The organism is Devosia naphthalenivorans (assembly GCF_003056355.1).
GTDB lineage: Bacteria > Pseudomonadota > Alphaproteobacteria > Rhizobiales > Devosiaceae > Devosia > Devosia naphthalenivorans.
Genome location: NZ_PYVW01000008.1, coordinates 1 through 57671, shown reverse-complemented (window position 1 = coordinate 57671; position 57671 = coordinate 1). Strand labels below are relative to the sequence as shown.

At 61.8% G+C, this 57671-nt stretch carries 51 protein-coding genes and 2 other RNA genes (1 of these 53 running past the window's edge); 40 read left to right on the top strand and 13 right to left on the bottom strand.

Annotated elements, in window-relative coordinates; genetic code table 11:
- From C8264_RS11725 to mraY, 9 genes are all read left to right on the top strand, one after another.
- Positions 1-47: the end of a hypothetical protein gene (locus C8264_RS11725; RefSeq protein WP_108461167.1), read on the top strand. It extends 775 nt beyond the left edge of the window; only the last 47 of its 822 coding nucleotides appear in the window; its start codon lies beyond the left edge, outside the window; it ends in the stop codon at positions 45-47.
- Positions 48-197: 150 nt separating this feature from the next.
- Positions 198-914 carry a molecular chaperone DjiA gene (locus tag C8264_RS11720; protein ID WP_108461266.1) on the top strand — a complete coding sequence of 239 codons (717 nt, stop codon included), beginning with the start codon at positions 198-200 and terminating at the stop codon, positions 912-914.
- A gap of 33 nt (positions 915-947) precedes the next feature.
- An RNA gene (gene rnpB / locus C8264_RS11715) (RNase P RNA component class A) lies at positions 948-1333 on the top strand.
- 407 nt (positions 1334-1740) lie between these two features.
- Positions 1741-2742: a 16S rRNA (cytosine(1402)-N(4))-methyltransferase RsmH gene (gene rsmH / locus C8264_RS11710; protein ID WP_108461166.1), complete on the top strand. Its 1002-nt coding sequence runs from the start codon at positions 1741-1743 to the stop codon at positions 2740-2742.
- Positions 2739-3122, top strand: a complete 384-nt coding sequence (ftsL, locus tag C8264_RS11705) for a cell division protein FtsL (RefSeq protein ID WP_108461165.1) — start codon at positions 2739-2741, stop codon at positions 3120-3122. The genes rsmH and ftsL overlap by 4 nt, the downstream gene beginning before the upstream one ends.
- Positions 3119-4831, top strand: a complete 1713-nt coding sequence (locus C8264_RS11700) for a peptidoglycan D,D-transpeptidase FtsI family protein (protein ID WP_108461164.1) — start codon at positions 3119-3121, stop codon at positions 4829-4831. Before ftsL ends, C8264_RS11700 begins: the two co-directional genes overlap by 4 nt.
- A gap of 21 nt (positions 4832-4852) precedes the next feature.
- Complete coding sequence (locus C8264_RS11695) at positions 4853-6295, top strand: UDP-N-acetylmuramoyl-L-alanyl-D-glutamate--2,6-diaminopimelate ligase (protein ID WP_245893114.1); 1443 nt, start codon at positions 4853-4855, stop codon at positions 6293-6295.
- A 258-nt stretch (positions 6296-6553) separates the two neighbouring features.
- Positions 6554-7948: a UDP-N-acetylmuramoyl-tripeptide--D-alanyl-D-alanine ligase gene (locus C8264_RS11690; protein WP_108461163.1), complete on the top strand. Its 1395-nt coding sequence runs from the start codon at positions 6554-6556 to the stop codon at positions 7946-7948.
- A gap of 27 nt (positions 7949-7975) precedes the next feature.
- Positions 7976-9061: a phospho-N-acetylmuramoyl-pentapeptide-transferase gene (mraY, locus tag C8264_RS11685; protein ID WP_108461162.1), complete on the top strand. Its 1086-nt coding sequence runs from the start codon at positions 7976-7978 to the stop codon at positions 9059-9061.
- 141 nt (positions 9062-9202) lie between these two features.
- On the opposite strand, the gene C8264_RS11680 is transcribed toward mraY, so the two are convergent.
- A complete protein-coding gene (locus C8264_RS11680) occupies positions 9203-9499 on the bottom strand; it encodes a GIY-YIG nuclease family protein (protein WP_108461161.1) in 297 nt (98 codons plus the stop codon).
- 280 nt (positions 9500-9779) lie between these two features.
- Between C8264_RS11680 and C8264_RS11675 the strand changes: the two genes are divergently transcribed.
- The 7 genes from C8264_RS11675 to ftsA all read left to right on the top strand — a co-directional run bounded on the left by C8264_RS11675 (position 9780) and on the right by ftsA (position 17830).
- A complete protein-coding gene (locus C8264_RS11675; protein ID WP_108461264.1) occupies positions 9780-10949 on the top strand; it encodes an FtsW/RodA/SpoVE family cell cycle protein in 1170 nt (389 codons plus the stop codon).
- Positions 10946-12061 (top strand): undecaprenyldiphospho-muramoylpentapeptide beta-N-acetylglucosaminyltransferase, encoded by a 1116-nt coding sequence (gene murG, locus C8264_RS11670; RefSeq protein WP_108461160.1) that lies wholly within the window; start codon positions 10946-10948, stop codon positions 12059-12061. The genes C8264_RS11675 and murG overlap by 4 nt, the downstream gene beginning before the upstream one ends.
- The gene (gene murC / locus C8264_RS11665) at positions 12058-13476 is read left to right on the top strand and encodes a UDP-N-acetylmuramate--L-alanine ligase (protein WP_108461159.1); all 1419 of its coding nucleotides are present in this window, start codon (positions 12058-12060) and stop codon (positions 13474-13476) included. Before murG ends, murC begins: the two co-directional genes overlap by 4 nt.
- Complete coding sequence (gene murB / locus C8264_RS11660; protein WP_108461158.1) at positions 13473-14450, top strand: UDP-N-acetylmuramate dehydrogenase; 978 nt, start codon at positions 13473-13475, stop codon at positions 14448-14450. Before murC ends, murB begins: the two co-directional genes overlap by 4 nt.
- A gap of 169 nt (positions 14451-14619) precedes the next feature.
- Complete coding sequence (locus C8264_RS11655) at positions 14620-15540, top strand: D-alanine--D-alanine ligase (RefSeq protein WP_108461157.1); 921 nt, start codon at positions 14620-14622, stop codon at positions 15538-15540.
- Entirely contained in the window at positions 15528-16520 is a 993-nt protein-coding gene (locus C8264_RS11650) for a cell division protein FtsQ/DivIB (RefSeq protein ID WP_108461156.1), read from the top strand. The genes C8264_RS11655 and C8264_RS11650 overlap by 13 nt, the downstream gene beginning before the upstream one ends.
- Positions 16517-17830 carry a cell division protein FtsA gene (ftsA, locus tag C8264_RS11645; RefSeq protein WP_108461155.1) on the top strand — a complete coding sequence of 438 codons (1314 nt, stop codon included), beginning with the start codon at positions 16517-16519 and terminating at the stop codon, positions 17828-17830. Before C8264_RS11650 ends, ftsA begins: the two co-directional genes overlap by 4 nt.
- Before the next feature lie 21 nt (positions 17831-17851).
- Here the strand turns inward: ftsA and C8264_RS11640 are convergent, their stop codons facing one another.
- On the bottom strand, positions 17852-18313 hold the full coding sequence (locus C8264_RS11640; protein WP_108461154.1) for a VOC family protein: 462 nt from the start codon (positions 18311-18313) through the stop codon (positions 17852-17854).
- Between the two features lie 209 nt (positions 18314-18522).
- On the opposite strand from C8264_RS11640, the gene ftsZ reads away from it, so the two are divergent.
- From ftsZ to C8264_RS11610, 6 genes are all read left to right on the top strand, one after another.
- Positions 18523-20205, top strand: a complete 1683-nt coding sequence (gene ftsZ, locus C8264_RS11635) for a cell division protein FtsZ (protein ID WP_108461153.1) — start codon at positions 18523-18525, stop codon at positions 20203-20205.
- Between the two features lie 108 nt (positions 20206-20313).
- On the top strand, positions 20314-21270 hold the full coding sequence (gene lpxC, locus C8264_RS11630) for a UDP-3-O-acyl-N-acetylglucosamine deacetylase (RefSeq protein WP_108461152.1): 957 nt from the start codon (positions 20314-20316) through the stop codon (positions 21268-21270).
- Positions 21271-21359: 89 nt separating this feature from the next.
- Entirely contained in the window at positions 21360-22205 is an 846-nt protein-coding gene (locus tag C8264_RS11625; RefSeq protein ID WP_108461151.1) for an outer membrane protein assembly factor BamD, read from the top strand.
- A gap of 318 nt (positions 22206-22523) precedes the next feature.
- Complete coding sequence (gene recN, locus C8264_RS11620) at positions 22524-24194, top strand: DNA repair protein RecN (protein WP_108461150.1); 1671 nt, start codon at positions 22524-22526, stop codon at positions 24192-24194.
- Positions 24195-24458: 264 nt separating this feature from the next.
- Complete coding sequence (gene ligA / locus C8264_RS11615; protein WP_108461263.1) at positions 24459-26666, top strand: NAD-dependent DNA ligase LigA; 2208 nt, start codon at positions 24459-24461, stop codon at positions 26664-26666.
- A gap of 13 nt (positions 26667-26679) precedes the next feature.
- Complete coding sequence (locus C8264_RS11610) at positions 26680-27909, top strand: hypothetical protein (RefSeq protein WP_162783595.1); 1230 nt, start codon at positions 26680-26682, stop codon at positions 27907-27909.
- Positions 27910-27938: 29 nt separating this feature from the next.
- Here the strand turns inward: C8264_RS11610 and C8264_RS11605 are convergent, their stop codons facing one another.
- Entirely contained in the window at positions 27939-29759 is a 1821-nt protein-coding gene (locus C8264_RS11605) for an aminopeptidase P family protein (protein WP_108461148.1), read from the bottom strand.
- A 114-nt stretch (positions 29760-29873) separates the two neighbouring features.
- On the opposite strand from C8264_RS11605, the gene C8264_RS22725 reads away from it, so the two are divergent.
- Positions 29874-30008, top strand: coding sequence for a hypothetical protein (locus C8264_RS22725; RefSeq protein WP_281261445.1), 135 nt, complete (start codon positions 29874-29876; stop codon positions 30006-30008).
- Between the two features lie 120 nt (positions 30009-30128).
- Positions 30129-30260 carry a hypothetical protein gene (locus C8264_RS22720; protein WP_281261444.1) on the top strand — a complete coding sequence of 44 codons (132 nt, stop codon included), beginning with the start codon at positions 30129-30131 and terminating at the stop codon, positions 30258-30260.
- Between the two features lie 91 nt (positions 30261-30351).
- Here C8264_RS22720 and C8264_RS11600 read toward each other — a convergent pair whose 3' ends face one another.
- The 3 genes from C8264_RS11600 to C8264_RS11590 all read right to left on the bottom strand — a co-directional run bounded on the left by C8264_RS11600 (position 30352) and on the right by C8264_RS11590 (position 33991).
- Positions 30352-31224, bottom strand: a complete 873-nt coding sequence (locus C8264_RS11600; protein ID WP_108461147.1) for a 50S ribosomal protein L11 methyltransferase — start codon at positions 31222-31224, stop codon at positions 30352-30354.
- 82 nt (positions 31225-31306) lie between these two features.
- A complete protein-coding gene (locus C8264_RS11595; protein ID WP_108461146.1) occupies positions 31307-31624 on the bottom strand; it encodes a heavy metal-binding domain-containing protein in 318 nt (105 codons plus the stop codon).
- A gap of 27 nt (positions 31625-31651) precedes the next feature.
- A complete protein-coding gene (locus tag C8264_RS11590) occupies positions 31652-33991 on the bottom strand; it encodes an ATP-dependent helicase (protein WP_108461145.1) in 2340 nt (779 codons plus the stop codon).
- 306 nt (positions 33992-34297) lie between these two features.
- Between C8264_RS11590 and C8264_RS11585 the strand changes: the two genes are divergently transcribed.
- Positions 34298-37939 (top strand): AsmA family protein, encoded by a 3642-nt coding sequence (locus C8264_RS11585; protein ID WP_108461144.1) that lies wholly within the window; start codon positions 34298-34300, stop codon positions 37937-37939.
- Here C8264_RS11585 and C8264_RS11580 read toward each other — a convergent pair.
- The 3 genes from C8264_RS11580 to ssrA form a co-directional block, all read right to left on the bottom strand.
- Complete coding sequence (locus C8264_RS11580; protein ID WP_108461143.1) at positions 37923-38150, bottom strand: ribbon-helix-helix domain-containing protein; 228 nt, start codon at positions 38148-38150, stop codon at positions 37923-37925. The two genes, C8264_RS11585 and C8264_RS11580, sit on opposite strands and share 17 nt — an antisense overlap.
- A 10-nt stretch (positions 38151-38160) precedes the next feature.
- A complete protein-coding gene (locus C8264_RS11575; protein WP_108461262.1) occupies positions 38161-38649 on the bottom strand; it encodes an SspB family protein in 489 nt (162 codons plus the stop codon).
- A gap of 111 nt (positions 38650-38760) precedes the next feature.
- Positions 38761-39119: a transfer-messenger RNA gene (ssrA, locus tag C8264_RS11570) on the bottom strand.
- Positions 39120-39191: 72 nt separating this feature from the next.
- On the opposite strand from ssrA, the gene C8264_RS11565 reads away from it, so the two are divergent.
- The 5 genes from C8264_RS11565 to hflC all read left to right on the top strand — a co-directional run bounded on the left by C8264_RS11565 (position 39192) and on the right by hflC (position 43544).
- Complete coding sequence (locus C8264_RS11565) at positions 39192-39986, top strand: thymidylate synthase (protein WP_108461142.1); 795 nt, start codon at positions 39192-39194, stop codon at positions 39984-39986.
- A gap of 238 nt (positions 39987-40224) precedes the next feature.
- Complete coding sequence (locus tag C8264_RS11560; RefSeq protein ID WP_108461261.1) at positions 40225-40710, top strand: GNAT family N-acetyltransferase; 486 nt, start codon at positions 40225-40227, stop codon at positions 40708-40710.
- A complete protein-coding gene (locus C8264_RS11555) occupies positions 40707-41231 on the top strand; it encodes a dihydrofolate reductase (RefSeq protein ID WP_108461141.1) in 525 nt (174 codons plus the stop codon). The genes C8264_RS11560 and C8264_RS11555 overlap by 4 nt, the downstream gene beginning before the upstream one ends.
- A 60-nt stretch (positions 41232-41291) precedes the next feature.
- The gene (gene hflK / locus C8264_RS11550; protein ID WP_108461140.1) at positions 41292-42410 is read left to right on the top strand and encodes an FtsH protease activity modulator HflK; all 1119 of its coding nucleotides are present in this window, start codon (positions 41292-41294) and stop codon (positions 42408-42410) included.
- 3 nt (positions 42411-42413) lie between these two features.
- On the top strand, positions 42414-43544 hold the full coding sequence (hflC, locus tag C8264_RS11545) for a protease modulator HflC (RefSeq protein ID WP_108461139.1): 1131 nt from the start codon (positions 42414-42416) through the stop codon (positions 43542-43544).
- Between the two features lie 114 nt (positions 43545-43658).
- On the opposite strand, the gene serB is transcribed toward hflC, so the two are convergent.
- Positions 43659-44531: a phosphoserine phosphatase SerB gene (serB, locus tag C8264_RS11540; protein ID WP_108461260.1), complete on the bottom strand. Its 873-nt coding sequence runs from the start codon at positions 44529-44531 to the stop codon at positions 43659-43661.
- Between the two features lie 24 nt (positions 44532-44555).
- Between serB and miaA the strand changes: the two genes are divergently transcribed.
- Positions 44556-45443, top strand: coding sequence for a tRNA (adenosine(37)-N6)-dimethylallyltransferase MiaA (miaA, locus tag C8264_RS11535; RefSeq protein WP_108461138.1), 888 nt, complete (start codon positions 44556-44558; stop codon positions 45441-45443).
- Here miaA and C8264_RS11530 read toward each other — a convergent pair.
- Positions 45440-46852, bottom strand: a complete 1413-nt coding sequence (locus tag C8264_RS11530; RefSeq protein WP_108461137.1) for an MATE family efflux transporter — start codon at positions 46850-46852, stop codon at positions 45440-45442. The two genes, miaA and C8264_RS11530, sit on opposite strands and share 4 nt — an antisense overlap.
- A 64-nt stretch (positions 46853-46916) precedes the next feature.
- Between C8264_RS11530 and C8264_RS11525 the strand changes: the two genes are divergently transcribed.
- The 4 genes from C8264_RS11525 to C8264_RS11510 all read left to right on the top strand — a co-directional run bounded on the left by C8264_RS11525 (position 46917) and on the right by C8264_RS11510 (position 48760).
- A complete protein-coding gene (locus C8264_RS11525) occupies positions 46917-47306 on the top strand; it encodes a DUF423 domain-containing protein (RefSeq protein ID WP_108461259.1) in 390 nt (129 codons plus the stop codon).
- A gap of 82 nt (positions 47307-47388) precedes the next feature.
- Positions 47389-47661 carry a glycine zipper domain-containing protein gene (locus C8264_RS11520; RefSeq protein ID WP_108461136.1) on the top strand — a complete coding sequence of 91 codons (273 nt, stop codon included), beginning with the start codon at positions 47389-47391 and terminating at the stop codon, positions 47659-47661.
- Positions 47662-47949: 288 nt separating this feature from the next.
- The gene (locus tag C8264_RS11515; protein ID WP_035101027.1) at positions 47950-48165 is read left to right on the top strand and encodes a cold-shock protein; all 216 of its coding nucleotides are present in this window, start codon (positions 47950-47952) and stop codon (positions 48163-48165) included.
- A gap of 130 nt (positions 48166-48295) precedes the next feature.
- Entirely contained in the window at positions 48296-48760 is a 465-nt protein-coding gene (locus C8264_RS11510; protein WP_162783593.1) for an NUDIX hydrolase, read from the top strand.
- On the opposite strand, the gene C8264_RS11505 is transcribed toward C8264_RS11510, so the two are convergent.
- Positions 48757-50259 (bottom strand): inorganic phosphate transporter, encoded by a 1503-nt coding sequence (locus tag C8264_RS11505; RefSeq protein ID WP_108461134.1) that lies wholly within the window; start codon positions 50257-50259, stop codon positions 48757-48759. The genes C8264_RS11510 and C8264_RS11505 overlap by 4 nt on opposite strands.
- Before the next feature lie 592 nt (positions 50260-50851).
- Here C8264_RS11505 and C8264_RS11500 point away from each other — a divergent pair.
- From C8264_RS11500 to C8264_RS11490, 3 genes are read left to right on the top strand one after another with little or no spacing between them, the layout of a single operon-like run.
- Positions 50852-52621 carry an acetolactate synthase 3 large subunit gene (locus C8264_RS11500; protein WP_108461133.1) on the top strand — a complete coding sequence of 590 codons (1770 nt, stop codon included), beginning with the start codon at positions 50852-50854 and terminating at the stop codon, positions 52619-52621.
- A gap of 21 nt (positions 52622-52642) precedes the next feature.
- On the top strand, positions 52643-53197 hold the full coding sequence (ilvN, locus tag C8264_RS11495; protein WP_108461132.1) for an acetolactate synthase small subunit: 555 nt from the start codon (positions 52643-52645) through the stop codon (positions 53195-53197).
- Positions 53198-53238: 41 nt separating this feature from the next.
- Complete coding sequence (locus C8264_RS11490) at positions 53239-53985, top strand: pyridoxine 5'-phosphate synthase (protein ID WP_108461131.1); 747 nt, start codon at positions 53239-53241, stop codon at positions 53983-53985.
- A gap of 62 nt (positions 53986-54047) precedes the next feature.
- Here the strand turns inward: C8264_RS11490 and C8264_RS11485 are convergent, their stop codons facing one another.
- On the bottom strand, positions 54048-54383 hold the full coding sequence (locus C8264_RS11485) for a hypothetical protein (protein ID WP_108461130.1): 336 nt from the start codon (positions 54381-54383) through the stop codon (positions 54048-54050).
- Between the two features lie 351 nt (positions 54384-54734).
- Between C8264_RS11485 and C8264_RS11480 the strand changes: the two genes are divergently transcribed.
- Positions 54735-55349 (top strand): NADPH-dependent FMN reductase, encoded by a 615-nt coding sequence (locus C8264_RS11480; protein WP_108461129.1) that lies wholly within the window; start codon positions 54735-54737, stop codon positions 55347-55349.
- Between the two features lie 157 nt (positions 55350-55506).
- Positions 55507-57441 (top strand): potassium transporter Kup, encoded by a 1935-nt coding sequence (locus C8264_RS11475; protein WP_108461128.1) that lies wholly within the window; start codon positions 55507-55509, stop codon positions 57439-57441.
- Positions 57442-57671: the final 230 nt, after the last annotated feature.

Below are 57671 nucleotides of genomic sequence, written 5' to 3'. Positions count from 1 at the left end.
AGCAGCGCGACCGCCTCATCGGTCAGGAGCTGTTCTTCTACCCATAAGGCAAATTCGAAGGGCCGCCATGCGCCGGGCGCGGCTGGACCTCGGGGTATGGAGCGGCTATCGTTCCGCGCAAATCACCCAAAGACGAAACGTTCGTCACGATGAAAGGCGCCGCCATTTCATTGCCCTGTGCCCCCGAGAAGTCCGACATGTGGCAAAAACTGTCAGAATATGTCGGCTCGTTCAGCCAGCGCACCGGCATTGCGGGTTCGCTGGTCAATGCTCTCGATCCCGATAACTGGCTGCCGGGCGGCCGTGACGCCGCCTTCACGCTCGCGCTGATTGCCCTCGCTGCGAAGATGGCCGTCGCTGACGGCATGGTGACGGCATCGGAAGAACGGGCGTTTCGTGCCACCGTCGAGATTGCACATGGCCACGAAGAGCAGGTGGCGCGGGTGTTCAATCTCGCCAAGCAGGACGTGGCCGGTTACGATTCCTATGCTCGCAAAGTGCGTCGCTTTTTTTCCGACAGCCCCGAAACGCTGGAGCATGTGCTCGATGGCCTCTTCTATATCGCCACGGCCGACGGCCTGGTGCACGAGGGTGAGCTGGAATATCTGCGATCCGTCAGCGACATCTTTGGCTTTGATGAAGTGCGTTTCGAGCAGTTGGCGAGCCAGCATGTGCAACTCGAAGCAGGCATTGACCCTTATATGGTGCTGGGGCTTGCGCCCAATGCAACGCCCGAGGAAATCCGCCGCGTCTACCGGACTTTGGTCGCCGAGCATCACCCCGACCGGCTGATCGCCAAGGGTGTACCCGAGGATTTGATCGATGTTGCAACCGATCGCATGAAGTCGATCAACCTGGCCTATCAGTCGCTGACCAAGCCCAGGCAGACCCCACTCCTGCCAGCGAACGCTTGACGGGGCAGGGGCTATCTCACTACATCACGCCTGCCAGTTGACCGGGTGGCCGCTGGCAGTGGGGTAACCTGCTGCTGGAGGAAAGTCCGGGCTCCTTCGAAACACGGTGCCGGCTAACGGCCGGCGAGGGCGACCTCAGGGAAAGTGCCACAGAAAGCAAACCGCCCCGGCATGCCGGGGTAAGGGTGAAAGGGTGCGGTAAGAGCGCACCGCGGACCTGGCAACAGGGACGGCACGGTAAACCCCACCGGGAGCAAGACCAAATAGGGATGACGCGGGGCTTCGGCCCCAGCCTGTTTTGAGGCCAGATCATCCGGGTTGGTTGCACAAGGCGTCTGGCAACAGGCGTCGTAGATGAATGGTCACCACGCCGCGGCAACGCGGCCCTACAGAACCCGGCTTATAGGTCAACTGGCGTTTTCCTTCCTGTCTTGAGACCTCATGGTGAGCCTGTCGAACCACGAGGTCGGGCACACCGTGCCTGCCACGACCTCGTCCTTCGACAGGCTCAGGATGAGGTCTACTGTGCGAGCAGTTCACACCTCCTTTCGCGGGAATGACCTGGTGGGATGGGGACAGATATTGCCTCATGCACGATGTCATCCCGGCGTAGGCCGGGATCCATCCTGAGATGCTTGTTCCGTTCGGACCACCTTGCGGCTGTAGTCTGATCCCGAGATGGACCCCGGCCTGCGCCGGGGTGACACCGTGGGTGGGGTGGATCGGTACTTCCCCCCTATAGGAAACAGAATCTTAAACGTCCTCCGGCAATGTGCGGAGAAGTTTACGAACCGGCATTCTGGCCGGCGATGGAGTAGTCGCCTTAATGGGCAAGCGTTCTCTGCCCGATAGCAGCCCTCAAGGCGGTCCCCATGTACCGGTCCTGCTGGACGAGGTGCTGGCGGCGTTTTCCCCGCTCGATGGCAAGCGCATTGTTGACGGCACCTTTGGCGCTGGCGGCTATTCGCGCGCCCTGCTGCAAGCTGGGGCCAGCGTGATTGCAATCGACCGTGACCCCAGCGTCAAGCCGTTCGCCGATGCGCTGAGCGCAGAGTTTCCCGATCGCCTCACCTTCGTGCCCGGCACCTTCTCCGAGCTCGATAGCCTCGCCGCCGAGCATGGTCCCATCGATGGGGTCGTGCTCGATATCGGCGTTTCCTCCATGCAGCTGGACCAGCCCGAGCGCGGCTTTTCCTTCATGCGCGAGGGCCCGCTCGACATGCGCATGAGCGGGGAGGGCGAAAGCGCCGCGGACCTCGTCAACGGGCTCGAAACCGAGGCCCTGGCGAACCTGCTCTATGCCTTCGGCGAAGAACGCAAGTCGCGTCGCATCGCCCAGTTCATCGTCGCGGCCCGCGAAACAGCTGAGATCCAGACCACGACCGAGCTTGCCCGAATCATCGAGAAAGCCATCGGCCGCAAGCCCGGCGACGCCCATCCTGCGACCCGCTCGTTCCAGGCGCTGCGCATTGCCGTCAATGCCGAGTTCGATCAATTGGTCGAGGCGCTGTTTGCGGCCGAGCGGCTGTTGGCGGAAGGTGGGCGGCTTGCCGTCGTGACCTTCCATTCGCTGGAAGACCGCATCGTCAAACGCTTCTTCGACCCCGACAAGGGTGGCCCCGCCCAATCCCGTCATTTGCCGCAGGTGCAAACCGAGGCGCGGCGCTGGGTCGAGATTGCCAAGGCGGCCAAGCCGGGTGAAGCCGAGCTGAGCCGCAATCCGCGCGCTCGTTCGGCGATTCTGCGCGCCGGCCTCCGTTCGGATGCTGCAGCGCGTCCGGTGCGGTTCGATGGCCTTGGCGTGCCACGTGTGCGGGGTAGCGAATGATCCGCAATCTCAACATCTTCCTGCTTTTTTCCAGCGTGCTGATGCTGTCGGGCGTCTATGCGCTCAAGTTCGCCATCGAGAATACTGCCAGCGAACGCACGGCACTGATCGCGCTGATCGATAGCCAGGAGGGCGATCTATCGCTGCTCAAGGCTGACGAGGCGGTGCTCAACCAGCCGGGCCATATCGACCCCATCGTCAAGCGCCACCAATTGGCGTTGGCGATCGAGCCGGTCAAACAGGAGCAGTTCGGCTCGTTCACCGCCATTCCCATGCGCCCGGCCAAGCCCAACAGCGCTGCCATGGATTCCCTGTTCCTGTCGCTGGAAGCCGGCATCGATCCGATCGACGCCATCCTCGAACTCGAAGGCATTGAATGATGAGCGTCACCGCCGACGACCTTGGATCGACAATCGCGCTCGACGGCGGGCGCAAGGTTCGCGGCAATCTCACCCAGGCGCGCATCCGCTGGATGGTGCTGGCACTGGTGCTGGGGTTCGGGCTTGTCGGCGGGCGGCTGGTCCAACTCGGCATGGTGGTGCCCGATACCACTATCGAAGGGCAGGCCCGCGATGCCATTACTGCCACGCGCCCGCCCATCCTGGACCGCAACGGCCTCGAAATGGCCGTTGATATCCGCGTGCCTTCGCTCTATGCCGAGCCGCGCCGCATCATCGATGTCGAAGAAGCCGTGCGCAAGATCAGGACGGTTCTGCCCGATCTCAGCGAACCCTGGCTGCGTGACCGGCTGACCGGCGACAAGGGCTTCGTCTGGGTGCAGCGCGAACTCTCGCCCGCCATCGAGGACCGCATCATGCGCCTGGGCATTCCGGGCGTCGAGTTCCTCACCGAGTCCAAGCGCTTCTACCCCGGCATGAGCGAAGCCAGCCATATCCTGGGTTCGACCAATGTCGACAACCAGGGCATTGCCGGCATCGAGCGGCACATGGATGGCGAAAACGTTGCGCTGCTGCAGGAGTTGGGGCTTGCGCGCGGCAACGCCCTGGCGCCAGTTGAACTCTCGGTCGACATGCGCGTGCAGCACGTGATGCACGAGCAACTCGTCGATGCGATGTCGCGCTACCAGGCAATCGCGGCGGCTGGCGTGATGGTGGACATCCACACTGGTGAAGTCATCGCGCTGGCGTCGCTGCCCGATTTCGACCCGAACCAGCCGGCCACCGCACTGGTCAAAGACAGTTTCAACCGCATCACGGCAGGCATTTTCGAGCCGGGATCGATCTTCAAGACCGTCACCCTGGCGGGTGCGCTCAGCAGTGGCGCGGTGACGATCACCGACCAGTTCGACGCGCGATTCGGCATTCGCTTCGGCCGCTTCACCATTGACGACTTCCACGGCAAGCACCGCATCCTGAGCCTGCCCGAAGTCTACAAATACTCGTCCAATATCGGCACCATCCGCGTCATGCAGGCCATGGGCAAGGAGGCATTTCGCCAGTTCCTGACCAGCATGGGGTTTGACGCGCGCGTGCCGTTCGAATTGCCGGAAATGCGCCTGCCGACAGTGCCCAAGGAACTCTCGGAAGTCGGCGCCGCCACGGCATCCTTCGGCCATGGCCTCTCGGTGTCGCCGCTCCACATGGTCGCGGCCTATGCGGCTTTCGTCAACGGCGGCAACTACGTCCCACCGACGCTTTACCGGCGCGACCAGGCGGAAGCGGAGCAGTTCTATCGCCGTGTTATAACCGAAAGGGCCAGTGCCCAGATCCGCTACCTCATGCGGCTCAATGCGCTGGAAGGCTCCGGCTCGCAGATGAACAAGGCGGCGCTGGGCTATCGCATCGGCGGCAAGACCGGCACCGCCGAAAAGGTGGTCGATGGCCGCTACTCCGCGAGCAAGGTCACCAATTTCTTCGGCTCCGCGTTCCCGCTCGATAACCCGCGCTATGCCATGGTCATCATGGTCGACGAGCCAAAGCGGGAAAACCCGCAATCGGGCACGACTGCGGGCTGGAACGCCGGTGCGGTCACGGGCCGCATTGTGCAGCGCGTTGCGCCAATGCTCGGAATTGCGCCCGATTTCTCCCCTCTCATCGATGAACAACTGGTTCCGCCGGAACTTCGCTGAAATCCAGAAGGATCGCCTGCCGTGTCCCTTAGCGTCACACAACTGCTCGAAGGCTCCGGCGCTCGCCCCAAGAAGGGGTTGGGTGCCGTATTCGGGCTGAATTCGGACAGCCGCCGGATCGAGCCCGGCGATATCTTTTTCGCCCTGCCGGGTAACAATGTGCACGGCAACCAGTTCGTACCGGACGCCGTGCGTCGGGGCGCGCTTGCCATCATCACCGATATCGCGCCGGTGGGCGATCCTGGCGTGCCGGTGATCGTGGTCAAGGATGTGCGGGCGGCCTATGCCCGGGCAGCGTCGCGCATTTTCGAGCCGCAGCCGGAGATCACCGTCGCGGTCACCGGCACCAACGGCAAGACGTCGGTTGCCTCCTTCGTCCGCCAGATCTGGGACTATTGCGGCATTCCTGGCGCCAGCGTGGGCACCCTTGGCGTGGAAACGGCGCACCGCCTGATCGAGGGCAGCCTGACAACGCCGGATTCGCGCACCCTGCATCAGTCGATGCGCGCGCTCAAGGCGCAGGGCATCAACCATGTGGCGCTCGAAGCGTCGAGCCATGGGCTGGACCAGCGACGCCTTGATGGCATGCATTTCGAGGCCGTGGCGTTCACCAATCTCAGCCGTGATCACCTCGACTACCACAAGGACATGGACGAATACCGCAATGCCAAGCTGCGGCTGTTCACCGATCTGCTGGTCGATAGCGGCCCGGCCGTGGTCAATGTCGACGACCCCGAGCATGAGCCCTTCATGTTCGCCGCGCTGAGCGCCAGCGCCACATTGCTCACGGTGGGTCGGGAGGGGGCCTATATCGAGGTTCTCTCGATCGAGCCGGAAGGCTATGGTCAGCGCGTCGAGGTGCGGCATGTGGGTGAAAAACTGAGCTTCCACCTGCCGCTGACGGGCGAGTTCCAGGTCAGCAACGCCTTGATCGCGGCAGCATTGGCCATGTCCACCGGCGTCGACAAGGCACAGGCTTTTCCTGCCCTGTCCGAGCTCAAGGGTGCCAAGGGGCGGCTGGAGCTGGTCGCCGAGCACAATGGCGCGGCCATTTTCGTCGACTATTCCCACAAGCCGGTGGCGCTTGAATCCGCGCTTGCCTCGCTGCGGCCCTATGCAAAGGGAAAACTGCGCGTCGTCTTCGGCGCGGGCGGCGACCGCGATAAAGGAAAGCGGCCGATGATGGGTGAAGTCGCCCAGCGCATGGCCGATGACGTCATCGTTACGGATGACAATCCGCGCACGGAAAATGCCCAGACCATTCGCGCCGAAATCCTCGCCGCAGCACAAGGCGCCAAGGAAGTCGGGGACCGCAGGGCGGCGATCACCGAAGCAGTCAAATCGCTGCAGCCCGGCGACGTCCTGCTGGTCGCCGGCAAAGGCCACGAAGATTACCAGATCGTGGGAACCACCAAACACCATTTCTCCGACCATGAGGTCGTGGCCGAAGCGATCAAGGGGTAGGGACTATTCCACTTACGGCGTCTTTCCCATTTACCGCTACGCCATTCCAGGCACTCACGGCGTCATTCCCGCGAACGCGGGAATCTCACTTTTGGGGTGCGGTGAATGGAGATTTGCAGGAGACCTCATGGTGAGCTTGTCGAACCACGGGGTCGAGCGAGTGGAGGCTTGGTGCCACGACCTCGTCCTTCGACAAGCTCAGGATGAGGTCTGCTGTGTAAAGCCATTCTGTGCGACACGCCCAAGCGGAAACCGCTCATGACCACATCGCTCTACACCGTCGCCGAAATCCTCGCCGCCACTGGTGGCCATGCTCCCGACCTCGATCCCGTCACGCCCATCGACTCCATCTCCATCGACTCGCGCGAACTGGGCCCCAACGCCCTGTTCGTCGCCATTAGGGGCGACCGCTTCGACGGTCATGACTTCGTCGATACCGCGCTCGCCAACGGTGCTACGGCGGCCTTGGTCAGCCGGGGCGAAGGCCCGGGGCGGGTCGTGGTTCCCGATGCACTTGAAGGAATGCGCGACATCGCACAGGCGGCTCGCGCGCGTAGCCGTGCGGCGATAGTCGGTGTCACCGGCAGCGTGGGCAAGACCACGACCAAGGAAGCGATCCGCATCGTGTTGGAAGCTGCCGGCTCCACGCACGCCTCGATCAAGAGTTTCAACAATCATTGGGGCGTGCCGCTGATGCTCGCCCGCCTCCCTGAGGGCGCCCAGTTCGGTGTCTTCGAAATGGGCATGAGCGCGGCCGATGAAATTCGGCCGCTGAGCCAGCTGGTGCGTCCGCATATTGCGGTGATTACCACCGTGGCCGCCGCCCATCTGGAAGCTTTTGACTCCATCGACGGCATTGCCCGTGCCAAGGCCGAGATTTTTGCGGGTCTGGAACCGGGCGGAACGGTTGTGCTGAACGCGGACCACCCGCACATCGGCATCCTGCTCGAGGAAGCGCATGCCGCCGGTGTCCAGAACATCGTCACCTATGGCGAAGCCTGTGGTGTGGATTGGCAGATCCTCAAGATCGAGACGGCGGCCGACAAAAGCTTTGCCACCATCGAACACGATGGTGTGCAGTACGAACTGGTGCTGCCGGTCCCCGGCCGTCACATGGTGGCAAATGCCACCGCCGCTCTCGCGGTCGCGCATATTGCCGGTGTCGAGCCGGAAGTGGCGCTTCGTGCGCTGGCGAGTTTTGGGGCACAGGCAGGGCGCGGACAACGCAGCCTTTTGGGCCCCAGGGAAAAACCGCTCCTGTTGATCGATGAAAGCTATAACGCCAACACCGCCTCCATGGACGCAGCGCTGGAAGTGTTCGCGGCCCAAGCCGCGCCCGAGGGACGCAAGGTCGTGATCCTGGGCGATATGCTGGAACTTGGCGCGCAGAGCGATGCGCTCCATGCCAGCCTCAAACCTGCGGTACTGGCCTCCGGCGCCGAACGCATCTATCTCGTGGGTTCGGGCATGGGTGCGCTTGCAGCAGCCTTGGGCCCCGACCGTGTGGCGGCGCACACACAGACTTCAGCCGAGATGGCAGAGATCGTGCTGAACGATCTTGCCTATGGCGACGCAGTTATGGTCAAAGGGTCCAACGGCGTGGGGCTGACGAAAATCGTGGATCAAATCCGCCAAAGATTCACCGGCCACTGATCCCAGCCAGCGAGGACGCTCCCCTTCATGCTCTACTTTCTCGGCCAGCTCGGCGAAGCGTTCGCGGCCTTCAACGTCTTCCGCTACATCACCTTCCGCACTGCTGGAGCGGTGATAACGGCGTTGTTTTTCGTCTTCATGTTCGGTCCCGGCATGATCGCGCTGCTGCGCCTCAAGCAGGGCAGGGGCCAGCCGATCCGCGAGGACGGGCCCGCCACCCATTTGCTGACCAAAAAGGGAACGCCCACCATGGGCGGGTTGATGATCCTTTCGGGGGCGGTGGTTTCGACATTGCTCTGGGCCAATCTCAGCAATGGCTATGTCTGGGTCGTGCTATTTGTCACCCTTGGCTTCGGGGCGATCGGCTTTTACGACGACTATCTCAAGGTCAAACGCATGAGCCATGCCGGCTTCGGCAGCAAGCAACGCCTGCTGCTTGAAGCGCTGATCGGCTGCATCGCGGCCTTCGCCATTTCCCAGCTTGCGTCCGGCGCCTACGGCACTTCGCTGCTGTTCCCCTTCGTCAAAGATCTGGCGCTGAATCTGGGTTATTTCTACATCCTGTTCGGCGGCTTCGTCGTGATGGCCGCCGGCAATTCGGTGAATCTCACCGATGGTCTCGATGGCCTGGCGATCGTGCCGGTAATGGTCGCGGCAGCCTGCTTTGCGCTCATCGCCTATCTGGTGGGTAGCCAGAATTTCTCCGACTACCTGCTGCTCAATCATGTTCCCGGCACTGCCGAACTGGCGGTCGTCTGCGGTGCATTGATCGGAGCAGGCCTCGGCTTCCTCTGGTTCAACGCGCCACCAGCGCAGATTTTCATGGGCGACACCGGTTCGCTCGCCTTGGGCGGCGCTCTGGGCTCCATCGCCGTCGCCACCAAGCACGAAATCGTGTTGGCCATCATCGGCGGCCTCTTCGTGCTCGAAACCGTCTCGGTGATCGTCCAGGTCGCCTCCTTCCGCCTCACCGGCAAGCGCGTGTTCCGCATGGCCCCGATCCACCACCATTTCGAGCATTTGGGCTGGACGGAATCCCAAGTCGTGATCCGTTTCTGGATCATCAGCTTCGTGCTAGCGCTGGTGGGATTGAGCAGTCTCAAGCTGCGGTAAGGGTAGCCTTTCACCGTGTCATCCGCTCCGCCACCACGTCATTCCCGCGAAAGCGGGAATCTCACTTCTCCGGGCAAAGTGAGATCCCCGCGTTCGCGGGGATGACGCCGTGGTGGAGAAGTCCTATCGGAGAAGCACGGACTAACCCCCCACAATCTGCTCATACAGATCAGCCCAGCCGGGGTTCATCGTGGCCACTAATTCGTCCTTCCACGCTCGACGCCATTTCTTGATGCGCTTTTCGCGAGTGATGGCCGACTCGGCTGTTTCGTGGTGTTCGTACCAGACAAGATCGTGGGCTCTGTAGTCCTTGGTGAACCCGTCGACCAACTCATTCCGATGGACGTGGATGCGGGCGATTATGTCGCTGGTAACGCCCGTGTAGAGGACGTTTCGGTTCGTGTTGGCGACCATATAGACGTAGAACTGCTTCCCCATTCGACGGCCTCCCATCTGCTTTCTCTCGAATTAATCACAACGTCATTCCCGCGAAAGCGGGAATCTCACTTTGGTGCAGTGGGATCCCCGCTTTCGCGGGGATGACGTGGAGAGCGGGGACGACGTGGAGAATGGAGGAAGTCACTTGAGGCATCGCATCGCTTTCCCTCCACCGACTCGCAAAACGCGAATGCGGTTGGGAAATCGGTAACCATCGGACTGCTACAATTGGATGTAGTTTGTATCGAAGTGGAGGCCGGTCCGCCCGGCGCTCAGCATGATGTTTTCCCGCGCCGAAAAAACCCCGATAGCCGAGTGGTGGTGGTCGATCGACCGGGAGTTGTTAGGGGCGCTGATCCTGTTGATGACTTGTGGCATGGTGCTCAGCTTTGCTGCCAGCCCTCCGGTAGCCGAGCGCATTGGGCTGTCCCAATGGTTCTTCGTCGTTCGCCACGCCATGTTCTGCGTGGTGGCCCTGCCGGTGATGATCATCGCGTCCTTCCTTAATCACCGGCAGGCGCGCGTCGCAGCTCTGGTCACACTGGTGGTCAGCCTCGTGCTGCTGTGGGCGACGCTCCGGTTTGGTACCGAGGTCAAGGGTGCGCGCCGCTGGATCTCGTTTGCCGGACAGTCGGTCCAGCCTTCAGAATTCGTCAAGCCGGCGTTTGCCGTGCTGGGTGCGTGGCTGTTTGCGGAGTCGATGATCCACAAGAACGTGCCGGGCAGGTTGCTGGCGAGCGCTATCATGGTGGCTATCGTGGCCGGCCTGTTGCTGCAGCCCGATATAGGGCAGACGGCGCTGGTCACTGGAACCTGGGCGGTGCTGCTGTTCATCAGCGGCATTTCCTGGTTCATCATCTTTGGCCTGGCGGCGGCGGGCGGCGGGCTGATCTTTGGCGCCTATCTGCTGTTCCCCCACGTGTCGCGCCGTATCGATACGTTTCTCAATCCCGAAGGTGGTGGCAACACCTACCAGATCGACCGCGCGCTGCAGTCATTGCACGAAGGCGGCTGGTTCGGCCGCGGTCCCGGCGAATCCATCGCCAAGAAGCTCATCCCCGACGCGCACGCCGACTACGTGTTTTCCGCAGCCGCGGGCGAATACGGCATCCTGTTCTGCATGGTGCTGGTCGCGTTGATCGCGTTCATTGTGCTACGCGCTATGATGGGGGCGCAGCGCCAGACCAGCCTCTTTGCGCGCCTTGCCGCGTCGACTTTAGCGATCCAGTTCGCTATGCAGTGCGGCATCAACCTGGCGGTTAACCTCAATCTCATACCGCCCAAAGGCATGACGCTGCCCTTCGTTTCCTATGGCGGTACCTCGATGATCGCCATCGCCTTTGGCATGGGGCTGATGCTCGCCTTCACCCGCACCAAGCCCGAGGAGCGCATGGCCACCGGTATTCCAAGCTACAGAAGCGCCGTCGCGCCATTGGTCCCCGCCGAATGAGCAAGTTCATCCTGATGGCGGGCGGCACGGGAGGGCATCTCTTCCCGGCCATGGCGCTGGCGCAGGAATTGCTGCGTCGGGGGCACGTGGTCGAACTGATGACCGACCATCGCGTCGAGAGTTATGGCGCCGACTTTCCGGCCAGCGCTATCCACATCGTGCCCTCTGCCACGCCATCGGGCAAGAACCCGCTCCACATGGCAGGGGCAGGGGTCAAGATTCTACGCGGCATTGCCGTCGCATTCGGCAAGCTTCGCGCCAGCAAGCCCGACTGCGTGATCGGCTTCGGTGGCTATCCGACATTCCCGCCATTCCTCGCCGCAAACCTGCTGCGCATTCCCGGCATCCTGCATGAGCAGAACGCCGTGATGGGCCGCGCCAACCGCGCGCTTGGCCGCTTCGCCAGCGTCCTGGCCTTGAGCTTCGGCAAGACCAGGTTCGCCGACGGTTTCAGCATCGAAAAAGTCGTCACCGGCAATCCGGTGCGCGACCGGGTCCGCACCGTTGCCGACACACCCTATCCCGCCCTCGAGGAAAACGGCGAAATCCGCCTCGTGATCTTCGGTGGCAGCCAGGGCGCCAAGGCGCTGTCGGATATCGTGCCGGGTGCCATCGCCACGCTGCCCGATGCGCTGCGTCAGCGCCTCAACATCGTGCAGCAATGCCGCGCCGAGGACATCGACCGTGTGGCCGAAGTCTACGCCAGTGCCGGCATCTCCGCAGAACTCGCCGCCTTCTTCTCCGACCTGCCCGAGCGCATCGCCCAAAGCCATCTGGTGATCGGCCGGTCCGGCGCCTCCACCATTGCCGAGCTGACCGTCCTCGGCCGCCCCGCGATCCTCGTGCCGCTGCCGGGCTCGCTCGATGCCGACCAGAAGAACAACGCCCTCATCGTCGAGGCCGCCGGCGCCGGTTGGGTCGCCGAGCAGGCCACGCTGTCGCCGCAATCGCTAGGCACTCGCCTCACGACCCTGTTAACCGAGCCTGCAACCCTGACCCACGCTGCCGCCGCCGCCCGTACCCTTGGCCAGCCGCGCGCCGTCGAGAAGCTGGCCGACCTTGCCGAGAGACTATCCGGCAAGCCCAAATCCCAGATGGAACAACACTCATGAAAATGCCGCGCAATATCGGGCCAGTCCACTTCATCGGGATTGGCGGCATCGGCATGAGCGGTATCGCCGAGATCCTTCACAACCAGGGCTACACGGTCCAGGGCTCGGACGCTTCGCTCAACCCCAATGTGCAGCGCCTGCGCGACATGGGCATCAAGGTCGAGATCGGGCAGAGCGGAGACAATCTGGGCACGGCCGAAGTGGTGGTGGTCTCCTCGGCCATCAAGAAGGACAATCCCGAACTCGTGGCCGCCCGTGCCAAGGCGCTGCCCATCGTGCGCCGCGCCGAAATGCTCGCCGAAATCATGCGCTTCAAGACCGCCATCGCCATCGGCGGCACGCATGGCAAGACCACTACGACCACGCTGGTCGCGACCCTGCTCGACGCCGGTAGTCTGGACCCCACCGTCATCAATGGCGGCATCATCAATGCCTATGGCACCAATGCCCGGCTGGGCGGCGGCGAATGGATGGTGGTCGAGGCCGACGAAAGTGACGGCACGTTCATCAAGCTGCCGGCCGACGTTGCCATCGTCACCAATATCGATCCGGAACACCTGGACCACTACGGCGACTTCGAGGGCGTCAAGAAGGCCTTCCACCAGTTCGTGGAAAACGTGCCCTTCTACGGCTTTGCCGTGATGTGCCTCGATCACCCCGAGGTGCAGGCGCTGGTGGGCGAGATCAAGGATCGCCGCGTCATCACCTATGGCCGCAATCCGCAGGCCGATGTGCGACTGGTCGATCTGGAAAACCACGACGGCGTGCAGCACTTCTCGGTCGAAATCCGCGACCGCATCCGCCTCACCCAGTTGCGGATCGACGGGCTCGAACTGCCCATGCCCGGCGTCCACAACGCACTCAATGCCACCGCCGCCATCGCCGTGGCCGACCAGCTCCGCATTCCGGCCGACGCGATCCGCAAGGGCCTTAAGGGTTTTACGGGCGTCAAGCGCCGCTTCACCAAGACCGGCACGGTTGGCGGCATCACGATCATCGATGACTATGGCCACCATCCGGTTGAGATCGCCGCCGTGTTGCAGGCTGCCCGCCAATCCACCAGGCGCGACGTCATCGCCGTGGTGCAGCCACACCGTTATTCCCGCCTCAAGGATCTGTTCGACGACTTTTCCGCCTGTTTCAACGACGCGGATACCGTCATCGTCGCGCCCGTCTATGCGGCCGGTGAGCAACCCATTCCCGGCGTGACCCACGAGGAACTGGTCAACCGCATCCGCGCCCGCGGTCATCGCGACGCCCGCGTCATCGACCGCCCCGAAGCGCTGGCACCGCTGCTCGCCAGCCGCGCCGAAGATGGCGACTATGTCGTCTGCCTTGGCGCCGGCAATATAACCCAATGGGCCGCCGCCCTGCCGGCCGAACTCGGCGCGCTGATCGGCGAGGATCCGCAATGAGCTACCCCGATCTCATTCCGCAGTTCCAGCCCTGGATTGCGAATGTCCGTGGTCGGTTGATCCCCAACCAGCCCCTGAGCGAAGTCACCTGGTTTCGCGTCGGCGGCCCGGCGCAGCTGTTTTTTACGCCTGCCGATGAGGATGATCTCGCCTATTTCCTCAAGCATCTGCCTGCCGACATCCGCACAACGGTGATCGGGCTTGGTTCGAACCTGCTGATCCGCGATGGCGGCATTGATGGTGTGGTCATCAGGCTATCCGGCCGGGCCTTCGGCCAGATCGAAGTTCTCCCCGACCACAAGATTCGCGTCGGCACCTCGCTGCCGGACGTCAAGGTCGCCACGGCGGCTGCCGAAGCCGGCATCGATGGCCTGACCTTCTATCGGGGCATTCCCGGCGGCATCGGTGGCGCGCTTTACATGAATGCGGGCTGCTATGGCACCGAGACGCGCGACCGCATGGTGACCCTGCGCGCCGTGACGCGCCAGGGCGAGATCATCACTCTCACCAATGCCGACATGGGCTACCTCTATCGCAAGAGCAACGGTCCCAGCGGCGCTGTGTTCACTTCGGCCGTCTACCAGGGCTTTGCCGGTGAGCCCGACGACATTCTCGACCGCATGCGCGAAATCACCGAGAAACGTGAGAGTTCGCAGCCTACAAAGGCCAAGACCGGCGGCTCCACCTTCAAGAACCCCGAAGGTCACTCCAGCTGGAAGCTGATCGACGCCGCCGGGGGCAGGGGCCTCAAGGTCGGCGGCTCGCAGATGAGCGAGTTGCACGCTAATTTCCTGCTCAATGTCGACAATGCCAGCGCCCACGATATCGAAACGCTCGGGGAAACCGTGCGCAACAAGGTCCGCGCCAATTCCGGCATCGAACTCAAATGGGAAATCCGCCGCATGGGCCACTTCCTGCCCGGCCAGGAAGTCCGCGAATTCCTCGATGGCGATGTGTTTACGGGGGCAGTGTAACAGCGGTGTTTACCACGGCCCGTTCCAAAAATACGGACGCTTCCCTCGGGCTTGACCCGAGGGCCACTCTCCACCCGGCACAAGCGGCGAATGGCCCTCGGATCAAGTCTGAGGGCAGCGCTGATGGCAGGCACGGATTTAAGAAAACGCACACAGATCGGACCTCCCCATGACCAAGCACGTCGCCGTTCTCATGGGGGGCTGGTCCAATGAACGCCCTGTGTCGCTCATGTCCGGCGCTGGCTGCGCCGCAGCCCTCCGCCGCGCCGGCTATCAGGTCACCGAAGTCGATGTGGACCGCAACGTTGCCAACACGCTGGTCGAGCTCAAGCCAGACGTGGCGTTCAACGCGCTGCATGGCCCGTTCGGCGAAAGCGGCATGATCCAGGGCGTACTGGAACTGCTGCAGATCCCCTATACCCATTCGGGCGTGATGGCGTCGGCGCTGGCCATGAACAAGCATCAGGCCAAGATCGTGATGAAGGCTGCGGGCGTGCCGGTGACTGACCACGTCATCGTGCAGCGCGCGGAAGCCGCCAAGTCGCACGTCATCGCCACGCCCTATGTCATCAAGCCCATCGCCGATGGATCGAGCTTTGGCGTCCATATCGTTCGGGCCGGGGCCAACCAGCCGCCGCAGGACATTCTGAGCGAGGATTGGAATGGGGGCGAGGAAGTGATGGTCGAGCGCTATATCCCAGGGCGCGAGCTGACCTGCGCCGTGATGGGCAATGTGGCGCTGGGCGTCACCGAAATCGTCACTGATCTCGAGTTTTATACCTACGAGGCCAAATACGCTAAAGGCGGATCGGTCCACGTTATTCCTGCGCAGCTGAAACCGAAAATTTACGACAAAGTGCAAAAGTTGAGCCTGGCCGCCCATGCGGCCCTCGGCTGCCGGGGCGTGACGCGGTGTGACTTCCGCTACAACGACGCGGCCGGCGAGGATGGCGAACTGGTGTGCCTCGAGATCAATACCCAGCCGGGTATGACCGAGACGTCGCTGGTGCCCGAGCAGGCGGCGCATGCTGGCCACTCATACGAAGATCTTGTCTCCTGGATGGTGGAGGACGCGAGTTGCAACAGGTAAAAAGCGAGGCCTTTCTCGCTGGTGCGCGGATCGTGGATCCCCGCGCATTGCCTGTTCCTGTCCGCTCTCCACGCCGCAGGATTGCAAACAATATCGGCCGGGCCTGGGTGCTGCACCGCCAGGTCATGGTCCGCAGCATGACTGCGGTGGCGCTGCTTGCGGTGGGTCTTGGTATCTATCAGGTGCGCGAGCCCATCATGTTCGGCGCCATGGCGCTGGGCGAAATGGCTCAGGGCCGCTTCGCCGCTGCCGGTCTGGCGATCGGCGAAATTTCCATCACCGGACAGACGCTGACCAGCGAGCAGGCGATTTTTGACGCGCTGGGCGTCGAGCCGCATACCTCGACCGTCGGCTTCGATGTCGAGGCCGCCCGCCAGCGCATCGCCGAGCTTGCTGCCATCGACACCGTCAACGTGCGCAAGACCTATCCGGGCGACCTCATCGTTGAAGTCACCGAGAAAATCCCCGTTGCTCGCTGGCGGGTTGATGGCATTACCTTCGTGGTCGATGGCTCGGGCGAGCAGATCGGGGAGGACAAGGGCGCCTATGGCGATCTGCCCCTCGTGGTGGGCGACGGCGCCAACAACGATGCGCTGGTGATGATCCGTGCGCTCGACCAATACCCCGGCCTCAAGGAAGGCCTTGTGGCGCTGTCGCGCATCGCCGACCGCCGCTGGGACATGATCTACGAGACCGGCCTGCGCGTGCAATTGCCCGAACTCGGCGTGGCGCGTGCCTTGCGCAATCTCGTCATGTATCAGGACGATTACCAACTGCTCGATCGCGACATCAACCTGATTGATCTGCGTGTCGCGAGCCTGGTTGCCGTGCGTCCCAACAAGACTGAGGAACAATTGGCCGAGGACGAGAAGAAGCGCAAGGAGGCCCTGGCCGAACGCGCTCGTTCACCCAATCCCTTCCCGATGCCGCCGCGCACCCTGCCTTCACAAAACCTTCCCCAACCGGCCGCTCCACAATGATCACCGACGCCATGACCTCCCGGCTTCGTCCCGTCCAACCCGGCAAGACTACACTCGTCGCCGTGCTCGACATCGGCTCGACGAAAATCTGCTGCGTCATCGCCCGGTTGACGCCGCGCCCCGAGGGCAAGGCCCTGCGCGGCCGCAGCCATCAGGCCGAGGTCATCGGCTTTGGCTATGGCCCATCTTCCGGGGTAAAAAGCGGCGTCGTCACCGATATTGAAAAGGCCGAGCACACCATCCGCTCCGTGGTCGGCATGGCCGAACGGGCTGCTGGCCTCACGCTTGAATCCGTGCTCGTCAATGTCACCGCCGGCCGCCTTGGCTCCGAGACATTTTCGGCTGCCGTATCGTTGGACGGCCAGGAAGTCGAAAAGGGCGACATTCACCGGGTGCTCCGCGCAGTCAACGAGCGCTCGGTGCGCCCTGAACGCTCCATCATCCACGCGATGCCGATTGGTTACTCGATCGACGGCCAGAAGGGCATTCGCGACCCCAAGGGAATGGTCGGCGATAAGCTGGGCGTCGACGTTGCCGTCGTCAGCTCGGAAACGCTGGCCATGCGCAATCTGGAGCTGGTGCTGCACCGCTGCCACCTGCAAATCGAAGCGCTGGTCGCCACGCCCTACGCATCGGGACTCGCCACGCTGGTCGATGACGAGGCCCAACTGGGCGTCGCCTGCATCGACTTCGGCGGCGCCACGACGACCGTTTCGGTCTTTAATGACGGCCATCTGGTTTATGCCGATGCCATCGCCATCGGCGGCCATCACCTGACCCTCGATATCGCCCGCCAGCTTTCGGTCAGCATCGCCGATGCCGAACGCCTCAAGACGTTCTATGGCTCCGTGCTGCCGGGCCAGGCTGACGAACGCGACCTGATCCCGATCCAGCCCGTCGGCTCCATGCACGACGAAGCGCCGGGGCAGGTGGCCCGCTCCGTGCTAACCCGCATCATGCGCCCGCGCATCGAGGAAATCCTCACCGCCATCCGCGACCGCATGCAAGCCACCGGCATGATGGATGTATGCGGCCGCCGCTTCGTGCTGACCGGCGGCGCCAGCGAAATGACCGGCCTGCCCGAAGTCGCCCGCCGGACCCTCGCCCGCAACGTCCGCAACGGCCGCCCCATGGGCATTGCCGGCCTGCCCGAAATGGCCAAGGGCGCCGCCTTCGCCACCGTCGCCGGCATGCTGATCTACCCCCAGGTCTGCTCCCGCGAATACGCGGAACCCCGCGGCAGCCGCAAACTCACCGGCACCGACGGCTACTTCGCCCGCGTCGGCAACTGGCTCCGCACGAGTTTCTGAGGGGAGGCCTCCAAGGACCCACTACCCTCCCGCGTAGGCCTTTTCCAGATCCGCCACGATGAGCTTGCGCATCTTCATCATGGACTGCATGGCGCGGTCGGCTCCGGCCTTATCGGCCCCGAGAACGGTTTCGTAGATCTGCTTGGGCGTCACCTGCCAGGACAGGCCGAACTTGTCCTTGCACCAGCCGCACATGCTCTCCTCGCCACCGCCGGCAATTAATTTTTCCCAGAAGTAATCCACCTCGGCCTGATCCTGGCAGTCGATCATGAAACTGACGGATTCGTTGAACTTGAACTGCGGACCGCCATTCAGCAGCATGAATTTGTGGCCCTCGAGTTCGATCACGGCGGTGAACGCCGGCTTGTCCGGCGCCTGGCGCACCACCTGGTGCACCTTCGCATTCCTGAAGGTGGTCGTATAGAAATCAATCGCTTCGTCGATGCGGTCGTCGAACCACAGGCATGGCATGATCTTGGTCATCTGGTTTCTCCACGGCTCTTTGTGAGCTTGCGGGAGGACGACGAACGAGGAACGCGGGTTTCGACACCCACGTGGTTAACGGGAAACGAATTGGTTTCCGGTCTTTGTCGCAAAATGCGTTCACGTTAACACCGGTGAGACAATTGTTAGGAGCCGGTTAACGTTTGCGGGGGTAAATATTTACCAACAACGCCACCACGAGGCCACTCATGACCATCAACCTCACCATCCCGGACATCCAGGAACTGAAGCCCCGCATTACCGTGTTCGGTGTTGGCGGTGGCGGCGGCAACGCCGTCAACAACATGATCGAATCGGGGCTCGATGGCGTGGACTTCGTCGTCGCCAATACTGACGCACAGGCTCTTGCCCTGTCCAAGGCGCAGCGGATCATCCAGCTCGGTGTCGGCGTCACCGAAGGCCTTGGCGCAGGCTCGCACCCCGAGGTTGGTCGCGCCGCTGCCGAGGAAAGCTGGGACGAGATCAACGATCACCTCTCTGGCTCGCATATGGTGTTCATCACCTGTGGCATGGGTGGCGGCACCGGTACTGGCGCTGCGCCCGTTGTTGCCCGCGCTGCCCGCGAGCAGGGTATCCTGACCGTCGGCGTTGTTACCAAGCCATTCAATTTCGAGGGCAATCGCCGCACACGCCTTGCCGATGACGGCATTGATGAGTTGCACCGCCATGTCGATACGCTGATCGTCATTCCCAACCAGAACCTGTTCCGCGTTGCCAACGAGAAGACCACATTCGCCGACGCTTTCGCGATGGCTGACCAGGTGCTGTTCTCCGGTGTTGCCTGCATCACCGATCTGATGGTCAAGGAAGGCCTCATCAACCTCGACTTCGCCGACGTGCGCGCGGTAATGCGCGGCATGGGCAAGGCGATGATGGGTACCGGCGAAGCATCGGGCGAAGACCGTGCGCGCCACGCCGCCGAAGCCGCCATTGCCAATCCGCTGCTGGACGATGTGTCGATGCAGGGCGCGCGCGGCCTCCTCATCTCCATCACCGGTGGTCCGGACCTGACCCTTTACGAAGTCGACGAAGCGGCCAGCCGCATCCGCGAAGAAGTCGATCCCGATTGCAACATCATCCTGGGCGCCACCTACGATCCGGGCCTCACCGGCACGATCCGCGTGTCCGTGGTTGCTACCGGTACCGATGCTGCCATGGTGCAGGCCCTCGAGCCCGCCAAGCCGCATGCGTCGCGCACCCCGCTGGAAGTTCGCCGCCATGTGCCGGTCGAGCCGACCCGCGTTGCCATGGAGCGTGCCGCAGATCGCCAGCCTGAGCCGGCTCCTGTCGTCAGCCAGCAGATCGAGCACCAGGTCGAGCAGGCTGTTGCGGACGCCTTCAGCTTCGAGGCGCCCGAGCCCAGCTACGGCCATCAGGAAGACGACGGCGTTTTCGTCGAGCCCTACATCCCGGCCGCCCCGGTCTCCCAGGAGATCGAAGAGCCGACCATGATGCACGATGAGTCGCCGATTCCGAGCGTCTACGTGCCGTCAAACGCCGCTCGCCCCGAAGGTCAGCGCCGCATGCCGCGCACCGAGGAGCTCCCAGTTGTTGCGCGCCGGACACAGGAAGTGCAGGAACGTCAGGACTCCGAGCCGCGCAATGCTCGTGCCCTGTTCAAGCGCCTGGCCTCCAATGTCGGCCTGAACCTGGGTCAGCCCGCTCCCGCCGGCAAGGAAGAAGCGGTCTATTCACCGGCCGATGACAATGCTGCCCGCAGCGCGATTGAGGCAGGCGGCGCAAGGACTTCGCGGGTTCCACCGGCAACGCAGGGTGCCCGTGGCAATCTTGATGCCCAGGGTCGCCTGCCCGCCGTGGCCCCCAGCAAGGATAGCCTTGAGATCCCCGCCTTCCTGCGCAAGCACGGGTAGGAGCCGGGCCTTCCGGCAACAAAAACATGACTCGGTGCGACTTTCGCACCGAGTTTTTTTTGGCTAACACAGCCTCGGGCGTTCGGGCTTGTTCGGAGTAAATCCAGTATGCAGAAACTTACCACGCGCCAGCGTACCGTTGCCGCCCCCATCAGCTTCTCTGGTTATGGCGTCCACAGTGGCCAGCCAGTAACGCTGACCATCAAGCCAGCGGCGGCTGACAGCGGAATATCCATATCGCGCGAGCTGGGCGACGGCCGCGTGACTCTTCCCGTGCCCGTGCATTTCTCGCGCGTGACGCGCACGACCCTTTGCACCACGATCGATCTGGGCGACAGCGTCAGCGCTGCGACCGTCGAGCATGTGATGTCGGCTCTTTCGGGCATGGGCGTCGACAATGCGCTGATTACCCTGGATGGCAGCGAATGCCCGATCCTGGATGGCAGCGCGCGCCCTTTTGCCGAAGCCATCCTGCAGGTCGGTCTTGAGATCCAGCCCGCGCAGCGCAAGTTCCTCAAGGTCATCCGCGCCGTCACCGTGCGCAACAATGATGCCTTTGCGGCGCTTGAGCCCTATAATGGTCGCGCGCTCGATCTCGAGATCGATTTCGACTCCAAGGTTATCGGCCGCCAGCGCATGATCTTCGACTGGACCCCGCGCCGCTACTTCGAAGACGTGTCCCGCGCCCGCACCTTCGGCTTCGTTCGCGATGCCAAGATCCTGCGCCAGGCCGGCTACGCGCTGGGCTCCAGCCTCGACAATTCCATCACCGTCGACAATGACCGCATCCTCAATCCCAACGGGCTGCGCTACGAAGACGAGTTCGTGCGCCACAAGCTGCTCGACGCGATTGGCGACCTGGCGCTGGGCGGCCTGCCGATCTGGGGCCGCTTCCGTTCCTACAAGGGCGGCCACGCGCTCAACGCCCATGTTTTGTCGGGTCTCTTTTCGAGCGAAGCCAATTATGAAATAGTTAGCGCTGAAAATCTGCCGCTGGAGTTCGATGCGTTCGAGGATCAGCCGGCCGGATTGGCAGTCAATCACTACCTGCGGTCGGTTCGCTAGCCCCTTGGGGTGTCGTGCCGCGCCACAGTTTTGAACCAATTGCTAACTACGCCGCCACAACGGCATAGCTTTTAAGGACGGGGCACTTCGTGACACTTGACGTTATTGGTGGTTTCACCAGCCGAGCGGGCCGGATTTTGTCGGTTGCCCTGGTTGCGGTCGTGCTTGCCGGCTGCTCCGGCATGAATTTGTTCGGGCCCCCCAAGATCAAGGAAGCCCCGGTCATTCCGGCAGAAGCGCTTTACCAAAGGGCGCTCGACGACATGGACCGCCAGTATTTCCAGACCGCGATCAAGGGCCTGGAACAGCTCGATCGCCAGCACCCCGGCAATCCGCTGGTGGAAAAGTCCAAGCTGATGCAGGTCTATGCGAACTATCGCAGCGGCGAACTCGAAGAAGCCATTCTCGCGGCTGACCGGTTCCTCGCGCTTTATCCCAATGGCAAGGACGTGCCTTACGTTCTTTACCTCAAGGGCAATGCCTATTTCGCGCAGATCAAGGACATCACCCGCGACCAGCAATTGTCGCGCGATGCCATCGACACCTATAATCTGCTGGTCTCCAATTATCCTCAGTCCGAATACGCCAAGGACGCGCAGGAAAAGCTGCTGGTTGCCTATGACCAGTTGGCCGGCAAGGAAATGTCGGTTGGCCGCTACTATCTGGGCAATGGCCAGTATACCGCCGCCATCAACCGCTTCCGCACCGTGGTCGAAACCTGGCAGACCTCGACCCACATCGAGGAAGCCCTCTACCGCCTGACCGAAGCCTATCTGTTGCTGGGTCTCACCAACGAAGCGATGACCGCCGCCGCGGTGCTGGGCCACAATTATCCGTCCAGCAACTGGTACCAGCAGGCGTTTGCGCTGCTCGGCAAGCAGGGCCTGGCTCCCGCTGTCAACAGCGGCAGCTGGATGGCGGGCCTCCGCAACTAAGCTCAGGCGCACCTAAACCTCCCCCTCGCGGGGGAGGGTGTATCTTTCCACCGCGTCATTCCCGCGAAAGCGGGAACTTCCGTTGACGATGGTTCGAGGCTTGCGTTGTCGTGCCACGCTCGCCAGCAGTCCCTCTCTCTTTCAGGGGGAGGTTAGGTGGGGTTGTTTACAACCGCACTAAAGTGTTGCTAGTTTGTTCCGGGTCGCTAATATACGTTCCGGTTCGCTTATTCGACACATCAGAAATCAATTCGCCAGAGCAGCGCGGCAGGGTAGAAGCGGTCGCGAGCGCACACGGAATTTGGGAATGGTACGCGCATGCTGAACGCGCTTTCGGTTCGCAATATCGTTCTGATCGATCAGCTCGATCTGGCGCTCGATGGCGGCATGACGGTGCTGACCGGCGAGACCGGCGCGGGCAAGTCCATCCTCCTTGATGCTCTGACGCTAGCCCTTGGCGGCCGTGGCGACGCATCGCTGGTGCGCAGCGGGCATGACAGCGGGCAGGTGGTCGCCGTGCTGCAATTGTCGGCCGATCATCCAGCGCGCGCCGCCCTGCGCGACAATGCGATCCCGGACGACGAGGACATCATCCTGCGCCGCGTGCAATTCGCGGACGGCCGCACCCGCGCCTTCATCAATGACCAGCCCGTGTCGGCGGCCCTGCTGCAAAAGGTCGGTGCGCAGATCGTCGAAATTCACGGCCAGCACGATGATCGTGCCCTGGTGGATGTGGCCACTCACCGCGCGGCCCTCGACGCCTTCGGTGAACTCGAAGCCATGGCCCTCAAGGTGCGCGATGCCTGGCAGGATCTGGCCGACGCGCAGGAAGCGGTGACGGCCCAGAAGGCGCTCGTGGCCGAAGCCCTCGCTGCCGAAGATTATGCACGCCACACGGTTGAGGAACTGGGCAAGCTCAAGCCGCAGCCGGGCGAAGAGGAAGAGCTTGCCGAGCGCCGCCAGCACCTGCAGCAGGCCGAGCGCGCCGCCTCCGACGTTGTCGAAATCGACGACATGCTCAACGGTCCCTCTGCGCCCGGACCGGCGCTGGCCGGGTTGATGCGTCGCCTGATGCGCAAGATCGACGGCGGGGCGAGCCTGTTCCAGCCGCTGGTCGATACCCTGGACGGATCGCTCGCGGCGCTCGACCGGACAACCGACGCGCTGGAAGAGCTCAAGCGCGAAATGGCCTACGACCCCAACGAACTCGAAAGCGTCGAGGAGCGCCTTTTCGCCCTGCGTGCCGCAGCGCGCAAACACCAGACCAATTGCGATGGGCTGAGTGAAGTGCTGGCCAAATACTCGGCCGATCTCGAGACGCTGCAGAGCGGAGAAACCCGCCTCGTGGCGCTGGAGGCCGCCGAAGCCAAGGCAATGGAAGCCTATCGCAAGCTAGCCGATACCCTCAGCAAGGCACGCGCGAAATCCGCCGCGGCATTGGGCAAGGCGGTCGGCTCCGAATTGCCTGATCTCAAACTCGGCGCAGCCAAATTCATCGTCGATCACCAGATCGATTCCAACCGCATTGCCGCCTCCGGGTTCGATCAGATCGCATTCCATGTGCAGACCAATCCGGGCACGGCCGCAGGCCCTCTGCTCAAGGTCGCTTCAGGCGGCGAACTCAGCCGGTTCCTGCTCGCCCTCAAGGTGGTGCTGGCCGACCGTGGCTCGGCCCCCGTCCTGATCTTCGACGAAATCGACACCGGAGTGGGCGGTGCCGTCGCCGACGCCATCGGCCGGCGTCTGTCGCGGCTTGCCGGCAAGGTGCAGGTCCTCGCCGTTACCCATGCGCCCCAGGTCGCCGCCCGCGCCCAGCGCCATCTGCTGATCGAAAAGCAGGCCGTCAATGAAGGCGCCTTCATGCGCACCCACGTCAAGCCGCTCGACACCGACTCCCGCCAGGAAGAAGTCGCCCGCATGCTGGCCGGCGCCAAGGTGACTGACGAAGCAAGGGCAGCCGCGAGCAAGCTATTGAGCGAAGTGAGCTAGCCGCTCGCATATGCCTCAGCAGCCCTCATGGTGAGCCTGTCGAACCACGGGGGCGTGGCACCCATCGCGCTACCCCGCTACACCGCAGCCACCGGATCATTTCCCACCCACCGCATCATTCCCCCACCCACCACGTCATTCCCGCGAAAGCGGGAACCTCACTTGCTTGCTTTCCACCAAAACCAAGGTTCCCGCTTTCGCGGGAATGACTTCACGGTTAAATGGGGTTGTGTGTGATTGTTGAGTTGCGATCCAATGACCGACCTGTCCAAAAAACCCGTCGACGATCTCACCGAGCCGGAAGCCGATAGCGAGCTTGCCCGGCTCGCCGCCGCCATTGCCGCCGCCGACATCGCCTATCATCAAAACGATGCGCCCGAGATCACCGACGCGGAATACGACGCCATGCGCCGCCGCAACGACGCCATCGAGGAGGCCTTTCCCAATCTGGTGCGCGAGGACAGCCCCTCCATGTCGGTCGGGGCCCCGCCCGTCGAAGGTTTCAGCAAGGTGCGCCACGCCGTGCCTATGCTCAGCCTCGCCAAGGCCTACACCGATCAGGACGTGGTGGATTTCATCGAGCGGGGCCGCCGCTTCTTCCAGCGCGACGAGGGGCTGGACATCGCCTTCACCGCCGAGCCCAAGATCGACGGCCTCTCAGCCTCGCTGCGCTACGAAAACGGTGTCTTCGTGCAGGGCGCCACGCGTGGCGACGGCAGCGTCGGCGAGGACATCACCGCGAACCTGCGCACCATTGCCGACATTCCGGCAAAACTCAAAGGCTCCGGCTGGCCGCAAACTATCGAAATTCGCGGCGAGGTCTATATGACCTATGCCGAATTCCAGGCGCTCAAGGCCCGCTCGGCTGCGGCTGGCGGACCGGATTACGTCAACCCGCGCAACACCGCCGCCGGCTCGCTCCGCCAGAAAGACCCTTCCGTCACCGCCAGCCGCAATTTGCGCTTTTTCGCCTACGCATGGGGTGCCACCACCGAAGATCCTGCGCCAACACAATATGAAGCGGTGCAGAAGTTCGCCGACTGGGGCTTCCAGATCAGCCCGCTCATGGTCCGCGCCAAGTCGGTGGACGAACTGATCGCGCAGTACCGCCTGATCGAAGAGCAGCGCTCGTCCCTCGGCTACGACATCGATGGCGTCGTCTACAAGGTCGACCAGCTCGAACTGCAGCGTCGCTGGGGTTTCGTCACGGGCGAGCCGCGCTGGGCCGTCGCCCACAAATTCCCCGCCGAGCAGGCAACCACCACCGTCAGGCGAATCGATATTCAGGTCGGCCGCACCGGCACGCTGGCCCCCGTCGCACGTCTCGAGCCGGTGACGGTGGGGGGCGTAGTGGTCGAAAACGTCACCCTCCACAACGAGGATTATATCAAAGGCATCGACAGCAACGGCCTGCCGATTCGCGGCGATGAACCCATCGATATCCGCATCGGCGATACCGTGGTGATCCAGCGGGCAGGGGATGTCATTCCCCAGATCGTCCGGGTGGTGCTGGAAAAGCGCCCAGCCGATGCAGTCCCTTATGAGTTCCCGCACACCTGCCCGGTCTGTGGTTCACCCGCCACGCGGGAGCTCAACGAAAAGACCGGCAAGGAAGATTCGCGCCGGCGCTGCACGGGCGAGCTGATCTGCCCCGCACAGGCCATTGAGGGTCTGCGCCATTTCGTCTCGCGCGGGGCAATGGATATCGAAGGGCTGGGCGCGGAGAACATCGACCTGTTCTTCAATGCCGGCCTCGTGAAGACTGCCGCCGATATCTTCACCCTGCGCGACCGGCGGCCTGAAGTACAAAAGGCGCTCGCCGAACGGCGCGAGCAACAGGCGCGGCAACGCGAAGCCGTATCCGGCAAGACCCGCAAGAACGTGCGCAGCGTCGAGGATCGCAATTATGAAGGTCTCGACAAGCTCTTCGCCGCCATAGACGCAAGGCGCGAACCGGAGCTCGACCGCTTCATCTTCGCTCTTGGCATTCGCCATATCGGGGAAACCACGGCCGCCGCACTCGCCCGCACGTTTTCCACCATCGAGGAATTGATTCGCGTCGGCAAGGAAACCGCCGCCGCGGCCGATCCCAAGACGGTGTTTCCATCCATCGATGGCATTGGCGGCACGGTGATTGACGCGCTGGTCGATTTCTTCGGCAATGAGCGCAATGACGACGTTCTCGATGCGCTGCTCGCCCAGGTTCACCCCAAGCCCTACCTCGTCAGCGTATCAGCCGACAGCCTGGTCGCGGGCAAGACAGTGGTGTTCACCGGGAGCCTCGAAAAAATGTCCCGCTCGGAAGCCAAGGCCATGGCCGAACGGCTGGGCGCCAAGGTCGCGGGTTCAGTTTCGGCCAAGACCGATATCCTGGTCGCCGGTCCCGGCGCCGGGTCCAAGCTCAAGAGCGCCGAAGCACTCGGGGTCGAGGTAATCAGCGAAGACGAGTGGTTTGCCCGCGTCGGCAAATGATGGAGGCGGGACGATGAAGACCCCTATGATTCTGGCGACGACTTCCATTTTGCTCACCGGGACGGCCCAGGCCAGCGACACTCTCGCCGATCATCTCTATGGCGGGAAGGCAAAGCCGGGAATTTCGGCAGCAAAACAGGAGTGTGCCGGAGGCAAAACCGAAGCATGCTTTGCTCTGGGCATGTTCGAACTGGTGCATGCTTACGAGAATCTCGCAGCGGGCTTCTATCGCCATGGTGCCGTGCTGCCGACCGGCGCGCCGCTGTCCCTGGTGCTGGGAATGGACAATCCCGGCAACGCCACGCCAGCCAATCCGTCCCCCGAACCACTAAGCTACGAGCAACTCCGCGATCTGCTAAACAGCTTTGTTTTACAACTAGATAGCGCAAAGACGTCGTTCGAGAAAGCGGGCGAATCCGGCGATTATGTCATCACCATAGACCCGCTGCAGATCCGCATGGACCTCGACGGAAATGGCGAACGCAGCGAAGGCGAAACGCTCGGGGCGCTGCTGGCCCCATCCGGTCAAGTCTTTGATATACCATCTGAAATGCCGGATACCGACATAGGCTTCGACCGCGCCGACGCCATCTGGTTCGCCGGCTACACCCAGATTGCAGCCGCACCCATCGACCTCCTGCTGGCCCACGACTTTTCCGGCTTCTTCAACGCCTACCTGCACCGCGTCTTCCCCAAGGCCGGTCTGCCGATGCAAGCCCTTGATTCCACAGGCACATTGTTCATGGACGCCGAGAGCGATGCCGGCATCGCCGACATTATCGCCGCGATTCACACCCTCGATTTCCCCGTAACCGACCAGCAGCGCCTGGCCGGCGTACTGCAGCGGCTCAGGGCTATCACAGCCCTCTCCCGCCAAAACTGGGAACTCATTCTGGCCGAAACCGACGACAACCGGGAACTCGTCCCATCGCCCCGTCAAACGTCCCTGTTCGAAACCATGCCGGTGACGCAGGACATCGTAGACGCCTGGCTCTCTACGCTCGACACGGTCGATCAGGTGCTCGACGGCGAATTGCTGGTGCCGCACTGGCGCTTCGGCAAAGGTATTGATCTCAAACAGTATTTCGACACCGCAACCGAAACCGATCTGGTCCTGCTGCTGACCGGATCGGGCGCGTTGCCCTATCTGAAGGACGGCCCGATAGCCGATGCACAGAGTTTTGCGGAGGCGAACGAGACCCTCGGCGCAAACTGGCTCAACTACGCCTTCTGGTTCAATTAGGGGCCGTTCCAGAACTTTAGCGGGCAGATTTACAGTTGGGCAGTGGCGGTTTTGAGCCACTCCCGCACCTCGCCCGTCACCAACGGCCCGATTTCGGCCCAAACCCGCTGATGATACTTGTCCAGCCAATCACGCTCCTGTGCCGTCAGCAGTTCCACCGCGATCAGCCGCTTGTCGATCGGCGCGAGCGTTAGCGTCTCGAACTCCAGATAGTTCGGATACGCCGCCTCGACTACCGTGACGAGGTTCTCGATCCGGATGCCGTACTCGCCTTCCTTGTAGTAGCCCGGTTCGTTTGAAATGACGTTGCCCACTTCGAAGGGGGTCTGGTAGCGCGAGGAAATCCCCACCGGTCCTTCGTGAACACCCAGATAGGCGCCAACGCCGTGGCCAGTGCCGTGGTTATAGGTGACGCCGTCCTGCCATAGGAATTGCCTAGCCAGGATGTCGATCTGCGCGCCGCTCGTGCCCTTGGGAAAGCGGGCGGTGGAAATGGCGATCATCCCTTTCAGCACCCGGGTGAAGCGGTCACGCTGTTCGTCCGTGGCCGGCCCGCTGGCCATGGTCCGGGTAATGTCCGTGGTACCGGAGAGATATTGCGCCCCGCTATCCACAAGCATGATTTCGCCTGGGCTGAGGGTCCGGTCCGTCTTGGCAGTGACCCGGTAGTGAACGATGGCGCCGTTGGGACCGGAGCCAGAGATGGTGTCGAAGCTGGCATCGACGCAACTGTCGTCTTCACGGCGGAACGCCTCAAGCGCGCTGACAATCCCGATCTCCGTCAACTTGCCCTGGGGCGCATTGGCGTCGAACCAGTGGAGGAACTTGGCTAGCGCCACGCCGTCACGCTTGTGCGCCTCGCGCATGCCCGCAAGTTCAGCTTCGTTCTTGCGCGATTTCGGCAGTAGCACGGGATCGCGCTTTTCGATCAAGGTGGCCCCTGCTTCCTTGAGCTTAACCGCAATTGCTTCCGGCGCGCTGGCCGGATCGACCCAGACTGGTTTGCCGCTGGCGCCCAAACGGGCGAGATCGTTCGGCAGTTCGGCACTGCTGGCAACCTTGGCAAGCTCCGCGAGAGCTGTGCGGATTTCTTCCGTGATCTTGGTCGGGTCGAGATAAAGCGTTGCCATTCCGTTTGCCGGTACAATCGCAAATCCCAGCACGAACGGGGTGTTGGGCACATCGCGCCCGCGGATGTTGAACAGCCAGCAGATCGATTCGGGTAGCGTCAGCACCGTCGCGCCAGCGCCCTCAGCCTTCAGCGCATCCTGAATTTCGATCAGCTTATCCGCGGCGGTGCGGCCGGCGCGATTGTGACCCAGAAACTCGACAGCGCTGACTGGCGCACCCGGCCGATCCGTCCAGATCTGGTCCACCAGATTGGCTGTGGGGACCAGCGTGGCATGTCCCGCCAGCAGCGCGGCCATTTCGCGCACTTCGCCCGGCGTGTGGAGCCACGGATCATAGGCGATGGTGCTGCCGGCAGGGACGATGTTCCTCGCTTGGGCATTTAGGCCGCCGCGGTCTGTCTGCACGACAGTGACCAGCGCTGTATCGGTCTGTGCCGGTGCCTGCAGCGTATATCGGCTGTCGACGAAAAGTGCGGCCTGATCCGCGCCAATCAGAGCCAGCCCAGCCGAACCGGTGAAACCCGTGACATAGGCCAGCCGCGCTTCGCCTGGAGGCACCGACTCTCCTCGATGCGCGTCGGCCCGAGGCACGAGAAACCCGCCGACACCTGCCGACGCTATTGCTTTGCGCAATGCCGCAAGGCGCGGCGCAACATTCGCCCTGTCGGATTTCTCCTCGAAGCTCTGGAAAATGGCGGCTGGAAAGTTCTGGGTGGTCATAGTCAGTCAGGTTCCTGGACCGGGGTGCGCCCCAGTCATGGCTGGTGTGCTGGGCTGGGCATGGAATTTCGCCCGCGAATACCTAGCTTAGTCGCAGAACCAAGGAGAGCGAAGATGGGTAGAGACAAGAATTTCGTATCGCGTGCCTTCGACGCGCTGATTGCCGGCCGTGAACGCCAGGCGCGCCTCTATGTGGAACGGTTTGAACGCGACTACCGTAGCGGCAACCGCGAATTAACAAAGCGCTAAGGGGACTTGCGAGTCTTGCAGGGCTGGCTTGAGCAATCCGCTCTAACCAAACCTCGCGGCCTGGCCTATCTAGAGCACGACGGGGGCAATAGACCGTCACGGAAGTGCGTGGAGACTGGAATGACTGAGAGCAAAAATGATTTTCGCAAGGCGCTGGGGTCGGTTATCGACGCTCGTGGCCGCGAGTCGAGCCGTCAGGTCACCTATCGCATGCAGCATCAACTGATCGGCGCATTCACCAAGCGCCCATAAGGCCGCTGCAGGATAGAGCTGACGATCTGATTTTGATCCCCGGAGCATGCTTCGGGGATTTTGCTTTTTGGCGCACGCGGCAGAGCCGGCGCTATTTCATCTCGAGCATTAGCGTGGTCCACTCCTTGCGCTGCAGCTTCTGGGTCAGCGTCATGCCCTGACGCGCATAGGCGTTGATCACGCCGCGCGCCTGGTGCTGCAAAATGCCTGAAAGAATGATCGTCGCACCCTTTTGCGCCGCCTTCCCAACTGCCGGCGCCAATGCCATCAAAGGCCCGGCCAGGATATTGGCGACAATCAAGTCGTAAGGTCCGTTTTGTGCGATGGTGGGATGGGTTAAGCCCGTCGCTTCAATGGCGATAATGAGCTTGCCGACCCCGTTCTGTTCGGCATTCTCGATTGTCGTGGTCACCGAGATTGGGTCGATGTCGCTGGCGATGACCGGGGTGCGTGTGCGCTTGGCCAAGGCAATGGCCAGAACTCCGGTGCCGGTGCCCACATCCAGCATGCGCCGTGGCTTATTGCGCTTCAAAAGCTTGTCGATTGCTTCGAGACATCCCGTGGTTGTCTCGTGATGGCCGGTGCCAAAAGCTTGTGCTGCATCGATCTTCATCGGGGTCAGCCCGCCGGGAACGGGCGCGGTCTCGTGGCTGCCATAGACATAGAAGCCTCCGGCTATCACGGGCGCCAGGCCCTCAAGCGACTTGGCGACCCAGTTGACTTCTGGGTCGAGAGCGGTAACCGAAAACTGCACGTTCTGCCCAAGGACTTGTTGTGCCAGTTCGGCAAATGAATCCACCGGCGCCGGGCTGTCGCAGCCAGCTTCGAATATCCAAAGCCCGGTTTCCTCATTCTCGTGCGCGGAGGCGGTGAGCGCCAGATCGTCCCGCTCCATCACCGCATCGACCAGCGCATAGGCCTGGTCCTTGGTCAGTGGTGTGGATGAGATCTGGTCGACAGCCATGGCGAGTTTCCTTGTGCGTTGGCGCCTAGTTGCGCCAAGCGCCGCGCTCCGTCAATCCGGGAACTGTACTGGAGCAGGGAGGCTAAAGCCGCACGGCGGTGCCGGTTATCGACACCATCAGCATGGAGCCGTTCTGGCCGACCACTTCGTAGTCGAGATCAACGGCCACCACCGCGTCCGCTCCCAGGCGCTCGGCCTCGAAGCTCAGCTCTTCATAGGCCTGGCGGCGGGCGTCGCGCAACGCACCCTCATAGGCTCCGGCCCGGCCACCGACGATGTCGCGAATGCCGGCAAACAGATCCTTGAAGATGTTGGCGCCGACGATCACTTCGCCAGTGACGAGCCCGAGATACTCACGGATGGGGCGGCCTTCAAGCGTCGGCGTGGTCGAGATGATCATGCGATTTTCCTTCTTGAATTTGTTTCATCAGCCCTTGGTGATGAAGCTCTCCAGCACTTTCTTCCGGCCGGCCTTTTCGAAGTCGATGGTCAGTTTGTTGCCTTCGATCTCGGCGATATCGCCATAGCCGAACTTGAGATGGAATACCCGCTCGCCCTTGCCGAAGGCTGATCGGTCACTGCCCAGATCGACCGAGCGGGCAACCAGATCGCCATCGATGGTCAGGGGGCCGCCACCCTTGCGGGTGGACTGCTGGGCGCGGGCGCGTTGCCAGCCCGGCGTCTGGTAGACGCTTTCGAACGGATCGGCCTTGTTGAAGCGCGAGGTCGCGCCCCCACCATAGCCGTAGCCACCATAGGACGAGCCGGTGTCCTTGACCTCCACGGCATCGGCGGGAAGCTCATCAAGGAAGCGCGAGGGAATGGCGGATTGCCAGAGACCATGGATGCGTCGGTTTTGAGCGGCGGATATTCGCACACGCTTGCGGCCGCGAGTGATGCCGACATAGGCAAGACGGCGCTCTTCCTCGAGCCCCGCGCGGCCGCTCTCGTCCATCGACCTTTGGCTGGGGAAAGTGCCTTCCTCCCAGCCGGTCAAAAACACAGTGTCGAACTCCAGCCCTTTGGCACCGTGCAGTGTCATGATCGTAACTGCGTCGGCCGCTTCGTTGCTGTCGCGGTCCATGACCAGTGCGATGTGTTCCAGGAACCCGCCAAGGGTGTCGAATTCCTCCATGGAACGGCTCAGTTCCTTGAGGTTTTCCTTGCGGCCTTCCGATTCAACCGACTTGTCGGCACTGAGCATGTCGGTATAGCCGCTCTCTTCGAGGATCTGCTCGGCCAGTTCGAACGGCTTCAAGGTCTGGGAGCGGAGCGCCCAGTCATCGAACTGCCCAACCAGCGCCCGCAGCGTCGTACGCTGCTTGGGCTTGAGTTCCTCTGTATCGACCAGCATGCGAATGGCCGAGAGCAGGGGGACATTGGCGGCTCGGGCCGCAGCGTGCAGCAACTGAACCGTTGAGTCACCCAGGCCTCGCTTGGGGGTGTTGACGATGCGGCCCAGTGCAAGATCGTCAGCTGGCTGCGCAACGAGGCGCAAATAGGCGATGGCGTCGCGGATTTCCTTGCGCTCATAGAAGCGGGGGCCGCCGATGACGCGGTAGTTGAGGCCCAATGTGATGAAGCGCTCTTCGAATTCGCGCATCTGGAACGAGGCGCGCACGAGGATCGCCATGGAATTGAGGCTCTCGCTGGCGCGCTGATATTGCTCGATTTCTTCACCGACGGTGCGGGCCTCCTCTTCGGAATCCCACACCTGGGTGACGGAAATCGGTTCACCCTTATCCGCTACATCGGTCTGCAGCGTCTTGCCGAGCCGGCTTTCATTGAAGGCGATCAGGTTTGAGGCGGCCTTGAGGATGTTCGAGGTCGAGCGATAGTTGCGCTCCAGCTTGATCACCTTGGCGCCGGGGAAGTCCTTCTCGAAGCGGAGGATGTTGTCCACCTCGGCGCCGCGCCAGCCATAGATGGACTGGTCGTCGTCGCCTACAACGCAGATATTCGCCTCGCTGGCGGGTTTCCCCTGTGCCAGAAGCCGCAGCCAAAGGTATTGGGCGATGTTGCTGTCCTGGTATTCATCGACCAGCATGTACCGGAATTTCCGGTGATACTCGGCCAGCACATCTGGATTTTCCTTGAACAGCCGAATGCATTCGAGCAGCAAGTCGCCGAAGTCCGCCGCGTTGAGCGACTTCAGCCGAGCCTGATAATCGGCATAAAGCTTGGCGCCGCGGCCATTTGCATAGCTGCCACTGTCTGCCGGCGACACATCTTTGGGGAGCAGGCCCTTGTTCTTCCAGCCATCCATCATCGAGGCGAAAAGCTTGGCTGGCCAACGCTTCTCGTCGATATTGTCCGCCTCCAGCAATTGCTTGATCAGCCGGATCTGATCGTCGGTATCGAGAATGGTGAAGGAACTGGTGAGGCCCACCAGCCCGGCATGGGCACGCAGGATGCGGGCCCCGATGGAGTGGAACGTGCCCATCCAGGGCATCGACTCCAGACGCGGGACGAGCTTTTCGATGCGCTCCTTCATTTCCCGGGCGGCCTTGTTGGTGAAGGTCACCGACAGGATCTGGGAGGGCCTGGCCCGGTTGGTATTGATGATGTGGGCGATGCGGGTGGTCAGCACACGGGTTTTCCCCGTGCCGGCACCAGCCAGCACAAGTAGTGGACCCTCGGTGGACTCCACAGCGTCACGCTGTTCCTCATTGAGGCCGCTCAGATAATCGGGCGCCTGGTTCTTTCGGAACTGGCCGGTAATCGCGCCAGCGGACGGGCGATCGAGTGGGTGTGGTTCACCGGGCATCTATGGCCTTTCCATCGCTGCAGCCGGGGCGGGCAGGGCAGCGCGGGCATTGACGAATCTTGTTTTGTTCTGCCCGCAATATAGGGACTGACCAGGGCGATGTATAGAAGTCGGGCAGGCTGCCGGAGCCAGTTAAGCCGGCGTTCGGGCTGATTTGAGGCAAATACCAACCGCCGCAATGATGCAGGAGTGATCCGCAAGCCCTTCCAGTGCCAAGGTCTTGGCGTGTATTGGGGTGGCGGCGGGGTTGCGTGGAGCCGCCGCTAGCCTAAACTCCGCGCCAAGAATACGGATGGCCGCGCCCAAGTGCTCAATCGCATCTACATCATTATCGGCTTGCTTGCGATCATAGTGCTCGCTGGTGCCTTTGTCGCACCGCGCTTTATTCACTGGGGCGATTATCGCAGCCGCATGGAAGAACTTGCGACCAGCATGTTGGGTACGCCGGTCACCATCCGCGGCGAGATAGATTTTTCGCTTCTGCCACAGCCACGCCTCCAACTTGCCGATGTGCTGGTCGGCTCGCCCGAGGAGCCTGCCGCGACGGTCGACCGTATCGAGGCGGAGTTCTCGTTGCTGGACTTTCTGCGCGACAACTACAATGTGACCAAGCTGGTGCTGGTGGCGCCGGTTGTCGATTTTACGCTGGACGAGAGCGGCTTCTTCGGTAGTGGCGTCACGCTTGCCAGCAGCGGCTCGGTGGCATTGAGCCAGGCGAGCATCGAAGACGCAACCCTGCGGTTGATGGACCGCCGGTCGGGTGAAAACTTCGTGGCCAATGATGTGGATGGCGAGCTCAAGATCACGAGCTTTGCAGGTCCGTTCCAGTTTCAAGGCTCGGCCGTGTATCGCGATGGGCGCTATGGCGTCCGGTTCAACTCCGCTGCCATGGACAGCGCCGGCAACACTCGAGCCACGGCGACCCTGACGGGCGAGGCATATTCCCTGAGCGCCGAGGGCGTGCTCACGCCGGGCATGGCGCCCAAGTTCGATGGCACGATGGTTTACCGCCAGGAGCCGCCGGCCAGCGATGTCGCCGACGATATCCGGGGCGATCTGGTGCTGGAAAGCAAGGTGAGTGGGTCGACTGACCGGATCGTGCTGTCGGGATATACCCTGCAGCCGGACGAAAACCGGGCAGGAACCCGCCTGACTGGCGCCGCCAGCATCCAACTGGGCAGCCGCCGGAGCTTTGACGCGGTCATATCGGGCGGCGTGTTCAGCCTGCCGCCGCGCGACGCGAACGAGGATGCGGCAACCCAGCCTTATGAGCTGGTGCGGATGCTTGGCGAATTGCCGGCCCCGCTCGTTCCGCCCATGGAAGGGCGCGTGGGCATAGATCTGGCGGAGATCGGCCTGCGCGGCGTCGCCTTGCGGGATGTCCGGGTGGACGCCAATACGGACGGCAGCGCCTGGCAGGTGGAACAGTTCATCGCCCAATTGCCGGGCAACACCGAGCTACGCGCCAGTGGGCGACTGGCCAATGAAAACGATGCCGCGGCGTTCAACGGCCGCTTCTCGGTCAACAGCGAGAGGCTTGACGCTCTGGCGCAGATCTGGCGCAAGCCTGACGAGGCCAATGTGCTGTTCAACCAGCCCGGGCAGCTTGAGGGCGAAGTGCTGCTGGGGAGCGACGCGATAGGTCTCAACAACGGCATGCTGACACTGGCCGGCGGGACGCATGCGGTGGAGCTTCGGCTGGGGTTCGCCAATGAAAAACGGCTCGACCTGGTAGCCCATTTCGACGTTTTGGGTGCAGAGGGCAGTGCGCTGCTTGCGGCCCTGCTGCCTGACATCGCGGCGGGGCCCGCGTTCGGGATCAGCTTTCCTGACGGAAGTTTTTCGCTCACCAGTGAGAGCGCGCGCGTCCTTGGGCAGGATGGCACTGATCTGGTGGCCGAGGGGCAGTGGGGCCCCGGCCGCGTCGAGGTGGAACGGTTGGCTGCGGCCGATTGGGGTGGAGCAAGTTTTGATGCCGCGCTCAGCCTTGGCGGCACGATGGAGGCGTCGCAGGTATCGGGCTCGGGGCGCCTTGCTGTTTCCGACGCCGCAGCTCCGGCACTCACCGCGATCTATGAGTTCCTGCGTGTGCCCGAAGGCTGGCGAACGGCCTTGGCGCCTTCGATGCCTGCCGACCTGACGGTCGATTTGACGGCACCTGCGGACGGGGGCCAGCAGGTCCTGACGGTGCGGGGGCCGCTTGGCGCCGGCAATATGCACCTGCGGGCCGAGTTGGATGGTGGCATCGCCGCCTGGTCTTCCACTGCCTTGCGATTGACTGCCTCCCTGGAGGGAGAAGACCCAGCCGCCCTGACGCGTCAAGTGGGTTTTGGCGACGCGGAAATTTTTCAGGACGAGGGCGTGCTGGTGGCCACGAGCTTGCAAGGCACGCCCGCGGAAGGGCTGAGTGGTTCGATCAACGCCAGTTCGGGGGACGAAAGCGTCGGGTTTGCTGGCGAGTTGCTGCAATCGGCGGAGGGTGAACTGCAAGGCACCGGGCGGCTCAACGTCAATCTGCTGGATGTCGGGGCGCTAGCGCAGATCGTTGGCGCGCGTGGCTTGGGCCTCCCTCACGCCAATGCCGCGGCGGATCTGCATTTCGAGGGTGAGCGGCTGGCGCGGTTGACCGGCATCGCCGGAACGTCCGGCGAAACGGGTTTTTCCGGGGAGCTTTCGCTGTCCCGCACCGGCGATACTGCAGCGGTGGCTGGCGCGTTGACGATAGATACGGTTTCGGTGGAGGGTCTCGCGGCGACGCTGTTTGGTCCTGCGGCACTGGTGCCGGGGGCTTCTGTTTGGTCGGAGGGGCCGATCACCATTGGCCGGGACGCTCGCCAAACGCGCGGCACCGTAACGGTGGGTGCCAGTTCACTCACCGCTGGCGGTACGCCGAAGCTGGGCGCTACCAGTTTCGAGCTCAGCTGGGACGAAACCAGGTTCCGCCTGGGGCGCTTCGAAGCAGCGCTGGGAGACGGCTCGATCAATCTCGATTTGACCGTTTGCTGCGCTGGTCCGCTTAGCGAAAAGACCATCGACGGACGGCTGGGCGTTGTGAACGCCGCGATCAATGCGCTGGCGCCCGGTGCTATCAGCGCCTCGATGAGCGGCATCCTCGATGCAGGCGTGCAGTTCGAAGCAACGGGAGCAAGCCTGGCCGAGGCGGTCGACGTACTCGCCGGCGAAGGCAGCTTCACCATTTCGGATTTTGCGGTGAACGGGCTTTCGCCTCGCGTGTTCCCCGACATTGCCGGGCTAGAGGATGTTCTGGAAACGGAAGCGGATACGATCGGTACGCTTGTTGGCCTGTCGCTAGGACAGGGCAGCTTCGCTTCACCATCGGCTTCGGGAACCTTCACGGTTGCAGGCGGCGTGGCCCGAATGACCAATTTTATCGTGGAAGGAAATGGCGGGCGGCTGGCCGGCGATATCAGCCTTGCACTGCCCAGTCTCGGGCTCGACGGCAGTTTCGTGCTTACGCCGCTGGGGTTCGATGATCCCGACGGGCTGGTGCGCAACGACACCGCGCGGATCATCACGCGTATCGCGGGTACTCTTTTGGTGCCGGACGTAGCGCTGGATCTTGCGGAAATGGTTGCTGCCATTCAGGTGCGTGCCAACGAGATCGAGGTGGATAGATTGGAGACCTTGAGGGCCGAAGATGCCGAGCGCCAAAGGGCTGCAGCCGAAGAGCGAAACCGGCTGATCGAGCAGCAACGTCAGCGCGCCGCAGCGGAAGCCGAACGCCTGGCAGCCGAAGAGGCCGCACGACAGCAAGCGGAAACGGAGGCCGAAGCACAGCGCCTTGAGGAAGAACGTCTGGCGCGCGAGCTGCAGCTGCAACAGCAGACGCCAGTCGCCCCCAGTCCACCGTCTGCGGAGCCTTTGAATCTCGGATTTCAGCCGATGGTCAACCTGCCCTTGGGGAACGCTGTCAATCAGCCGTTTTAGTTCGTTCCATCTGGCCTTGATACCAGGCAAGGACGGCGAGCCGCGCGGCGGACGACAGGTTTGTGGTTTCCCGGCTCTCATCGATGCTGCGGATCAGGGCAGCCATGGTTTGCCCCGATTGGCTCGCCATAGTTTCAAGCGCCGCCCAGAATTGCGGTTCGAGCGCTATGGATGTGCGGTGTCCGGCGATCGACAAGGATCGCTTTTCCATCAGCGAACTATCAGGGTTTCTTGCGGAAGGCGTCGAGGCTCACAACCTTTTCGCCCGGTTTTTCGCCTTCGGTCGCGGGTGTAGCAGCTGCTGCGTTCACCGCATCATCCGCCTCCGCCTCGGCTGCCGATGCGCCCGGCGCTGTCGCCGGGTCGAACTGCAACCCGAACTGGACGGATGGATCAAAAAAGCCCTTTACGGCCGAGAACGGTATGACCAGCGTTTCCGGAATGCCGTCGAAGGACAGGCCAACCTCGAAGCCGGTCTCGTTGACCTTGAGGTCCCAATACTGGTTCTGGATGACGATCGTCATTTCCTTGTCATACTGGCCGAGCAGTTTCTCGCTCAAGCGCACACCCGGAGCGCGCGTGGCAAAGGATATGAAGAAGTGATGCTCGCCCGGCAGGCCGGTCTTGGCGACTTCGGACAACACCTTGCGCACAACGCCGCGCAGGGCTTCCTGAGCGAGAATGTCGTAGCGCATATGGTCTTCGGCCATGGTCACCCTTCCGGTGCTGAGAAAAACGAATCCCGAACGGCCCATATCAGCCTCACGTTCCATGAGAATTCAAGGAGAAAGGGGCTTTGGCAAGCAAGTTTGAAGAGGGAAGGTGCAGGCTTCTGTTGCCAGGTGCCTGCGGACCCCGCCTGTCAGCCGGCTAGGGCTGGAGGACTTAATTTCCCAATGCTAGCACTGCTTACGCAGCGAGAGCGACTGGAGCCTTATGGTTGTCATTTGCAACTATAAGTTTCGGACCGATAACGGTGGTACCTCACCGAGCAAAAGCACACCCTTTACGCCCTCGTCGATCCTGTTTCGCCCCCATTGGCTGCCCGGATGATCCGGGGAGATGGTGGAGGCGCCGGGTACTGCCCCCGGGTCCGAAAGGTTTATTACGATGACAGTTTATCGCCATAGCTCTTGCGAGCCCTCCCTATATAGGCGCCGCGAAGCCTGATGCAAATGGCCCGGCGGGAAAAATTGGCGGAAAACTGCGCAAATGGCGGCTGAAGCGACCGAATCGAACTACACATGGGATCATGCAGCCCTATCTCAAGCTCCTCTCCGACATTCTCGATACTGGGGTCGACAAGTCCGATCGCACAGGTACGGGCACGCGCAGCCTTTTTGGCTACCAGATGCGGTTCGACCTGGCACAGGGGTTCCCCCTGCTCACCACCAAGAAGCTGCACCTGAAGTCGATCGTGTACGAACTGCTCTGGTTTATCCGGGGCGAAACCAATGTGCGCTGGCTGCAGGAGCACGGCGTCAAGATATGGGACGAGTGGGCCGACGAGAACGGCGATCTCGGGCCCGTCTATGGTTCGCAATGGCGTAGCTGGCCGGCGCCCGACGGACGCAAGATCGACCAGTTGGCCAATGTGATCGAGTCCATCAGGACCAAGCCGGATTCGCGCCGCCACATCGTTTCAGCGTGGAATCCGGCGGAAGTTGACGAGATGGCGCTGCCGCCCTGTCATTGCCTGTTCCAGTTCTATGTCGCCAATGGCAAGCTCAGCTGTCAGCTTTACCAGCGCTCTGCAGATACATTTCTGGGGGTGCCGTTCAACATCGCGTCATACGCTTTGCTGACCCACATGGTGGCGCAGGTCACGGGTCTGGGCGTTGGCGATTTCGTGCACACTTTTGGGGATGTGCATCTTTATTCCAATCATTTCGAGCAGGCCAAGCTGCAGTTGACGCGGGAGCCACGGGCTTTGCCGGCGCTCAGGATAAATCCCGCGGTGACGCGGCTGGAAGATTTTGTTTTCGAAGATTTCGAGTTCGAAGGTTACGATCCGCATCCGCATATCAAGGGTGCTGTTTCCGTTTAGGGTATGCTGAGAGTCAACGCCCCGGCCTCATTCCCGCCTAAGCAACCGCGGCGTCATTCCCGCGAAAGCGGGAATCTCACTTCCCTTCGGCACAAAAGTGAGATTCCCGCTTTCGCGGGAATGACGCCGGGGAACTGGGAATGACGCCGCGGACTGGGAGTGACGTCGGGAAAACGGGAATGACGTCGGGTGAAGCGGGATGACGCTGGGCAAGGCGGCAAGAAGTTCAAAGGACCATATGAACAACGATCTCACCATCCGACCTGCCATTGCCTCTGACGCCGGCCTGATTGTCGATTTCATCAGGGCCCTGGCTGAATACGAGAAGCTAGGCGACCAGGCCCAGGCAACGCCGGCTGATATCGCCCGCGATCTGTTCTGCCCCGATCCAAAAATCTTCTGCGAAATTGCGGAGTGGGATGGCAGGCCGGTGGGCTTTGCGCTCTGGTTCTATACCTATTCCACTTTCCAGGGCCGTCACGGCATCTGGCTCGAGGATTTGTTCGTTGATCCGTTTAAGCGCGGCAAAGGCATCGGCAAGGCCTTGCTGGTTCATCTCGCGCGGCGGTGCGTAGCGGAAAGTCTGGGGCGCTTTGAATGGTGGGTGCTCGACTGGAACGAGCCGAGCATCGAATTCTACAAGGCGCAGGGCGGCGTGATGCAGGACGAGTGGACCAAGGTCCGCGTAGAAGGCCCGGCGCTGCAGAAACTGGGGGCGGCATGACAATCAAGATCGCGATAATCGCCGGGGTTGCCGAGAACGGTGTGATCGGCAGCCACCAAACTATACCCTGGCGCATTCCGTCCGACTTTGCCTATTTCAAACGGACGACGCTCGGAAAACCCATTGTCATGGGGCGCAAGCAATATGAAACTGTAGGCAAGCCCTTGCCTGGCCGCACCAATATCGTCATCACCCGGCAGCAGGAATATCAGCCGGATGGCGTCCTGGTCTTCACGGATGTGGAGGAGGCTATGAAAAAGGCCGCTGACATCGCGCGAGCCGACGGTGTCGACGAGATCATGGTCATCGGTGGTGGCGATCTATATCGCCAGCTGATGGACCGGGCCGACCGGCTCTATATCAGCCATATCGACCTTGCGCCGGAAGGCGATGTGCTCTTCCCGCCGATCGATCCGCTGGAGTGGGCGGTAGTAGATTTGCCGGAAGTCGAACCCAGTCCCAAGGACGAGGCAACCTACCGCGTCAAAGTGTACGAGCGGCGTAAAGCTTCCGCGCATTGATCGCGCAGCGCGCTTGCCTATATAAGTCCTCAACGAAACGACTATACCGAAAGGGACGCGATGCCGTGGGAGAGTAACGGAGGCGGAGGTGGCCGCAATAATAATGGCGGCCCCTGGGGGCAAGCGCCCGGCGGCGGCGGGGGTGGACCACGCCGTCCAGGGGGTGGAAACACGCCCAACCTCGAAGATATTCTCAATCGCGGCAGGGACCAGTTCCGGGGCGGTGTCCCCGGGGGACGCTGGGCCATCATCGGTGGTGTGCTGGCGCTCGTGGCCTTTTGGGGCCTCAACTCGGTCTACACGATCAACCCGCAGGAAGTCGGCGTCGAGCTGCGGTTCGGTACGCCCAAGCCCGAACTCTCGGGTCCGGGTCTGCATTTCCATCTTTGGCCGATCGAGACCGTCGAGCGCGTGACCACTACGGTCAACCAGACCCAGATCGGTGCTGCCAATGCCAGTGGTCAGCGCAGCAATACCGGCGCCAGCGATGGACTGATGCTCTCGGGCGACCAGAACATCGTCAATGTGCAATTCTCGGTATTCTGGGCCATCAACGAGCCGATCGAATATCTGTTCAACGTACGCGACCAGGAAGCCATGGTTCGGTTCGCGGCCGAAAGCGCCATGCGCGAAGTTGTCGGCCGTCGTCCTGCGCAGGACATTTATAGTGACGACCGTTCAGGCATTTCCATTGAAGTGCTGAACATCACCCAGGACATTCTGGAGAGCTACGGCCTGGGTGTCAGCATCAACCAGATCCTGATCGAAAACGCGGGCCCGCCGTCGGAAGTTATCGACGCTTTCAATGAAGTGCAGCGTGCTCGTCAGGACGAAACACGGCTTCAGGAAGAAGCTCGCTCCTATGCCAACACCCTTTTGGGTGATGCGCGTGGTCGGGCTGCGGCCCTGCGGGAAGAAGCCGCGGCCTACACCAACCGGGTCGTGCAGGAAGCAACCGGTGAGGCGGCGCGCTTCAACTCCATCTACGCCGAATACGTCAATGCTCCGGAAGTGACGCGCAAGCGCCTGTTCCTTGAAACCATGGAACAGGTTCTGGGTGATTCCCAAAAGGTCATGATCGAAACCGGTGCGGGAGCCTCGGGCGTGTTGCCCTATCTGCCGCTGCCGGAGTTGCGTCCAAACCCGGGCGCTTCCACGACCACGACGACGGGGAACTAAGCCATGCAAAATCGTTTGATTATTATCGGCGTAGTCATCGTCGCGGCGCTTTATGTGTTCTTCTCGACCATCTATGTCGTCAACGAGCGCGAACAGGCCATCGTCATGCGCTTCGGCCAGATCACCGATGTCCGCACCGAACCGGGCATTTATTTCAAGATCCCGACCGATATCGTCGACAGTGTCCAGATCATCGAAGACCGGCTGCTGCGCTACGATATCGCCAACATGCGCGTTCAGGTTTCGGGCAACGCCTTCTATCAGGTCGACGCCTTCCTGACCTATCGCATTTCCGATCCGCGGCTGTTCCGTGAACGTGCTACGGGCCAGTTGAGCGTTGCCGAAGATCGTATCGGTGCCAGCCTCGATGCTGCCCTTCGTCAGGTCTATGGTCTGCGTGAATTCAACGCAGCGCTGTCTGACCAGCGGTCGCAGATGATGCAGGAAACCCGCGACCTGATCCGTCCGGATCTGGCCAATCTGGGTATCGATGTCGTTGACGTGCGCATCCTGCGTACTGACCTCGACGCCGACGTGTCGGCAACCACCTTTGAGCGTATGCGGGCAGAACGTCTGGCAGAAGCTGCATTGCTGCGCGCTCGTGGGCAGGAACAGGCACAGAGCCTGCGGGCTATCGCCGATCGTCAGGCGGTGGAAATCGTGGCCGCGGCGACGCGTGATGCCGAAATCATCCGTGGTACGGGCGATGCCGAGCGGAACCGTCTGTTTGCAGCGGCTTATGGACAGGATCAGGAGTTCTTCGAGTTCTACCGCTCGATGGAAGCCTATCGCGTGTCCATGAGGGGCGAGAATACCACTCTGGTACTGTCGCCCGAGAGCGAGTTCTTCAGCTACTTCGGTTCCGGTGGCTCTATTCCGCCGGCCAATCCGGATCTGGCTCCGCCACAGGCCACATCGGTTGAACCAGCACTGGTTCCAACGCCAAGCGACGAACCGGCCCTCGATGGCCTCGGCATCGAGGAATCAGTTGCTCCAACGCTGACGCTGGAAGACGGCTCGCAACTCACGCCGACCGTGGGCACCGAAGTCCCTACGCCGGCAGAGGCACCGCCGCCGGCACCGGCTCCGGAGCCTGCCACGCAGCCAGCTCCGAGCGAACCGGCAACGCCGTAAGCGGTTCTTCAGACTGATATGAAAGGCCGGCGCAGGTGACTGCGCCGGCCTTTTGGTTTCGTCTGCGTAGCGTTGGTGGGCCTGTCGAACCACGAGCGATTGCAGCGGAGGTTCCTAGCGCACGATCTCTTCGTCGCTGTAACCCTGCAGATAGAGCAAGGCGGTGAGGTCTCCGTGGTCGATGCGGATGCCGGCCTCGGCGGCCACTGCGGGCTTGGCGTGCATGGCCACACCGAAACCGGCGATGCGGATCATGTCGAGATCATTGGCGCCGTCACCTACCGCAATCGTCTGGCTCAGTTGCAGATTGCGCTCGGCAGCAAGGGCCACCAGCCGCTCGCGCTTGGTGTCCTTATCCACGATGGGCTTGGTCACTGTGCCCGTCAGCTGCTCGCCATCGAATTCGAGAACATTTGCAACGGCTTCATCGAAGCCGATGCGCTTGGCGAAGTACTCTGCGAATAAGGTGAAGCCGCCGGAAACCAGCGAGGTATAGGCGCCATAGGCCTTCATGGTTTGAACCAGCGCACGGCCACCGGGCATAAGCGTGATCTGTTCGCGGCGGACTTGCTCGACCACCTTGCGCTCCAGACCCTTGAGCAGCGCCACGCGGGTATCCAGCGCCTGGCCAAAATCGAGTTCGCCGCGCATGGCGCGGTCGGTTATCTCGGCGACCTGTTCCTTGATGCCCAGGGCCGCTGCAAGCTCATCGATGCATTCCTGCTCGATCATGGTGGAATCCATGTCCGCAATCAGGATCTGCTTGCGCCGCTGTTCGGTGGGCACAATGGCCGCGTCGACCCGACGCTGGCCGATGATCTGGCGGGCGATGTCGAGCGCATCGGTTGACTTCGGCTCGATGATCTCGCAGGCAATGGCGTGGTTCAGCCAGTTGAGCTCTCCACCGGTTTGCCCGGCGATTGCGGCAGCAAGCGCGGGGTCCAGTTCGGAGTCGTTGGGATTGGCGATAAGGCAGAGTACCGGCATGGACATGACTCGGGGGAAAAGCGCGTGACGGGTCGCAGGCGTGCGGTGCTGATAGCGGGTCCGACTGCAAGCGGCAAGTCGGCGCTGGCGCTCGAGATAGCGCAGGCGGAGAACGGCGTCATCGTCAATTCCGACTCGATGCAGGTCTATGACACGCTTCGTGTCGTCACCGCCCGGCCAGGTGATGATGATCTTGCCCAGGCAGATCACCGTCTTTACGGAACGGTGCCGGCGTCCATGCGCTTTTCAACGGGGCAGTGGCTGGCGGCAGCGCAAGCGATAGTCGACCCGACGCCGGAGGAACGTCCCCTGATCTTCGTGGGCGGCACCGGGCTATATTTCGATGCGTTGCTCAACGGTTTTGCTGAAATTCCGCAAGTGCCTGAGGCGGTTACACTTGAAGTTCAACAAGAGATTCAAGCGTTGGACGCAGGGCAGCGATTGGCGCTGTTGCAGCGGGAAGATCCTGCGACGGCCGAGCGACTCAAGGTCGTCGATCCGCAGCGGCTGACCCGGGCCTTGGCCGTGAAGCGCGCGACGGGGCGGCTGCTTTCGGATTTCCAGGATGAGGAACAGGTGGGCGTGCTGGGCGGGTTCGATGTCGAACGCATGGTGCTCGATCCCGACCGGCAGGTGCTGCGGGAGCGGATTGCCCGCCGGTTTGAAGCCATGTTTGACGGAGGCGCCGTCGAGGAGGTGGCGGCACTAAGGGCGCTTGAGCTCGATCCAAGCCTGCCGGTGATGAAGGCCATCGGCGTGCGCGAGATCGGTGGCTGGCTGGACGGAGCGCTCGACCGCGAGGAGGCGATTGCGCTTGCGACCATCGCCACCCAGCAATATGCCAAGCGACAACGAACCTGGTTCCGCAATCGGTTTGGGGACTGGCCCCGGCGGGGCCCCGCAAGCTCCTAGCGCGGGCGCAGGAGGCCAAGCCGTTCACGCATGGCAAAGCGGATCACCAGCACCACGGCAACAAAGGCCAGGCCCGCAGCAAGGCCGATCCAGATGCCGACGCCGCGCCAGCCGATCACAAGGCCCAGGAAATAGGCAACGGGCAGGCCCACGATCCAGTAGCCGAGAATGGCCAGCAGCATCGGCACCTTGGTGTCACTCAGCCCGCGCAAGGCATGGGCGGCCACGACCTGCGCGCCGTCGACCAGTTGGAACACGCCAGCGATCACAAGGAACGTTGCTGCCAGAGCGACCGCATTGGCGTTGGCTTCGATATGGGGATCAAGGAACAATGCTACGACGCTGGGGCCCGCGCCGAGGAATATGGCGCATGATAACGCCATGAAGCCCGTCCCCAGCGCGAAAGCGGTCCATCCGGCCTTGCGCACGCCTTCCGGGTCGTTTCGCCCGAAAGCGGTGCCTACCCGAACCGTGGCGGCTATGCCCAGGCCCAACGGCACCATGAAGGCGAGCGACGCGCATTGCAGCGCGATTGCATGTGCCGCCAACTCGTCAGTTCCCAGGCGCCCCATCAGAATGGCAGCGGCAGTGAACATCCCCACTTCTGCCAGCACAGTCAGGCCAATCGGCAGGCCGACAGCAAAGATTTCCCTGAAGCGCGGCCAATCCGGGCTCCAGAATCGCAACAGCACGTGGAAGCGCTTGAGGCGGCGGTGGCGGACGACGTAGACCACCATCATCACGAACATGACGATGTTGGTGACCAGCGTCGCTATCGCCGCACCGCGCAATTCAAGCCGCGGAAAGCCGAAATTGCCGAAGATCAGCAGATAGGCAATCGCCGCATTGAGCAGCACGCCGATAACGGTGATGACCAGAATGGCTCTGGTGGCATCGAAGGCGGACAACAGGGATCGGAAGGCGATGATGCCGAGGGCCGGGAATAGTGACCATGCAGCAATCTGCATGAACTCTTCGGCTCGCGCGGTGGCGGTGGGGTCCTGCCCAAGGGCGAGGTAGATCGGCTTGATCTGCAACACGATCGGAACCAGCAGGATGGAAAGGGCAATCGCCGCCCAGCAGCCCTGCCGTACGATGCGCCGAACGGCCTTGATGTCCCGTGCGCCGCGCGCTTGTGCAACCAGGGGAGCCACGGCGCCGACAATGCCGACGCCGGCCACGAGGAAGGGCATGAGGAACGTCGTGGCCAATGTGCCCGATGCCAGAAAAACCGGGCCGAGCCAGCCCAGCAAGATAACGTCAGTGGTATGCAGCAAGTTTTGCGCGAGTTGCGCGATAACCAGGGGCCAGGCCAGCGTGAATGTGGCACGCAGCTCCTGGGCCCAGCTGATCGGAGGGACAAATGTGGTATCGGCCGCGCCGGGCGCAGCCGTGACTTGCTCGTTCATGGGGTAATGTCCTACTCGCGAGGACTGCTTAGCGGAAACGGAGAATGGGCGAAAGATGGAGCCTATGCACAATCAGTCGGCTGGCCTGAGAGCCGAGCTGGGTTCGCGCCCCGTGATCGTGGCGGCGGGGCTCGCCGGGGCCGTGGGCGTTATGGCTGCGGCCGGCGCGTCGCATGCCGGGGGAAGCCACAATCTGTCGGCCATCGCCATGATCTGCCTGGCTCACGGGCCGGCGCTCCTCGCGCTGGGACTATTGGGTCGGGGCTGGGTGCTTGGTCTTGCCTCTGCACTTCTCGCGTTTGGCACGATCCTCTTTGCTGCTGACCTGGCAGTGCGTGAATGGCTGGGCCACGGCGTCTTTGTTGGAGCCGCGCCACTGGGCGGAGCCGGCATGATCTGTGGCTGGTTCATGGTGATCGCTGCCGGGGTGATGCGACGCCCGTTCTCAAAATAGTTCAAAAAACTTAAAACTCGGTTGGAACCTTCTTGATGAACGTGCTGTTGTGTTTCCCGAGAGTATCCTTGGAGGGTTTTCAATGCATAAGTTTCTGATCATCGCCGCTACCACGCTGTCGCTGGCTGCGTGCACTGCCACCGAGCAGGGCGCAGCTGTTGGTGCTGGCGCTGGCGCAATCGTCGGTGCGGCTACAACCGGCAGCGTTCTGGGCACGGCCGTTGGTGCTGGTGTCGGCGGCGTGGTCGGCGCGGCAGCCGGCAATGTCCTCGGTCGCGCGGACAACAACAGCAACATTTGCATCTACGAACGCCCGAACGGTTCGCGCTACCGCGACACCTGCCCGCGTGGTTAATAAATTGCAGCATCGCCCCATGCTGCAACGCGCCTCCTAGGCGCCATGCACCCGGTCCGGAGTCCCTCCTGGATCGGGTGTTTCTTTTGCTGTGTTAATCAGCTTGAATTTCTAGCCGTTTGACTGCATATATTTGCCATACGACACTATCTTGCGCTATCTGATCGACCGGTAAATCCGGGAACTTGGCTACCTCCTGATCTGTGAATCGTTAGGCCGAGCTGATGTTTGAGGCTCGATTTCAACCCTTAGCCGCAGTTGCGGCGACCACTACTGAGGACCCGTTCCATGGCAACCATCACCGGTACTGTCAAATTCTTCAACACCACCAAGGGCTTCGGCTTCATTTCGCCAGAAAACGGTGAAAAGGACGCTTTCGTTCACATCTCCGCTGTTCAGCGTTCGGGCCTGCAGGGCCTGTACGAAGGCGACAAGGTGACCTACGAGCTCGAGACCGGCCGTGATGGCAAGGTTTCCGCTACGAACCTGACCCTGCTGAGCTAAGTTTCGCAGTCAGCGCTTTTCGGAAGGGCCCCATGGGGCCCTTTTTTATTGCCTTGCATATTTCGCGCGGCGCTTGATCGACAGTCGTGCGTTTCATATGCCAAGAGCCGTTTTCACATTGGAGCATCTCATGCTGCGCGAGTTCCTGAGCCATTGGAGCCCAAGGGTCGAAACCACTCCCGGCGAGCGCCAGTCCGGTGCGCTGCCCTACTCGGTGATCGATGGGCGGGTGGTGTTCCTGCTGATCACGTCGCGCCGCACCGGTCGCTGGATCTTCCCCAAGGGTGATATCGAGCCCGATATGACGCCATGGGAAAGCGCCGCCATTGAAGCCATGGAAGAGGCGGGTGTGACCGGACAGATCGCGGTCGAACCCATCGGCAGCTATCGCTCCAGCGCCAGCGCGGACGGATCGAGCCTAGTGGATGTCGACCTTTACCCACTGCGCGTCGAGCACCAACTCGACGTGTGGAAAGAAATGGACCAGCGCCTGCGCCACTGGGCCGTGCTGCCCGAAGCGCGTCGGCTGCTCAATGACCGTGCCTTGTCCCGGTTGGCCGTTCTGCTGCAAGCGAGCTTGCGGGCCCGCAGCTAGCCCGCAATCGTCAGGTGCAGCAGCCAGAACAGCACGGCCGCCAGAACTGCCGAGGCGGGAACCGTGATGATCCAGGCAGCTACAATGCCTGTCACATGCTGACGCCGCACCAGCTTGCGCCGCTCGGCCTTGCGCTCCTTGGATAGGGCGTCCTCGGCTGTGGAATTTAGGGTTGCCGGGTCCACGTGCTTGGCGTGGATCGGAACGGCGGTGAAATCCAGGTCCTTGCGGGAATAGTACTCGCGAAGGAAACCAACGCCGAAAATGCCGCCGACGGCGATGTGGGTGGAGGAAACCGGCAGGCCCAACGCGGACGCGGCTAACACTGTCACCGCGGCGGATAGCGCCACGCAATAAGCACGAATCTCGTTGAGCTTGGTGATTTGCTCGCCCACCGTGCGGATCAGGCGCGGCCCGAAAAGCCACAGGCCCAGCGAAATGCCTATGGCGCCGATCGCCAGCACCCAGAAGGGCAGGGCGATGGCGGAAGTGGAGGCATCGCCTGATTGCAGGCTGGTGACGATGGCCGCGAAGGGCCCCACGGCATTGGCAACATCATTTGCGCCATGCGCGAAAGACAGCAGCGCCGCCGCCACAACCAGGGGCAGGCGGAACAACACGGCCACGTGCTTCTTGCGATTTTCCATGCCCATGGACTGCCGCCGCACCATGGGCATGGCGCCGATCCAGCCCAGTGCCGTGAACCCCACGCCAAGCGCCAACACCGTGGCGAGATCTGGCTTCCAGATGCGGCTGAAACCCTTCGTCGCCATGTACATGGCAAAGATGCCGGTCATGGCCGCTACCAGAATTGGCACCCAGACGCGCGCCGCGGAGACCTTGTCGATGCGGTCGGTTATGGTGTGCTTGATGAACGACAGCAGCATCGCCGCAGCCGCACCGCCCAGCACGGGCGAAATCACCCAGCTTGCAGCAATCGTGCCGACCGTGGGCCACGCAACGCTGGTCCAGCCAGCCGCTGCAACACCAGCTCCCACCACACCGCCAACGACCGCATGAGTGGTAGAGACGGGCGCACCGATATAGGTCGCCAGATTTACCCAGAGCGCGGACGCCAGCAGCGCCGCCATCATCAGCAGCACGAATTTGTTGGTGTCGATGGTGTGGCCGACCAATAGATCGCGCGCGACTGTGTTCACCACGTCCCCGCCAGCCAAAATCGCGCCTGCCGCCTCGAAGATCGCGGCTATGAGGAGCGCGCCACCCATGGTCAGGGCCTTCGAGCCAACAGCTGGGCCCATATTGTTGGCGACGTCGTTGGCACCGACATTGAGCGCCATATAGCCGGCAATCGCTGCCGCGATGACGACGAGGAAGCTCATCGGGCCGTCCGAGACGACGAAACTCGCCCAAACCGCAGCCAGCAGCAGGAACACCAGAGCAATGCCCGGAGCCGCAAGGGCGCGGGCAAGGTCATTCGTCGCCGTTTCCAGTCCGGCTACGCGCTGCAGGTCCTTGTCGAGTACACTCTTGGCCATATGTTTCTAACCGTCACAGACATAATCACCCGCGCCAATAGCATTGTCTGCGGCAATGACCATCCTCCTGGGATATCATTTGCTGCATTGGGACGTTTTCTTGAGGTGAGGTGCCCGATGGTGACTCTATAGCGAGTCGCGTTTGCCGCGGAAGGTTCAGCGAGCCTTGTGGCGCTGAAGATCGTAGCTGACGGCGAAAATGAGAATAACAGCGACGACGCAGGATACGGCGAGCATTTTGGGGACCATCTGGGTTGATCCTTCTAATTAGCCGCATCCCTCTTAACGTTCGGTGAGCAATTTTAGTTAATGCGAACGAATGTGGTCTGATTCGCGGTTTCTGTGTGCCGGTGCCGCCTCTTGACACCGTGTCCCGCTTGCTCCTATCAATGCGGCCAATATTTTAACTGGAGAGGTCCCATGCGGGCACTCATTCTCGTAGTACGCAGGCGCATCGGCACCGTGGGATAAGATCCCGCGCGATAGCTGGTGCGCCGAAAACAGGTCCCAAACGGGGCCTTTTTTATTGCCCGGTTTTCGCTGCGACGAGATTGGGCTCCCAAACATGAAGACCTAGGGAAGGACTTGAACAATGGCCGAAAAGATGACCGGCGCGGAAATGGTGATCCAGGCGCTGACGGATCAGGGCGTGGAACATATCTTCGGCTATCCCGGCGGGGCGGCTCTGCCCATCTATGACGCCTTGTTCCAGCAGGAAGCCGTGCAGCATATCCTGGTTCGCCACGAACAGGGCGCCACGCACATGGCGGAAGGCTATGCCCGTTCGACCGGCAAGCCGGGCGTGGTGCTGGTGACTTCCGGACCCGGTGCAACCAATGCGGTAACCGGCCTTACCGATGCGCTGATGGATTCGATCCCGCTGGTCTGCATCACCGCACAGGTGCCTACCACGCTGATCGGATCGGATGCGTTCCAGGAATGTGACACTGTCGGCATCACCCGCAGCTGCACCAAATACAATTATCTGGTGAAGCGCGTGGAAGACCTGCCGCGCATCATGCACGAGGCGTTCCGTATCGCGACAACCGGCCGTCCTGGTCCGGTGGTCATCGATATTCCCAAGGACGTGCAGTTTGCCTTGGGCGAATACTACCAGCCTGACCACGATACGCTGCGCCACCAGAGCTATCGGCCGCAAGTCGATGGCGATGCTGCTGCCATCGAAGCGGCGGTGGATCTGATGCTGCGGGCGGAACGGCCGATCTTTTACACCGGCGGCGGCGTTATCAATGCTGGCCCTGAAGCGTCCGAGCATCTGCGCGAACTGGCCGAACTCACCGGTTTTCCGGTGACCTCCACCCTGATGGGTCTGGGCGCGTTTCCCGCTTCGCATCCGCAGTGGATGGGCATGCTGGGCATGCACGGCACCTACGAAGCCAATCTGGCGATGCACGATTGCGACGTGATGATCAATATCGGGGCGCGTTTCGATGACCGCATCACCGGCCGCGTCGATGCGTTTTCGCCCAATAGCCGCAAGATCCATGTCGATATCGATCCGTCCTCAATCAACAAGGTTGTGCGCGTCGATGTGCCTATTATCGGCGATTGCGAACGCGTGCTTGCCGAAATGGTGCGCGTGTGGCGTTCCAAGACCAACCAGCCCCGCAACGAAGCGATTGCGCCGTGGTGGAAAGAGATCGAGAAGTGGCGGGCGGTCAATTCGCTCGGCTACAAGAACTCCGACACCGTCATCAAGCCGCAATATGCTATCGAGCGGCTTTATGAAGCCACCCGCAAGCAGGGTAAGGACGTCTTCATCACTACAGAGGTCGGCCAGCACCAGATGTGGGCGGCGCAGCATTTCCATTTTGACAAGCCAAACCATTGGATGACCTCTGGTGGGTTGGGGACGATGGGCTACGGTCTGCCGGCAGCTGTCGGTGTGCAGGTGGCGCACCCGGATGCGCTGGTGATCGACATCGCTGGCGAAGCCAGCGTGCAGATGACCATGCAGGAGCTTTCGACGGCGGTTCAGTACCGCCTGCCGATCAAGATCTTCATTCTCAACAATGAGCGCATGGGCATGGTTCGCCAGTGGCAGGACCTGCTGCATGGCAGCCGATATGCCCATTCCTACTCGGAATCGCTCCCCGATTTCGTCAAGCTGGCAGAGGCTTATGGCGGCAAGGGCATCCGTTGCGAGAACCCAGCGGAACTCGACGCTGCCATCGCCGAGATGCTCGACTATGACGGCCCTGTGCTGTTCGACGTGATCGTGGAAAAGGACGAGAACTGCCTGCCCATGATTCCGTCAGGCAAGCCGCACAACGAAATCATCCTGCCCGATACGGCAAATATCGGGGACATCATCGATGAGAAGGGACGGGCGCTCGTCTAGGGCGCTGCGGAGGACACAACAATGAACGCACATCTGCAGCCAACCGGCTCTGCTTATTTCATCACCAAGGAAACCCAGGAGATCGAGCGGCACACGCTTTCGGTTCTGGTCGATAACGAGCCGGGCATTCTTGCTCGGGTGGTGGGTCTGTTTTCGGCGCGTGGTTACAATATCGAAAGCCTAACCGTCAGCGAAACCGAACACGGCCGCCGACTTAGTCGCATCACCGTTGTCGTGATCGCCACGCCCAAGGTGCTGGTGCAGATCAAGCTGCAGCTCGAGCGCCTTGTGCCCGTGCACCGGGTGCATGATCTGACGGCGGAAGGCGCATCGCTTGAGCGCGAGCTAGCATTGATCAAGGTGGCCGGTGCTGGCGATCATCGCGCCGAAACCCTGCGTCTTGCCGACGCGTTCCGCGCGCAGATCGTCGATGCGTCGGTCGAAAGCTTTGTGTTTGAAGTGACGGGCAAGCCTGCCAAGATCGACAGCTTCATCGCACTCATGCAGCCGCTGGGGCTGGTTGAAGTGGTGCGCACGGGGCTTGCCGCCATTTCACGTGGTCCAGAGAGCATGTAAGCTGAGAGGGGGCATTCGCCCCTTCTCGAAACCCCAGAGGCATCATGACTGCGCTTTCCGTCAATCTCAACGCCGTGGCACAGTTGCGCAATCGACGGAACTTGCCATGGCCGAGCGTGGTCGGGCTGGCGCGCGTGGTGCTCGATGAGGGTGCCCGTGGCATCACCATTCATCCGCGGCCGGACGAGCGGCATATCCGGCGCACTGACGTGTTCGATCTTGCGGCGCTGTTGCGCGATGAATATCCGGCCGCCGAACTCAACATCGAAGGCTATCCCAGCGAGGACTTTTTTGCGCTGATCGACGCGGTCAATCCGCAGCAGGTGACCCTGGTGCCAGATGATCCGGCCCAGGCAACCTCCGATCACGGCTGGGATTTCGCCGCCGAAGCCGAATTACTGGCGACGGTGGTTCAGAGAATCAAAGCGCCAGACCGCCGGATTTCCCTGTTCTGCGACCCGGATGCTGGCGCTGCCGGCGTGGCCGCTGCGAAGGCCACGGGCGCCGATCGCATAGAGCTTTATACTGGCCCCTATGGCGACTGCCATGACGATCCGGATCGCGCCGCCCGTGAGCTAACTGCTTTGGCTGCTACATCGCGGGCCGCTCATGCGGCTGGCATGGGGGTCAATGCCGGGCACGATCTGACGCTGGCGAACCTGCCGGCGTTCCAGTCCGCCGTGCCGCATGTTGATGAAGTATCCATCGGTCATGGTATCACCGCCGATGCGCTGCTGATTGGCTTTGCCGACGCCGTCCGGCAATATCGAGCCGTGCTGGGTTCCTGAAGCGCCAATCAAAAAAGGCGCCGAACTGGTCGGCGCCTCAAGCAGTTCAGAGTGCGGCTGAATTATTCAGTGAAGTCGAAGGCCGCCAGTTCGCAGACATTGTTGTCGGCGGATACCAGCTCGTCGCCGTCATCGAAGACTGCAAGGAAATCGTATTTGCAGTAGCCGGTGCCGTCATCGATGTTGATCATGACGCTGCTGCCGGAGGGCAGGACGTCGCTGCCCAGGATGTCTTCCTGCCAGTCGGACGTGCCGGTGTTGGACGCGTAAAACTCGACAATGGTGTACGACGTCTGGTTGTTGATCTGCACCTTGCGGTCAAGCGCCATTGCAGCGCTGTTGGTCAATGCAAATAAAGTGGCGGCGAGCGAAAGGGCGGCGGCGGACTGGATGCGCATGCATTCCTCTTGTTTTGGGGAGTATCCCGGCATCGTTATTGCAACAACGCCAAGTTGAAAGGCAAGCGACGTCTTGCGCGTGGCCTGTTACCCGCTGGGGAATCGCTAAACGTCCTTAATCACCCCATTGGTCGGAGTTCCTGAACGGTGTGTTCCTGGTGGGTTGTGGAAACGCTGCCGGGGCCATCCAACCGCTTCAGGTTTAGCAAAAACCCATGAGCCACCAATACTTACATCAGTGTGCCATAGGTGAGCAGGTGTCCCTGTGCTACAATAACGTGCCTCCTTGCAACGATCCTGCTTAGGCACATATACAGCCTCAGTTACGATTTGTTACCTAGGAGGGCTCAAATGTCCAAACTCAAGATTGCCGTGATTATTTCCTCGACTCGTCCCACCCGGTTTGGCGAACTGCCTGCCAAGTGGATCCTGGACAAGGCCAATGAACGCCCGGAAATCCAGGCTGAGATCGTCGATCTGCGCGACTACAACCTGCCATTCTTTGACGAAGTGGCCTCCAACGCCTGGGCTCCTAGCCAGAACGCTGAAGCCGTTCGCTGGCAGAACAAGATCAGTGAATTCGACGGCTATATCTTTGTCGTTGCCGAGTATAACCGCGCTATCACCGGCGTGCTCAAGAACGCCCTCGACCAGGCCTATATCAACTGGAACAACAAGGTGTTCGGCGCAGTCGGCTACGGCAGCGTCGGCGGTGCTCGCGCCATCGAGAACCTGCGCACCATTGGCATCGAGTTGCAGATGGCTGCGACCCGTTCGGCCGTACACATTGCCGGCGCTGATTTCATGGCCGTTCACCCCGGCTATGGTGGCACCAAGACGCTGACTGAGATCGAAGGCTCGATCGGTAATTCCGCCAAGGACATGCTCAATCAGCTGGTCTGGTGGGGCAACGCGACCAAGAACGCGCGCGAAGACGATCTCGCTGCCGCCGAGGCTGCTGAATAATTTTTACGAAGACCTCCAAAGCTTCGTTTACCGACAGGGGTCGCTCCGCAAGGGGCGGCCCCTGCTGCGTTGAACCATTGTGGCGGCAAGGTGTTGTATGCGACAGTTGGCGGGTGTATAGCGGCGCCCGCCCAAGACCCATGAAAGCATCAGGTTCATGACGCAGACGAACACAGCCGGCACGCACAGCGCCGGCGTCGATGCGAGCGAGCTCAAGCACTCCCATTCAAACAAAGATCTGCCTCTCCTGACCCTGGGGGCACTCGGCGTTGTTTATGGCGACATCGGCACGAGCCCGATCTATGCATTCCGGGAAGCCATGCACATCCGTCCTGGGGCGGCGACCTCCAGCGATGTTGAGATCCTGGGGTTGCTCTCACTCATCGTCTGGGCGCTTACGCTGACCGTCGCCGTCAAATATGTTTTCTTCGTCACCCGTGCGGACAACAATGGCGAGGGTGGTACGCTGTCGCTCGTCGCCTTGGCCCGCAAAGCCTTCACCACCGCGCCAGGTTGGGTAACTGGCCTCGGCGTCGCTGGGGCAGCGCTGTTCTTTGGCGACGCCATCATCACGCCGGCAGTCTCGGTGCTTTCGGCAGTCGAGGGACTCAAGGTCGTAGCGCCCAGCCTTACGCGCTTTGTCATTCCGATCACGCTTGTGCTAATCGTCGGGATTTTTGCGGTGCAGCGCTTTGGTACCGCCAAGGTTTCAGCGGTGTTCGGCCCCATCACGGCAATCTGGTTCCTGGTGCTGGGCGTGTCCGGTGTGGCCCATATCCTGCAATACCCATCGGTCCTGCTGGCGCTCAACCCGTGGCTGGGCATCCATTTTCTGGTCACGCATGCCGGGCTCGCCTTTGTGGTTGCCGGTGCGGTTTTTCTGGCGGTGACAGGGGCCGAGGCACTCTATGTCGATCTGGGGCATTTTGGCCGCAAGCCCATCGTCATCGCCTGGTTTGCGCTGGTTTTCCCGTGTCTCCTGCTCAATTACTTCGGGCAGGGCGCCTTTGTTCTGCGCGTTGGCCTCGAGAATGTAGAGAGTCCGTTCTTCGAGATGCAACCGGAATGGGCCCTGCTGCCCTTTGTGGTGCTGGCCACCATGGCGACGATCATTGCCAGCCAAGCCGTGATTTCGGGCATGTTCAGCCTCGCGCAGCAGGCTATCGCGCTCAACTTGTTGCCGCGCATGGTGGTGCAGCACACCTCGGAAACCCAAAGCGGGCAGGTGTACATGCCCCAGATCAATGCCATGCTGATGATCGGCGTGCTGGTGCTGGTGCTGTCCTTCCAAACGTCGGCGGCGTTGTCGCACGCCTATGGCATCGCGGTATCCGGCGTCATGGTCGTGACGCTGATGCTGCTGGTCATCGTCATGTGGCGCAACTGGAAATGGCACCCTGCCGCAGTCATCGCCTTTGGCGTGGTTTTCGGCATAATCGACGGATTCTTCTTTGCCGCCAACGCGTCCAAGCTGTTTCAGGGCGGCTGGGTGCCGGCCGTGGTCGCTGCGATCGTCGCAATCCTTATGGCCAGTTGGATGGGCGGCCGCAAACGCCTTGCCGACAAAACCAAGCGCGACGAAGTGCCCTTGCAGTTCCTGGTCGACAATTTATCCAAGAAAAAACCGACGCTGGTGCCGGGTACAGCGGTGTTTCTGACCAGCGACATCGAAGGCGCGCCCACGGCACTCCTGCATAGTCTCAAACACTACAAGGTGCTGCACGAACAGAACGTCATCCTGACGGTTCGCACCTCCGTTTCGCCGCGCGTACCTGACGACGAGAAGGTTACGATCGACGCCTATAACGAGCTGTTCAGCCGCGTGGTCGTTACCTTTGGCTATATGGAAACGCCCAATATTCCCAAGGCGTTGGCGCTAGGCCGCAAGCTGGGGTGGAAGTTCGACATCATGTCGACTTCTTTCTTCCTGTCCCGCAGGTCGCTTAAAACTGGTGCGAAGCCGGCCAATGTCCTCCGCTATTGGCAGGATCGCCTGTTCGCACGCCTGGCCCGCAACGCCAGCGATGCGACGGAATATTTCCACATCCCGACCGGACGCGTGGTGGAGATTGGGACGCAGGTGATTTTGTAGGGCTTCCGGCGCTCCAAACACCCCTTCCAACCAAACCCACGGCGTCATTCCCGCAAAAGCGGGAAGGTGGACTCACGTTTGAAGTGCAACACGGTTAGAGAAGCTGGAGAAGACCTCATTTGGGGTTTGGAAGTCGAGACATTTTCGCGGGGTGTTGTTGTAGAGGGCGACAATGGTTTGCAGGTGCTCGTCGGTGATGGTTGCCAGGTCGGATTTTCGCGGCAGCCTGC

Coding starts and splice junctions, on each gene's coding strand:
- C8264_RS11720 (WP_108461266.1), top strand. CDS start 198: ATGTGGCAAAAACTGTCAGAATATGTCGGCTCGTTCAGCCAGCGCACC.
- rsmH (WP_108461166.1), top strand. CDS start 1,741: ATGGGCAAGCGTTCTCTGCCCGATAGCAGCCCTCAAGGCGGTCCCCAT.
- ftsL (WP_108461165.1), top strand. CDS start 2,739: ATGATCCGCAATCTCAACATCTTCCTGCTTTTTTCCAGCGTGCTGATG.
- C8264_RS11700 (WP_108461164.1), top strand. CDS start 3,119: ATGATGAGCGTCACCGCCGACGACCTTGGATCGACAATCGCGCTCGAC.
- C8264_RS11690 (WP_108461163.1), top strand. CDS start 6,554: ATGACCACATCGCTCTACACCGTCGCCGAAATCCTCGCCGCCACTGGT.
- mraY (WP_108461162.1), top strand. CDS start 7,976: ATGCTCTACTTTCTCGGCCAGCTCGGCGAAGCGTTCGCGGCCTTCAAC.
- C8264_RS11680 (WP_108461161.1), bottom strand. CDS start 9,499: ATGGGGAAGCAGTTCTACGTCTATATGGTCGCCAACACGAACCGAAAC.
- C8264_RS11675 (WP_108461264.1), top strand. CDS start 9,780: ATGTTTTCCCGCGCCGAAAAAACCCCGATAGCCGAGTGGTGGTGGTCG.
- murG (WP_108461160.1), top strand. CDS start 10,946: ATGAGCAAGTTCATCCTGATGGCGGGCGGCACGGGAGGGCATCTCTTC.
- murC (WP_108461159.1), top strand. CDS start 12,058: ATGAAAATGCCGCGCAATATCGGGCCAGTCCACTTCATCGGGATTGGC.
- murB (WP_108461158.1), top strand. CDS start 13,473: ATGAGCTACCCCGATCTCATTCCGCAGTTCCAGCCCTGGATTGCGAAT.
- C8264_RS11655 (WP_108461157.1), top strand. CDS start 14,620: ATGACCAAGCACGTCGCCGTTCTCATGGGGGGCTGGTCCAATGAACGC.
- ftsA (WP_108461155.1), top strand. CDS start 16,517: ATGATCACCGACGCCATGACCTCCCGGCTTCGTCCCGTCCAACCCGGC.
- C8264_RS11640 (WP_108461154.1), bottom strand. CDS start 18,313: ATGACCAAGATCATGCCATGCCTGTGGTTCGACGACCGCATCGACGAA.
- ftsZ (WP_108461153.1), top strand. CDS start 18,523: ATGACCATCAACCTCACCATCCCGGACATCCAGGAACTGAAGCCCCGC.
- lpxC (WP_108461152.1), top strand. CDS start 20,314: ATGCAGAAACTTACCACGCGCCAGCGTACCGTTGCCGCCCCCATCAGC.
- recN (WP_108461150.1), top strand. CDS start 22,524: ATGCTGAACGCGCTTTCGGTTCGCAATATCGTTCTGATCGATCAGCTC.
- C8264_RS11610 (WP_162783595.1), top strand. CDS start 26,680: ATGAAGACCCCTATGATTCTGGCGACGACTTCCATTTTGCTCACCGGG.
- C8264_RS11605 (WP_108461148.1), bottom strand. CDS start 29,759: ATGACCACCCAGAACTTTCCAGCCGCCATTTTCCAGAGCTTCGAGGAG.
- C8264_RS22725 (WP_281261445.1), top strand. CDS start 29,874: ATGGGTAGAGACAAGAATTTCGTATCGCGTGCCTTCGACGCGCTGATT.
- C8264_RS22720 (WP_281261444.1), top strand. CDS start 30,129: ATGACTGAGAGCAAAAATGATTTTCGCAAGGCGCTGGGGTCGGTTATC.
- C8264_RS11600 (WP_108461147.1), bottom strand. CDS start 31,224: ATGGCTGTCGACCAGATCTCATCCACACCACTGACCAAGGACCAGGCC.
- C8264_RS11595 (WP_108461146.1), bottom strand. CDS start 31,624: ATGATCATCTCGACCACGCCGACGCTTGAAGGCCGCCCCATCCGTGAG.
- C8264_RS11590 (WP_108461145.1), bottom strand. CDS start 33,991: ATGCCCGGTGAACCACACCCACTCGATCGCCCGTCCGCTGGCGCGATT.
- C8264_RS11580 (WP_108461143.1), bottom strand. CDS start 38,150: ATGGAAAAGCGATCCTTGTCGATCGCCGGACACCGCACATCCATAGCG.
- C8264_RS11575 (WP_108461262.1), bottom strand. CDS start 38,649: ATGGCCGAAGACCATATGCGCTACGACATTCTCGCTCAGGAAGCCCTG.
- C8264_RS11565 (WP_108461142.1), top strand. CDS start 39,192: ATGCAGCCCTATCTCAAGCTCCTCTCCGACATTCTCGATACTGGGGTC.
- C8264_RS11560 (WP_108461261.1), top strand. CDS start 40,225: ATGAACAACGATCTCACCATCCGACCTGCCATTGCCTCTGACGCCGGC.
- C8264_RS11555 (WP_108461141.1), top strand. CDS start 40,707: ATGACAATCAAGATCGCGATAATCGCCGGGGTTGCCGAGAACGGTGTG.
- hflK (WP_108461140.1), top strand. CDS start 41,292: ATGCCGTGGGAGAGTAACGGAGGCGGAGGTGGCCGCAATAATAATGGC.
- hflC (WP_108461139.1), top strand. CDS start 42,414: ATGCAAAATCGTTTGATTATTATCGGCGTAGTCATCGTCGCGGCGCTT.
- serB (WP_108461260.1), bottom strand. CDS start 44,531: ATGCCGGTACTCTGCCTTATCGCCAATCCCAACGACTCCGAACTGGAC.
- C8264_RS11530 (WP_108461137.1), bottom strand. CDS start 46,852: ATGAACGAGCAAGTCACGGCTGCGCCCGGCGCGGCCGATACCACATTT.
- C8264_RS11525 (WP_108461259.1), top strand. CDS start 46,917: ATGCACAATCAGTCGGCTGGCCTGAGAGCCGAGCTGGGTTCGCGCCCC.
- C8264_RS11520 (WP_108461136.1), top strand. CDS start 47,389: ATGCATAAGTTTCTGATCATCGCCGCTACCACGCTGTCGCTGGCTGCG.
- C8264_RS11515 (WP_035101027.1), top strand. CDS start 47,950: ATGGCAACCATCACCGGTACTGTCAAATTCTTCAACACCACCAAGGGC.
- C8264_RS11510 (WP_162783593.1), top strand. CDS start 48,296: ATGCTGCGCGAGTTCCTGAGCCATTGGAGCCCAAGGGTCGAAACCACT.
- C8264_RS11505 (WP_108461134.1), bottom strand. CDS start 50,259: ATGGCCAAGAGTGTACTCGACAAGGACCTGCAGCGCGTAGCCGGACTG.
- C8264_RS11500 (WP_108461133.1), top strand. CDS start 50,852: ATGGCCGAAAAGATGACCGGCGCGGAAATGGTGATCCAGGCGCTGACG.
- ilvN (WP_108461132.1), top strand. CDS start 52,643: ATGAACGCACATCTGCAGCCAACCGGCTCTGCTTATTTCATCACCAAG.
- C8264_RS11485 (WP_108461130.1), bottom strand. CDS start 54,383: ATGCGCATCCAGTCCGCCGCCGCCCTTTCGCTCGCCGCCACTTTATTT.
- C8264_RS11480 (WP_108461129.1), top strand. CDS start 54,735: ATGTCCAAACTCAAGATTGCCGTGATTATTTCCTCGACTCGTCCCACC.
- C8264_RS11475 (WP_108461128.1), top strand. CDS start 55,507: ATGACGCAGACGAACACAGCCGGCACGCACAGCGCCGGCGTCGATGCG.